Below are 57432 nucleotides of genomic sequence, written 5' to 3'. Positions count from 1 at the left end.
TCCATCTCGCCATCGCCACAGAATGCCCAGACTTTGCGACCATCGGTCTGTGCCAATCCGCGGTCTTGCAGATATTTCATGAAACGTGCCTGGTAGATGGCCATTAACGGCCCCAAGCCCATCGAAACAGTCGGGAATTGCCAGAAATCCGGCATCAACCAAGGGTGCGGATAGGATGACAGCCCCTTGCCGCCGACTTCCTGGCGATAGCTGTCCATCTGGTCTTCGCTCAGGCGACCGAGCAGGAATGCGCGAGAATAGACGCCGGGCGCTGAGTGGCCTTGGACGAAGATCAGGTCGCCGCCATGGTTGTCAGAGGGGGCGTGCCAGAAATGGTTGTAGCCGACATCATACAAGGTGGCTGCTGAGGCAAACGAGGCAATGTGGCCGCCCACATTGGTGTTCTTATTGGCGCGCACGACCATGGCCATGGCGTTCCAGCGGGTATAGGCGCGGATCTTGTGCTCCAGCGTGGTGTCACCGGGAAAGGCAGGCTCTTTGCCGACCGGAATGGTGTTCACATACTGGGTGTTGGCACTGTACGGGATGTCCGCGCCCTTTTGACGGGCTTCGTCGATCAGTTTTTCGATCAGGAAATGCGCGCGTTCTTCGCCTTCGTTCTCAATGACGGCATCGAGCGATTCGAGCCATTCGCTCGTTTCTTGCGGATCGATGTCGGGTGGCAGTTCGGCCATGGTTGCTCTTCCTTGGAATAGAATGACTCGACGTGCGGCAGTGTGGGGTGCGCCCGCGATAGTTTTTAGATATTGTGGCTCAGGCATCGTCAACCCGTTTTTCAATGAAAAAACGGCACCGACAAGGCCAAAAAGAGCCGATGTGATCGCGATTACACACTGCCCGAGCAACTGCTTGAATTGGGATTAACCCCGAAAGCGTGAAGAAAAAAAAGAAATCCTCAATGAATGCGCTTGTTTGCAGGATTTGGAAGAACACGAAAAAGTCGTTCACGTCTATCATGTAGGTATCGTTATGTAAGGTGTGATCTGCCATGCTACGAAGACATCGACTTGGTTATTGGCTGTGCTGTATCTCACTGGCCATGTTGCTACCTGTTGTGGTTGTCGGGAAGGAGGTGGTGCGCGCTGTGTTCATGGAAGACTTCCCACCACTGAGTTTTACTGATCGCCAAAAGGCGAATGGCATGCTGGTGGAGCAGGTGGAATACCTCGTCGAGCAGAGTCTCGGCATGCAACTCGAAGTCAAGACCTATCCATGGAAGCGTGCGCAACGTCTGGTCGAGGCGGGTGAGGCGGATATTTTCTACACCGTCGAGACGGAAGCGCGGCGCCAGTATGCGTGGTTCGTCAAGCGACCGATGTATCGAATCCAGCTGGCTTTGCTGGCGTCAGCCCATAACAAGCGGTTGGATGAAATTGAGCAGATCCGGCATCTGCAAGACCTGGAGGGGTTTTCGATCACCAGCTATCGTGGCGATGGATGGAGTGCTCAGAATCTGCAGCAGTTTCCTCTGCTGTGGATGAATGGTGCGCAGGATGCGCTGAGGGCGGTGGATCGAGGTTTGGCCGATATCTGTATTGGAAATATACCGACGCTGACGGCCCAGCTGCGGACTTATGGTGGACGGGATCGTTTCGTGATGGTGCCATTACCGGATCTGACCCCGACCCGGCCAGAGTTCCGGATTGGCGTCAGCCAGCGGGCGCTTGGAGCCAGCCAATTGCTTGAGGATCTGAATCGGGCGCTGGAGAAAGCCGAGGTTCAGCAGAAATTGCGTGAAATCGAAGAGCGCTGGCATGAGAAATAGTCCGCATTTCACGTCGGACGCGCAGATTTAATTTTAAATCGCAATATGCGCATATTATTTTTACCAGCGGGCTGGATGGAATAGGTTTATCTTGCGAGGCTGAGTCTGCAACATAACAGGATCAATCCGGGCTAATTTGGTAGATGGCTGGCCTTGTTGGTGCCTGGAATGGCTGTGGTAGCGGGAAGTTGGTGATTTTCGGCTGCCCATGTGGGGGGGCGTTGTGCCCGGTAACTTGTCAATGTGTGGTTGATCACTGCATTTCATACGGCATCCGGCATGTCTTGTGAATGGCTATCTTTATCCAAATGGCAATAATGCTGGATAGATTCACGCAGCCCCCCAGATTGACGAATATCAATAAACTCTAATATAAAGTTTTACCTATCAGCAGCCTTGATGCATGCTGCGCTTCCCTCAATTAAAGATGTTTTTGGAGATAAATCAATGGACTGGTTCTGGCGAACCTATGAGTGGGTAGAACGTAACATCTTCTTTACGTTGACGCGCAAGCTGGTCAGCCTTGGGTTCATTGTCCTGTTCCAGCTACTGGTCTTAGGGGTGATCTGGCAGGTGACGGGCGATATCTCGCAAGCCTTGAAACAAGCAGGTCTGCCTGCCGATAGGCTGCAATCGCTGAATCGGGTGCTGGATGAAGCATTCTGGCTGGTGCTCGTGCTGACCGTGATTTCAGCGGCCTTCATCACATTCATGATCTGGTATCTGCGTTATCTGATCGTCCGTCCGATCAGGGAAATCATCACGATCTTCAATGAAATCGGCGCGGGTGAGGGTGACTTGTCAAAAGACATCCCAGTCAAGACCTACGACGAGCTACGTGAGATGTCCGAGGCACATAACCGCTTTCTGGGCAAGCTGCGCGACATCATCAGCAATGTGCGGCGGATGACGGTACAGATCTCACTGGAGTCGGCCAAATCACTGCGGAATATCCGTGATACCAATGTCAGCGCCCATACGCAGGATAAACTGGCTCAGGCGGTTTATCAGGCCAGTATGGAGACTACCGAACGCATCGATTATGTCAATCAGCGATCACAAGCCCTGGCGGACACCACGCATGACAATATGGTGGTGGCAAAGGGTTCCTATCGGGAGCTGCTGGATCTGGAGGGGCGCATCACCACCATCAACGACAAGGTGGAAAGCTTCAGCAGCACGGTTGGCGCATTGAATGAGCGGAGTAGTTCGATCAAGAGTATCGTCGGGTTGATCAAGGAGATTTCCGATCAGACCAATCTGCTGGCGTTGAACGCTGCCATCGAGGCGGCCCGTGCGGGGGAGGCGGGGCGTGGTTTCGCCGTGGTGTCCGACGAGGTGCGGCGGCTTGCGGAGCGGGTGCGTAACGCGACCGATGACATTACCAATGACATTGATTCCATGCTGGATCAGGTGAATCGGACATTGGAGCAGACCGGCCAGATCCGAGAGGATACGGCAGTAGCTCAGGATGTGGTGGGTAAGTCCTCGCAGCATTTCTCGAAGATGGTGGGTGATTTTGAAACTGCGGCTGCCAGCCTGCAGGAGATGGCGCAACGGATGTCGGCCATTGCTGCCGGTAATGCTGAAACCAACCGGAATGTATCTGAAATCCATCAGCTGACTGTTGCAGTGTCAGACCAGATGACACGATCCGAGACATCGACCCATGATCTGGTCGCAGCATCTGAAGCGGTTCAGGAGCTGATTGGCCGGTTTGTGGTGGGAGTGGGGGAGTTCGACAAGGCAATCCAGATCACCGCTGGCTTCCGTGACAAAATGGCCACCCAGATGCGTGAAATGCGCAACAATGGGCTGGATATCTTTGATCAGCGCTATGTGCCGATTGCAGGCACACAGCCGCAGAAATTCCGCACTGCTTACGATGAGCCTTTTTCCCGTGCCTTCCAGTTGGATTTCGACCAATTGGCGAGGCAGATTCCGGGGGGGAAGTTCGCGATTCTGGTCGATACCAAAGGCTATGCACCAAGCCATAATAGTTGGTATTCAAAAGCACCGACCGGCCACGCCGAGACAGATCTGGTCAACAGCCGTGACAAGCGCATTTTTTCTGATGAGGCGGGGCTGCGTGCGGCACGCAATACCTTGCCATTCCTACTGCACACCTATTTGCGTGATACCGGCGAGATCATGACCGAGATCGATATGCCCGTGTTCATCGACAATCGCCTATGGGGCAATCTGCGCGTCGGTTTTGACTCCAGCATCATGCTGAGTGCACCTTGATGGGTTTGGCGAGGTGATGGAATGGGCGCCAAGGTGGCGCCCAACCATTCTGTGTATTTCCGACAGGTCAACCATCTGGATCGACGCCAGCCGGATTGGATCAGACCAGCGCAATCACTTCCTCAACCGGCCTGCGAGGCTTCTGTGGCCAATTGCCGGGGGCAGCATAGCCCACGGTGACCAACATGACCGGGATCTCGTTACCAGCCAGTTCGAATGTGTCGGCAAGCTGTGCTGCATCGAAGCCAACCATTGAGCAGCTGGACAGGCCCATGCCCTCCGCAGCCAGCATCAGGGTCATAGCGGCCAGCGATGCGGAGCGGATGGCTTCGTCGCGCTGCAATTGTGGATTGGCAGGGTGTGCTGCTGTTGCAAATTCCACCCAGGTGTCGGCAACGGTTTGATCCATGATGCCTGCTTCAACCGCAGGGCGTAGCGCATGTGGCAGGGTCTTATGGGCTTCCAGTGTGCCGCAGATGATAAAGGTCACCGCTGCATCGGCTACTTTCTGCTGGTCGTAGGCAATGGCTTTCAGCTGCGCCTTGGCGGCTGGGGTGCGGACTGCGATGAATTTCCAGTTCTGGAAATTGAATGCAGATGGTGCGCGCGTAGCCAGGCGCACCAGCTCTCGAATGTCGGCATCGGTTACCGGGCGTGCTGGGTCAAAGTGGTTGACCGAAACGCGAGATTCGATCAGGGACTGGATGGAAAGCGACATAATTGATCTCCGGATTGTAGATGGCAGCGATGGCTGCCTGGTTTTATGTATGGGGTGAATGTGGCATTAGGCCCGCCTGTCTCGCTGCGAGGCAGGTGGTGATACATGCAGGGTCCTGATGGTGACCCGTTTTTGTGAAGGTGCGCTGGGCGCTGCGGACAGCTGCACCAACAGGATGCTGGCCAATACGACGACAAGTCCGACCAGTGATTGGCCGCGCATGGCCTGTTCAAGAAAGGCCCAGCCCAGCAATACTGCTGTGACTGGACTGAGCAGCCCGAGTGAGGAAGCTGCGACTGATGGTAGACGGGCAATGCCACGGAACCACAGGAAGTATGCGATCAATGCACCAAAGATTGAAAGATAGGTGTAGCCAAGTACATTCTGGGTGGTCAGGTTGGGTAAGGGGGGGTCCATCAAGCCGGCGACCGGCACCAACATAAGGCCACCCAAAAAAAGCTGCCAGCCGGTGAAGGCCTGGATAGGCATGCCGGAATGCCAGCGCCGGGCCAGGAATGTTCCACATGCCATGCAGGTTGCACCGAAAAAAGCCGCAGCGATACCCAAGCCATCCCAGCGTGTGTTGGGGGAAAGCAGCAGGGCGGCCATGCCGATGATGCTGGTGGTGGTAGCCACAACTGCCATGGTGGAGGGTTTTCGATTGTCCACCCCCCAGCCCAGCCCTAGAACCAACAGCGGTTGTATCGCACCAATGACGGCTGCCAGACCGCCTGGTAAGCGGTAGGCTGCAATGAACAGGCACGCTTGGAATATGCCGATATTCAAGGCCGACAGGATCACCAACCGTTTCCAACCATCACGTTTGGGCCAGTGCCTGCTGAGCAGAATCAGCAGCAGGCCGGCAGGCAGGGCTCGAAAGCACGCTGCTGTGAAGGGGCGGCTGGGTGGCAGGAATTCGGTGGTGACCAGGTAGGTTGACCCCCAGATCATCGGGGCGAAACTGGTGATCAGTACGTCCAGCCATTTAGGTGAGTTCATGATGGCACCCAATGAAATATCTTGAATTCAAGGTAATATGAGGTAGTATAACAAGAGATATCTTGATCTCAAGATAATTGTGAGAAAAAATGACTGACAATGTGAAACGAGATGCTGTTGATCGGATACTGGCCCAGTGGCATCGGGAACGGCCTGATCTGGATGTCAGCCCGATGGGGCCGATTGGCCGAGTCCGGCGCTGTGCAGCATTGTTGCAGAAACAATTGGACGGCACTTTTGCCCAGTATGGCCTGTCGTCCTGGGAATTCGATGTACTGGCCACGTTGCGCCGTTCCGGTGCGCCATACTGCTTGGCACCCATGGATCTGTTGGCTGCGCTGATGGTGACATCTGGCACCATGACGCATCGACTGAAGGGGCTGGAGGGGCGGGGCCTGGTTTTCCGTTTTCCGAATCAGGAAGATGCGCGCAGCATGATGGTGCAGTTGACTGACGAAGGTCTTGATCTGATCAACCGCGCTGTCGAGGCGCATGTCGAGAATGAGCGGCGCATCCTGGCCGGCTTGTCATCTGATGAGGCAGTGGAATTGAACCAATGCCTGTCAAAACTGTTGTTACTGCTTGATTGACACCATATTACTGAGCATGGGTTGGCGAGATGATGTTTTCACGCATCAGCAACCGGTATTCCCTTGGGCTCATGCCAGTCATCTGTTTGAGCAGTCGGGTCATGGCGCTTTGGTCGAAAAAGCCTGATTCAACAGCGATGTCCGCAATAGAGGCATCGGTGTGGACCAAGGCGTAGGTCGCGGCATGCAGGCGGGTTTTGCGTACAAAATGACCGGTGCTCATCTGAAAGACCCGTTTCATGCGGCGATCCAGCTGCGCGACGGATAAGCCCGACAGGTCGGACAATGCTTCCAGCAAGAGTGGTTGATGGTAATGGGCGTGGATGAAGTCGATCATCTCCGCAAAACGCTCATCTATGAGTCCATCGCGGCTCAACTCAGTCAAGTCCTTGGATAGACAGACCAAGCCGATCAACTGCCCATCGCGATTGAAAAGGGGCTCTTTGTTCGACAAGCACCAGCCTGGCTGGCGGTCGTTGTAGATGGTCAGATCCAGGTTGTCGATGATCGGACAGTGTTTGGAAAATACAATGCTGTCCTGCGCCGCATAGCGATCCGCCATGTGCCGAGGGAACAGATCATGGGCTGTTTTGCCGATGGCATCGTGCTTGTGCTGCAAACCACATCGTTCCACGCATGCTTCGCTCATGGCGACATACCGTCCCTGCAGGTCTTTCACTGAAAAGACGATATCCGGTAGGCGATCAAACAGCGTCTGGACAAACAGGGTGTCGCGCAGATCGGATACAACGTGGCGGCTCGGTGCATAGGCATGTGACGGATAAGCCATATGGAAGTGCCTCCGTAATGCAGTGGGCAGGGGTGCTAGATGATCAAGGTAGCGAAAAACCCCAGGCCATCAGGCCTGGGGTCAGGGGCGCTTTATGTTTTCATGCCATCAAGGTTTGACAGGCTGGGTGTAAGTAGCCCAGGCCTTCAGCCCGTTGAATGGCTTCTCTGCCTTCACAGTCAGATAGTGCCATTTGCCACCGGTCGGGTTCGGAATCGAGATGCTTTCCTTATTGCCGGCATTGGTGGATTTGTAATGGTAGTCAGTAGGTGTTGCCCATTTGTCGACACCCAGGTAAGCGCTGACATCGCCTGTGCCGCCTTCGGTGTTGATGCGCAGATTGGTCGCACCAGCTGGCACCCACAGATACAGATAGGTGTAGCTGTTGCTTGACAGATTGCTGATCGCACATCCGTTGTCCAACTGTGCGCGACTCGCACATTCTTTGGTCGGAGTCGGAGTCGGAGTCGGGGTCGGAGTTGGTGTAGGCGTTGGTGTCGGAGTGGGTGATGGAGGTTCACCATTGGTCGTAGCCCGGTTCGCCCAATCAGCGAATTCGTTGTCGTAGCGCGTGCCGATCCGATCCATCATGCTTTGATATTCAGCATATTTACCGGTGCGGAACAGGCCCAGGATGGTATCGACTTCGTTCCGGTGGCGTTCCATCATGAAGCGAGTTGCCATATAGCCCCAGCGGTAGGCTCGATCTTGATAGTCGCCCATGCTGTAGGTATTACCAAAAATCTGGCTGAGCTTGTACTTGCCAGTCTTGGCGACATCGATCGCTTTTTGGTTCTTGTTGCGCAGCGAGAGATATTCCGCGATGCCCTCAATCCACCAGACTGTCGGTTTTTCCGTAGATTTGCCAAAGTTGCCGTACATGTCGAAGCGGCCATCCAGATAGTGCACGTATTCGTGCTCCAGGTTCCAGATGCTGAACTTCGGACGTTCCCAAGAGGCTTCATGGGCAATGAAACGCGCTTGGTTGCCCGCCTTGGATGGATCTCCTTCCAGGTACATACCACCGTTATTGGTAGAGATGTCGAAGATGGCGCCGGCGAAGCGTGAGTAGTTGGTGTAGTCATCGAACACCACAACTTGCAGTGCAGAATTCTTGTCATCAGCCACTGGCTTGCGCTGAGTCTTCAGCATGGTGTGGACATAGTTTTCTTCCGCGCTCAACGTCTTGCAAGAAGCCTGCAATTGTTCTGCGGTCATGTCCTGCGCCCGGATCTGAATGGTCGGGCTACATGTGTGACGGATAGGCAGCACTTGATCCATCAACTTCTCTTTGAAGTTGCAGGTGCCATATTCGCTACAGTTGGCCGCGTCATAATAATCCACGGCCTTGGCCCCTGCGAGCCAGACAAGCATGTCTGGTCCATTCATTCTGGACGAGGCCAGGACGTTCTTCAGCAGCGGTTTGACCTTAGGCTTCATGTTTGGATACTGCATGAAACGGAACAGCTCGTTTGCGGTATCACTCAGCTGGTAGCCTTTGCTATCCAACAGCGCAGCCTTGTTCTGCACCAGGAAGTCATACAGCGCCATCATATAGCTGTCGTCCTGAGTCAGCATCCGCTTGGAGTCGTCGCGGTAATGAGCATAGAACATGATATTCAGCATGCCGGTAAAGCCAGCATCTGCTTCGTAGTTCTTGAATGCGTCGCTTGCCTTGGGATTGCTGGGGGAGTTGGTCAGCTTGCGGATCAGCTGCTTGGTACGAGGTAGGAAGTACGCTTCATCACGCAAATTGGTGATCAGCTTCATGACTTCGCTAGCCGTGCTGCTGGCTGCGGAGTTGGTTTTGAACAGCGATGGATTATCCATCATGGATACCAGGGCCGGGCGGATCTGATCACGAACGCTGGAAGGCGGCATGGTGGCAGGCGCGGTATCTGCGAGGTAATAACCTGCACGCAGGAAGAGCACCAGATTGGCCACTGCACGGGAGCTGTTGTTATAGCGAGCTGCTTCCTGATTCAGTCGGCTGGCAACGGCTTGATAATTTTCAAGTGTATAGATCTGAGCTTGCTGGGTGCTGTTGAGCGAGAACAAGCCATAAGTGCACTCAACATCCGGCAGCTTGACCAGATAGTCCGCCAAAGCTGACCCACGGTACTGGGCCATCTTGTTGACATCCTTACATTCATCCGTAGGCGCGAAGGCTTGAGCCTGCATATGGGCTGGCATCAGATCAAAACGTGGCTTACGGCTTTCTGTCAGGTTGTACTGAGCCTGCGCGTCGCTAGGCGGCAACAGCGTCCGTTCGCGTGGCGGCTCCGCATGTCTCTGTGTGCTGCTCTGCACATCGATCTGAGGTGCGAGATCATCAGCGAATGCGCCTGGGGCCAGAAAAAGACCACTTAATAGTACGCACAACAAACGGCGAGGCTGTGTTGGTGTCAACATTGAGGGGCACTCCCAAAAATTTGTGTACCAAGAAGGTAAAAGCCGAGAAAAACACTCGGTAGCTAAGGTATATCAGTTCAAACACCCACCCAGACAACCCATCTGTTCGTATATAAAAGATGCAAGTTGGCAGGTCTGTGAGATGCTGTTTGCATACAAGTGCGACTATCGCAGAGTGGAACTTAAGTGGTATTGCATGAAAACTATGCATCCACGGCGTTTTTTTACAATTCAATAAGGACTTATGCCTGCGTTGCATGGTGTTGATGCACATCGGAGTATGCATAAGTCCAGCTAAGTGATTTATTTTATATGGATAACGTTTTCTTAACAAGTAATGACATTTGAGTTTTGGCGGATTCGGCCTGGCTAGGGGGCGGATCTTCCAAAAGTGAAAAAAATGATGTTCATGCTTGTTTATGTGCAAACAGTCGGATGTTTGGATGTTGAGCTGATTTTCAGGGCTTTTTCCAGCGGGCTTGGGCGGCATATCAATGCGTAGCACGATGTATTGCAGCGCGGCTTATCGCCAGACTTTGAAGAGTGCTTGGGGAGGTGGCGCTGAGAAAATTGCTGTAGGCGAGACATGATGCATATAACAACGCATTGCATTTATTACTGCATGTTTTTTCGAAACCGCGTTATTTTTTTCGTTAAAGACAAATGGCATGAGTTTATTAAATTTTTGGCTTTTTTTTCTATGAAAAAAACAGACTTGATTTGACGTTGTCATTATCGAGCGTTGTGTCTTTACCGCTATGCCTTATCTGATTGTTGATATGTTTATTTTGCTTTTTTGAATGAAGAGCATTGATTGGAAATGGTCTTTTTATTGTTTGCGCCTTGGTTTATTGAAATGGATGAATGTTTGAGGTGCGGGGGTGGGGTGATGTCACCGGATAACCACCGGTTAAAGTGGGTCAGATTGGTTTCTGGTTGGAATATGCTATTGTGGTAGTTGGCATAGCCGCTGGTGGTGGCATTAAGTGGTATGCGGCACCCGTGGTGGCTCTTGATGGGTGGGTGGTTCTATTTGCTGGAGGGAGATGATGACGCAATCAGCTTTGATGGTCGTGTCGTTGATGGCGGTGTTGGCGCAAGCACAAGCGCAAGTTACGACAGCCGACGTGCAAATTTCCAACATCTCGATGACAGAAGTGTCGAGCACTGCTTACCGCTGTGATATCAGCGTGTTTAACCATCATGATGATGATGCACGCGAGGTTACCCTGCATGTCCTGCTACCTTTGGAGATGCGCGTCAAGACAGCTGCTAAAGGTTGCCAGTTGGGCTTTGCGTTTGGCAAGAAGTCTGGCCCGCATGGCTCGATGCTGTGTAAGTTGGGGAGTATGGGTGTTGGTGCAACGAAGTCCGTCAGCATCACTGCTGAGACATTGCCGTCTGCAGCAGGGTATCAAAAGAGCTGCGCGGCTTTTGTATGGAATGCTCTGCCCGATGAAGACCACAGCAATAATTTCAAACAAGCCATTGCAGGGGCAACGGCACAGTAGCAGTCACCCGCTCATTGTCATTTGCGGCATGCTTTTTCCTGTAGCGTGATTGGGTTCAGGCCTGAGTGCTTCTCCGTGTGGCTTGGGTCATTCGCGAGGGCGCTGGTAGGTAAGTTGTATCAATCCGGTATCGAATGACTCCTGATGAATCAATGTCAATGGCAGGGTGCGATGCCCTGGCCGGAACAAGGGGATGCCATCCCCGAGGATGACGGGGTGGATCGACAGGATGAATTCATCTATCAGATCGGCTTGTAGGCAACTATCAACCAGCTTGGCGCCCCCAACCAGCCAGATGGTGCCGCCCGCCGCCTGTTTGTGTTCACGTAACCACGTATCGACCGGGTCAACGACCACTTGCACATCCGGGTCATCTGTCCCGGACAGTGCATGTGAAAATACGATGCCAGGCTTCCCTGCATATGGGTAGGCACCCAACTGTTGCACCTGCTGCCAGGTGTGTCGCCCCATCAGGACTGTATCGACCCGTTCGTAGAACGCGCTGTATCCGTAGTCCTGATCTGAAAACAACCAATCGACGCTGCCATCTTCGCGAGCGATATAGCCATCCAGGCTGGTGGCAATGAAGAGGCTGACCGGGCGCATGCGCTGCTCCTTTCCTGACAGGCGGGTTTATTGGTAGCGCGGGATGAATGCCCGCTTGACTGCTTCAGTCAGCTGATCCGGTGGCAACAGGCCTTGGGCCAGGATGAAATCATGGAAGGCCTGCTGATCGAACCGGGTGCCGAGCTTGAATTCGGTCTGGTGGCGCAATGCTCTGAGCTTCAGATATCCATGATAGTAGGAGGTGGCTTGGCCGGGGTCGCGAAATGCGTACCGGTCTGCTTCCTGCTGGGCGAACGCTTCCGAGATCAGCACTTCCTTCATCAAAAAGGCTTTGGCTTCCTGTGGGGTGATCTGGCCGGTATTGACCATGGGGTCGAGAAAACCGCGAGCGATTCGTAACATCCTGTCCTTCAGCGACAGCAGCTGGCCTTCCAATGGCATGTAGGGGCGGATCAATGCTTCGCTATACAGTGCCCAGCCTTCTACATTGGCGGTGTCCTCTGCAAACAGCGCACGGGCGAGCGAGACGCCGGTCTCGATCATGCGGGCGAACTGCAGCTCGTGTCCTGGCCTGGCCTCATGTGCTGTCAGTGTCCAGGATGCAGAGGGGTTCAGGTCGTCGCTGGTATCCGCGCCGGTTTGGGCATTTGGGTTACGCAACGGGATCAGGAATTCGCCGCGCTCGCCGGTATTGCCGACCAGGCGCGGTGCTTTCATCTGCGCCGAGGGCGTGGCTGCCGCCTCCGCTTCGGTGGCCAGACGGATGATGGCTTCGCGCTCCGGCAGGCTCAAGATCCGTTCGCGCCTGATGATGGCTTCAATGGTCTTCAGGCGTTGCTGGTAATGGGGCAGAACTTGATCGGCGGGTAGTGTCTCCGCCAGCAAGATGCGCAATACCTCGCGATAATCTTTGCTGGGCAGCTTGCGTTCAATGGCGATCTGGTCGGCCAGGGCCTGCATTTCATCGCGGATTTCCAGAAAGCTGGCCGCAGAGCGCTCGATCAATTCCGCCGGTTGCAGATCGACCCCATTGACCTGCAGGCGATGCAGGTAGATCGCCGCAGGCAGGGTGGCCTGTGAGCGGGCTCTAGGCTGTAGATGCTGTTTCAACCATTGATCATAGTCATGTAGCTGCTTGCTGAGCGTGGCATGGGCGGGTTCCCAGCCTGTCAGCTTGGCGGTCTTGAACAGCTCGGCAATGCCGTCCAGATAGCGCGGTGTGTTGTCGATGCCTTGCACCAGCTCCTCTTGATAGGGCCCGATCAACCCTGGTTGCCGCAAGGCTTCCAGCGTGCGTGCCTTGGCTTGTTCGGTCAGTGGTTGGCTGCCCGGTAGCATACCTATATAGCGCTTCAGGCGCTCGATTGCCCGCTGTTTACGTTCTGCCGTGTTTTGCTCTTGCAGCAAGGTCTCCAAGCCATGATAGATCGACTCGGCGGCGTTGTAGTAAGGCAAGAGCAGGCTTTGTTGTAGCTGCCTGCCAGTCAGGTCGCGTTCAATGCCGCGTGTGAGGATGACCAGATCCTGGTGGACTCGTGGGTCGCGCTCGGTTTTCTTGGCTTGTTCCAGCTTGGCGAGAATCTGACGGAAACTTTTGGCATGGCGCTGCCGATAATTCGGTCCCCAATCAACAGTTTGAGTGTCATAGCTTTCCAAACCATCAAACGACGCGATTTCAGGATCGTATTTGCCGCGTATCTCCAATATGGCTTGCGTGTAGCGGTCACTGGTTTTGACCCATTCGTTGCTATTCGCCAGGCTGGTGAGGGGTAGCAGCAAGCCCAGGCTGAGGGCGATGAGGGTGGATTTGGCCATGCGTCTCTCCCAATTGTTGGTATTGTCTGGTTGCGTTGGCTGTGCATCGATCAAAGGTTGATGGGATCGGAACCATCAAACCTGTGATATGGAGTCGGCGGGTCAGGAAATCATATCAATCGAACCGGTTGGTTCGACGGCCTGCAAGAAAAAAGCCGACCATATCGGTCGGCTTAGTCTATTTCAGCGCTGGGACTGGCGTCCACTGCCAAATCAGCCCTGTTTGGCCCAGGAATCCTTCAGGCCAACCGTGCGGTTGAACACAGGTTTGCCGCCTGGCAGATGATCGTCACGGTCGGTCACGAAATAGCCAATGCGTTCAAACTGATAGCGTGTCTCCGGTGCGGCATCCCTGACGCACGCTTCGACGTAGCCGGTCACCACTTTCAGCGAGTTTGGATTGATGAACTGCTTGAAATCGACGTATTCGCCCCCTTCGCCACGCACTGCGTCGGGGCGTTCCACGGTGAACAAGCGATCATACAGGCGCACCTCCGCTTCAATAGCATGTTCTGCCGATACCCAGTGAATGACGCCTTTCACTTTGCGCCCAACCGGGTTCTGCCCCAAGGTGGCGGGGTCGAGTGAGCATTTCAGCTCGGTGATGCGTCCTTCTGCGTCTTTGATCACCTCATCACACTTGATCACATAGCTGTAGCGCAGCCGTACCTCACCACCTGCCGTCAGCCGTTGCCAGCCTGCGGGCGGCACTTCCGCGAAATCCTCTCGATCGATATAGATGACCGGCGCAATGGGCACCTCGCGCTCACCGAATTCCGGGTGGTGCGGGTGGAAAGGCGCGGCGCGCGAGCCGGTGACGCCTGGCTCGAAATTGGTCAAGGTGACTTTGATTGGATCGAGCACGGCCATGACACGGGGGGCACCGGCTTCCAATGTCTCCCGCACGGCACCTTCCAGCACCGAGTAGTCCATCACGTTCTCGCTTTTCGAGATGCCACAACGCTGCGCAAACAGGCGGATGCCCTCTGGGCTGTAGCCACGGCGGCGCATGCCGGAGACGGTAGGCATGCGCGGGTCGTCCCAGCCGGAAACCAAGCCCTCAGTCACCAACTGATTCAATTTGCGCTTCGAGGTCACGGCGTATAACAACTCGGCGCGTGAGAATTCGATCTGCTGCGGGTGGCAGTCGATCTCGACATTGTCGAGCACCCAGTCATACAGCGGGCGATGAGCCTCGAATTCGAGTGTGCACAGGCTGTGGGTGATGTGTTCCACCGCATCGGAAATGCAGTGGGTGTAGTCATACATCGGGTAGATGCACCACTTGTCACCAGTGCGGATGTGGTGGGCACGGCGGATACGATAGAACACCGGGTCACGCAGATTCAGGTTGGGCGAGCTCATGTCGATCTTCAAGCGCAGGGTTCTGCTGCCGTCAGGGAATTCACCCGCCTTCATACGGCGGAACAAATCCAGGTTTTCCTCCACGCTACGCTCGCGATATGGACTGTTCTGACCTGGCCTGGAGAAATCGCCACGATACTCGCGCATCTGCTCAGCCGTCAGCTCGCACACGAATGCTTTGCCAGCCCGGATCAGGTCTTCGGCAAAGGCGTACAGGCGATCGAAGTAATCCGATGCCCATTTCACCTCACCATCCCACTGGTAGCCCAGCCACTTGATGTCAGCCTGGATGGATTCCGCATATTCGACGGATTCCTTCTCTGGGTTGGTGTCATCAAAACGCAGATTGCACTTGCCCTGGTAGTCTTCTGCCAGGCCGAAATTCAGGCAGATCGATTTGGCGTGGCCGATGTGCAGATAGCCATTCGGCTCGGGCGGAAAGCGGGTGATGATCCCTTTGTGCTTGCCGGTGGCGAGGTCGTCGTCGATGATCGAACGGATGAAATTGGAAGTGACTGGAGTCGTATTATCGCTGCTCATAATGCACGTGGCCGGGAGAAAATCATGTAAATGCGTGATTTTAACCTAAAACGGTAGAGTAACGCGCCACTGCGTGGTGAGCTGCGCCTCGGGGGCGCCATACTCAAGAGCCGCCGCTGCCGGTAGATGGGGTGCGCGGCAATATCCGGCCTCAGGCGCGGAACATGAAATACACCGCCCCCAGGATGCATAGGGCCGCCCAGACATAGTCCCATTTGAACGGCTGTTGCATGTAGAGCACCGCAAAGGGAATGAAGATCGACAATGAAATGACTTCTTGGATGATCTTGAGCTGTGAGAGGCTCAACGTGGTGTGGCCGATCCGGTTGGCAGGCACTTGCAAAAGGTATTCGAACAAGGCGATGCCCCAGCTGGCCAACGCTGCGAGATACCAAGGCTTGCCCGCCATGTCCTTCAGATGGGCATACCAGGCGAAGGTCATGAAGACATTGGAGAGCGAGAGCAGTAGGACGGTCTGAAATGTGGGCGACATGCGATTTTCAAAAAAGGTTGATCGTACAAAGCCTTGATGGGTTTTGCCAATATGGGCGGGCCGTGCCCGGTGTCCGAATCCTCTGCCTGGATCGGTTCGCAAAACGTTACCAGACGGATAGGCTGTTGTAGAACAGCCAATTTGCAGACAGCTTCTGATAAAATTTGCGGATTATGCGCCCTTGGAATGTGACTCCCTTCACCATGAAATTGCGTCCGATCGTCTCCGCCGCTATGTTTGCTCTGTTGCCGCTGATCTCCGTACAGGCAGCAGAGCCCCAGGAAATTGCCAAGATGGCCAAGCAGGGCCAGTACGCTCAAGCATTGGAGCGCGCTGATAAATTCCTGGCGGCCAACCCGAAAGATGCACAGGTGAGATTTCAGAAAGGGTTGATCCTGGCTGAGATGAACCGCACGCCAGAAGCGATCAAGGTGTTCACTGCCTTGTCAGAGGAATACCCAGAGCTGCCAGAGCCTTACAATAATCTGGCGGTGCTGTATGCCTCGCAAAATCAATATGACAAAGCCCGCCAGGCGCTCGAAATGGCGATTCAGACCCACCCGAGTTATGCGGTCGCCCATGAAAACCTGGGTGACATCTATGCCAAGCTGGCCAGTCAGGCCTACGATAAGGCATTGCAGCTCGATAAGGGCAACAACAATGCCAATACCAAATTGGCGTTGATCCGTGACCTGTTCAGCCGCACCGGCAAGGTGTTGCCATCTGCGGCACCCTTATCAGCCCCGGCACCTGCCGTTGCTGCGAAGCCCGCTGTGCCTGCACCTGCCGTGGTGGCGAAGCCAACACCTGCACCAGCACCTGCACCGGTTCCCGCCCCAGTCGCAGCACCGGCAGTCATCAACAAACCTGCTGAAAAGCCTGCTACTGCATCGACGCCGGAGTCCAAGCCTGAGCCAGCCAAACCTGCGGAGCCTGAGAGGCAAACGAAGACAGATGATGCCGTGGCGGATGATGTGCTCCGTGCGGTCAATAGCTGGGCGCAGGCTTGGTCTGACCGCAAGGTCGGTGCGTATCTGGATTATTATGGCAAGAGCTTCCGCCCGCCCAATGGCGAGCCACGGAACAAGTGGGAAGACGCCCGCCGTGACCGCATCAGCCGCGCCAAACGCATCGATGTCGGGATATTGCAGCCACAAGTCAGGCTGGAGTCTGCTGACCGGGCGGTTGTCTCCTTTACCCAGCGTTACAGCTCGGATGCGCTGAAGTCCACGACCGGCAAGACGCTGGTGCTGAATAAAACCGGTGGCCGTTGGCAGATCGTTGAGGAGCGGCTGGGCCGCTGACCATGAAATCGCGTGATCGTCGTCCATCCTTCAAGGTTGCCACCCGGCTGATCGTGGTAATGGTGGGGCTGTTGTATGTCGTGCCGCCCACAGCCAATTCGATGAGCTCGGGCATCGTGCGCTTGCCCAAGGCAATCAAGCAGGATTGGCTGGCCGCACTGCCCGGCAAACCTGAGGCCTTGCTGGTCGCCACGCTGCAGCGCATACAGGACGGGCATCTGCAGGATGCATTGCGCATCATCGATCGTTTGTTGTCGATCGAGCCGAATTACAAGCTGGCCCACCTGATCAAAGGCGACCTCTTGCTGGCCCGAAGTAGACCGCTGGACACCATGGGCGACGCACAGGGCGCATCTGCCGAGGCGGTGAATGATCTTCGCCACGAGGCACTGGTCCGCCTGTCCCGTTATCAAGCGCCGCCGCCCGCCGACGCCATTCCTGCGGATTTGTTACAGCTCGCCCCGGATCAGCCCCATGCCGTGGTGGTGGATACCACCAGGTCGCGCCTGTTTGTCTACAAAAACGATCATGGGGTGCCGCGCTACGTGGCGGATTACTACATCACCATCGGCAAGAAAGGCTTCGAAAAAGCCAAAGAGGGCGACCAGCGTACCCCGATCGGTGTCTACCAGGTCACATCCAGGCTGGAGCGGGCGAAACTCGATCAGCTTTATGGCAAGCAGGCTGAGCTGTACGGCATCGGTGCATGGCCGCTGAACTACCCGAATGAATGGGACCGACGGCAAAAGCGGGGGGGGTCGGGTATCTGGCTGCATGGCACACCATACGATACCTATAGCCGCGCGCCGCTGGCCAGCAACGGCTGTGTAGTGTTGACCAACCAGGACATGGGCGAGGTGGGCCAGTGGTTGCAGATCGGTGGCACGCCGGTGGTGATCTCCAATGGTGTGAAATGGGTCAGCCGCCAGGAGTGGCAGGCCCAGCGGGCGTTGCTGGGCAAGCAATTGGAGCGCTGGCGGCAGGATTGGGAAAGCCTGGATACCCAGCGCTATTTAACCCATTACTCGGCTGGATTTGCAGCCGATGGCGTGGATCTCGCCAAATGGTCAAAGCAGAAGCAACAAATTCATGAGAGCAAGACCTGGGCCAAGATCCAGTTATCCAATGTCAGTATTCTGCGTTACCCTGCAGCCATGCCGATGGCGCTGATCACCTTTGATCAGTACTATCAAAGCAACAATCTGGCCCATCAGATGAAAAAGCGCCAGTTCTGGGCTTTTGAGGATGGGCGCTGGCAGATTGTCTATGAGGGCACCGGCTGACCTGCGAGCTGTCCGCATCGTGTGGTTCCCGCATATCCATCTCAACAGCGTCTGGCCGACGGCGTGATGGCTGCGCCCGGTGGTTTGAGCTGTTCCCCCGATGTGGCGCAGAATACGTGGATGTCATGAGCTAGGCCGATGGCAAGGTCCCTTGGCCTGGCAGGCAGATCGTCAGAATCGACTTGGCCGGTATGGGGCGCCCAGCCGGCTGTTTCAAATCCTTTCAGGAGGTATTATGCACATCATGCAAAAAATGGTGTTGGGAGCCATGTTCACCCTGGCCGCCAATGTGTTCGCCGCTGACCCAGTGGTGGAAATGAAGACCAGCATGGGCACCATCAAGCTGGAGCTGTATCCCGAAAAAGCCCCTAAGACAGTCGAGAACTTCCTGCAATATGTGAAAAATGGGCACTATAAGGGCACCGTTTTCCATCGCGTCATCCCTAATTTCATGATCCAAGGGGGCGGTATGACCCCTGACATGGCTGAAAAAGCCACCAAAGCCCCGATCAAGAACGAAGCGGACAATGGCTTGAAGAATGAGATCGGCACCGTTGCCATGGCGCGGACGGCGGACAAAGACTCTGCCACAGCGCAGTTCTTCATCAACGTCAACAACAACGGTTTCCTCGATCATGGCGTGCGTGACTTCGGCTATGCCGTGTTTGGCAAGGTCGTCGAGGGCATGGATGTGGTGAACAAGATCGTGGCTGTACCGACCGCCAATAAAGGCATGCACCAAAATGTGCCGCAAAAGCCGATCACCATCGAGTCTGTCAAAGTGCTGAAAGAGGGCGAAGCGCCCGCTGCGGCCAAATAACAGATTCAACCCCGGTAGACCCGAGGCGTATTGCCAATTTGGTCTACACTTTGAATCAACCCATAACGGGGGCTGCAAGCCCCCTTCAACACAAGGAATCCATCATGGCCAGCGTCAAGCTAGTGACCAATTTTGGCGAAATCGTCATTGAAATGAACGAGGCGAAAGCGCCTGTGACGGTTGAAAACTTTCTGCAGTATGTGCGCGATGGCCATTACAACGGTACCATTTTCCACCGTGTCATCAAGGATTTCATGATTCAAGGCGGCGGGTTTGCGTCAGGCATGAATCAGAAGCCCACCCGTGAGCCAATCAAGAACGAGGCGGACAATGGCTTGAAGAATGACCTCTACACCATCGCCATGGCCCGTACGCCTGATCCACACTCTGCATCGGCGCAGTTCTTCATCAACACTGCCGACAATGATTTCCTGAACTTCACCTCGCCTGACGCCCGTGGCTACGGCTATGCAGTGTTTGGCAAGGTCACGGCTGGCCAGGACGTGGTTGACCAGATCCGCCAGGTGAAGACCGGCTCGAAGGGCTTCCATCAGGATGTGCCGGTAGAGGATGTCGTGATTCAAAGCGCTGAGATCATTTGATCACTTGGCTCTGCTGACCCGGTTTCATAGTCTGTGCGATGGAACATGTCAGCAAGCCCTGACCCCCACCTGGAACGGGCGCTTGGCGCCCGTTTTTTCGTTGAGCCAATATGAAGCCGATCTATTTCATTTCCGACCTGCATCTGACACCAGACGAGCCAGCAACCGTAGCTTTGTTCCAGCAGTTTTGCGAGGAACATGCCAAGCACGCCGGGGCGCTCTATATCCTGGGTGACTTTTTTGAATACTGGGCTGGCGATGATGACCTGGCCGCGCCGTTCAACCAGCAGGTGACAGGGCAATTGCATGCGCTTAGCCAACAAGGCATACAGATCTATCTGCAACACGGCAATCGGGACTTCCTGCTGGGTGCGCAATTTGCAGAGCAAGCCGGGCTGACGCTGTTGCCCGATCCCTACCCACTGACCTTGAATGGATTGAGTCTGGTGTTGTCTCACGGGGATGCCTTGTGCACTGACGATGTCGAATATCAACAGTTCCGCACCATGGTGCGAAACCCACAATGGTTGGGCCAGTTTTTGCAGCAACCACTGGCAGCACGCAAGGCAGTCATCGAGCAGATCCGTCAGAAAAGTGAAATGGCCAAGCAGAGCAAGGCGACCGCCATCATGGATGTCAACCGGCAGGCTGTATTGTCCCTGCTGAGCGAAACACGCTGTGATTGGCTGATCCACGGGCACACGCATCGACCGGGCCGTCATGTCTACCCTGTCGCGGACAAGCAGGCGATCCGGATGGTCTTGCCGGATTGGTATGGTGGCGCAGGCGGCTATCTGGTGTTCGACGAGCAGGGCTGGCAGTTGCGGCACTATGGGCCCGAGCGACCACCGACATGTCTGTTTGAGACGGCGCGCACCTTGGTGCGCGAGCTGCGGCGGAGCGACCTGGATGCGTTGACACGTCTGTGCGCGAATCCTCAGACCATTGCATTCATGGGGGATGGCAAACCGCTGGATGATGCAACCGTGCGTTATTGGATCGAACGGCTGATGCTGGGTTATGAGCGTTGGCAATACGGTACGTTCGCGGTGATGGATCGGAGCAGTGACACCATGATCGGGTTTGTCGGGATCAGCTCGCCCACGGATCAGCCACGAGAGCTGATCTATGCGTTTGAGCCGTCTGTCTGGGGGCAGGGCTTGGCAACAGAAGTCGGGCAAGCTTTCCTGGCATATGCACAGGCCAATTGGCTCATCACCGACCTGCAGGCGAGCGTTGCGGCAGAGCATCTGGCCTCCGCCAGAGTGCTGGCAAAGCTGGGTTTCCAGTACTTGCGGGAAGAGCAGGACGACCAGGGCACGGTGTGCCATTACCAGTGGCGGGCGTGAGTCCTTCGCTGCATGTGGTCAATGTACATTTTCTGTTTCTGCGTCAATGTATTGCCGATTGTTTATGTGCGGAATCAGTGAAATACAGATGGGCGCTGGCAGGTGTCAAAAAACCGGTGCTACAATGCCCCGCGGAGGCTGGATTGAACGCAGTCAAGCCCGCTGTGCTGGGTTGTGCTGCTTGGCCCCCTGTTGAGGTGCTGTCGATATCCGTTCTGGGCTCATGCCGTGAGATGGTATCGATGGTGCCCAGAGTCTGTTCAATATGCTGCTGCGCGATGGTGAAGCAGGCATGTCAGCGGTTCTAGCCGGTTGATGCAGTCAGGGGCATCCCGGTGTTTGAGCCGTGCCGTGTTGTGCGGATGATCGCATAGCACAGCACTTGGGCAGGTTCCGAGAAATAGAGGCAGACAACACAAGAGGCAGAATGTGAGCAACTTCAAAGTGGAGGGGTCGGCACTGCTGTTGGCAGTGTTGATGGGCAGCGTCACGCTGCATGCCCAGGCCAAGGGCGATGCCCAGGCGGGCGCCAAAAAGAATTCGATGTGTATCGGCTGTCATGGCATCGAAACCTATAAAACTGCATTTCCCCATGTCTATTCCGTGCCCAAGATTGCCGGGCAGCATCCGCAATACATCGTGAAAGCGCTACAGGCTTATAAGGCAGGTGAGCGAAGTCACCCCAGCATGTTGGGCATTGCCGGTAGCCTGAGTGATCAGGATATGGAAGATCTGGCTGCCTATTACGGCGCAGCCAAATGAGGAGCAGGCAATGAAACGGAGATACGGCTTATTCATCATGCTGGCTGGTTTGGCTGGTGCGCAGGTGGCGGCGGCGGATATCGAGGCTGGCAAGGTCAAGTCTGAACAGGTGTGTGTGGCCTGTCATGGCCAGGGGGGCAATAGCGCCAATCCTGACTTTCCCAAGCTGGCAGGGCAATACCGCGATTATCTGGCCCAGGCGCTGAATGACTACAAAAGCGGTAAGCGCAAAAATGCCATCATGGGCCCACAGGCACAAGGTCTTACCAAGCAGGACATCCAGAATCTGGCAGCCTATTTTTCAGCCCAGCCAGGCGAGCTGACTGTCAAGCAGTGAATTGTGCTACGCTTGCACGAAATGGCCGGTCAACCGGCCATTTTTCTTTGCCTGGCCTTGCCAGTGACCGCGTGGGTATCTTCAAAAGGATGGAAATGGAAGTAGTACGTTGTGACCTGAGGCATCTTGATCAGGTAGCTGGTTTGTTCGATGAATATCGGCAATTTTACGAGCAGCCCAGCCATATCGAGGCGGGGCGTCATTTTCTGGAGCACAATCTACTGCACGACAAAGCATTGCTGTTCATGGTGCAGCTAGAAACTGGTGAAGTTGTGGGTTTCGCGCAGCTTTACCCCTCCTACTGTTCGATAACTCTGAAAAAGTATCACTACCTGTCAGACCTGTATGTGCGCCCCAGCGCGCGCCGCCATGGTTGTGCCCGTTTTCTGATGCGCTATCTGATCGATCATTTCGAGGCCCAGCAGATTGGCCGCCTGACGCTGGAGACGGCAACGAGCAACCATGCGGCACAAAGCCTGTATGAGTCGCTGGGCTATGAGCGGGAGCAGGTCTTTCTCACCTACCACTATCTGTATCGATAAATGACGGCACCGGCTTAGCCTGCTGTCGCGTCCAGCCCGAGCTTGCGCCGCAAGCAACCCAGGTAGATGGCGGGGTCGGGCCCGGTCTGGTAGCGCTGGGCATGCCAGATCATTTCAGCCAGACAGTCCATCATCTCATGCTGTGCGGCGTGCTCGTCCTGCTGCTGTTCACACAATTGCAGATACAGTGCTTTGACACCAACAGGCTGGTCGATGGACAGCTGCTCCTCGATTGCCAGATGCATCGAGAGGTGCAGAAAAGGATTGGTATCGCCATGCTCTGGCAGATAGTCCCGATCCAGATGCCGCGCTGGGGCATCCAACAAGCCATGGTATTCCGGATGCGCCACCAGAATGCCGACCGTGATTTTCTCCAGATCCGTCAGCGGGTGCTGATCACGGAACTTCCTCCAGGCATCGAACAGAAACTGGCGGGCTTGATCGCGAGTAGGGTTGAACATGTGATTTCCGTGTTTAAAGCGTAGGCCAGCACAGGCTGAAAACGACACTGTTGTCGAGCATGCGGGTTGGTTGGCCAGGGGCAATCTGCCCGTTGCCATACAGACCTAGTAACGGGGTGTTGGGGAAATGGCGGCGGAACTGCTGTAAATCAAGATCTTCACCACCATAAAATGCCGGGCCCCGCCCCGCGCTGGTGAACATCAGGCCAAAGCTTGGCGGGGTGTTGGTATCGGCTGTCATGGCCTCCAGCAGGCTGGCTGTCTCCTGCTCGCTGTACAAGGCTTGGCGCAGCCCCCAGAAGACACGCTGGCCAGGCTCCAGCTTACGGGTGATGGTAATGCTGCCTTCGTCAAGGCAAAGCAGTGGGCAGGGTACGATGTCATGCCCCATTTCCACCAGCAAGGCCACGCGTGTTTCCAATTGGCGGCGCGAGGTGGCCCGCTCATAGCCGGGCAGCACCCGTTGCAGGCTTTGCCAGGGGGGCATGCCGTCCAGGCTGCTGATGGTAAACCCCTGGCAAGCCGTCACCGCAAGCGCATCGGCCAGCGGTCGATAACCATGTCCTGCTGCGGCCCGGCACCGCATGCCGTTCATGCGCAGATCCACATTGCCCTCCATGACCGACCCGGCATTGCGGAAAATGGCGTACGGCCCCTGGCCGGTGGCATCGCCCGCAACCCCGCCGAAGCGGCTACCAGGGCTATTGAGCCAGAGTTGGTTGATTGCGCTGGGGGCGGCCAGTGTCAGGAGCTGATCCGGCTCGCGGCTGACAGGGGCCGGGGCGATACCGACGCCTTCACCGAATACCAGCACGGCGGCAGCGGCGCCATCCAGCACCCATTCCTCCTCTGTGGCTAGGCCCATGGCCGTGCAGCCGAAGATCTGAGTCGTACCGGCTGTGCGTGCCACGGCACGCAAGGTGTGGGTGATATCCGCCGAAAAATCGCTGGTGAGGAACAGCAACATGCTCTCGACCCGCGCCAGCCCGGCTGCGACGCGGGCTGATTCGATGACCTCCATCACCAGCTCTGCGCTGGGCTGTCGGGCGGTGGCGATGGCGGAGGCGACTTTCATACAAGGCTCGATAAAAAGGTTGGCATTATACGTACCAAGAGCCAGTTGGGTGGGCTTGCCCGCCTGGACATAGCCACAAAACCCGGCAGCCAGCCGCCGGCGAAACGAGCAGATGCTGTCAGTGTCAGCCAGGTTTCGAACCACATACGTTGCGATGACCCGCGAGCTTCAGTAAAGTGCGGGGCGATACTACCCATCCGGCAGGAGCGTTTTAAGCATGACACTCAATGATGTGATTCGCCAGAATGTTGCCACTGCGCTGGCAGAGGACGTGGGGAGCGGCGATTTGACCGCACAATTGATTCCCGCTGATCGGCAAGGCGAAGCGACCGTCATCTCGCGCGAGGCGGCGATTATTTGTGGCCAGGCATGGTTTGAGGCTGTGTTTCAGCAGGTCGATGCAGCCGTATCGATTGCTTGGCATGTCAAGGAAGGCGCACGGGTGGCCCCAGGTGATGTGCTGTGCGAGCTGCGTGGCTCGGCTCGGTCGTTGCTGACGGGCGAGCGTAGCGGGCTGAATTTCCTGCAGACCTTGTCAGCCGTGGCCACTGTGACCAGTCAATACGCGGCTGCGGTGGCAGGAACCCGCGCCAAAGTCATGGATACGCGTAAAACCCTGCCTGGATTGCGCCATGCCTTGAAGTACGCGGTGACGGTGGGCGGGGGATATAATCAACGGATCGGCTTGTTCGATGGCATTCTGATCAAAGAGAATCACATCATGGCGGCGGGCTCGATCGATGCGGTGTTGAGCCAAGCCAAGGCGCTGGCCAAGCCAGGGGTGACAATCCAGATCGAGGTGGAGACACTGGCCCAATTGCAGCAGGCATTGGAGGCGGGCGCCACCTTGATTCTGTTGGACAATATGACACTCGATCAGATGCGCGAAGCCGTCGCAATCACCGCAGGGCGCGCAGAGCTGGAAGCCAGCGGCGGCGTCGGGTTGGACACCGTGGCGGCCATTGCGGCGACTGGCGTGGATCGGATCTCGATCGGGCGGTTGACCAAAGACATCAAGGCCATTGATCTGTCGATGCGTTTCAAGATGTGAGCATCGTCGGGGGCGGCCCCGATCAACAGAAGCGGGTCAGAGCCGTTTGCCGCGTTCAATGCATACACCAACCCGCTTTACCCCGCGCAGCAGCCCGATCTTGGCAACACTGATGCGCACCCACGGCGCACCGAATTCGCTCAGGATCAACTGCGCGATATGCTCGGCCAGGGCTTCCAGCAGCAGAAAGTGCTGCTCCGCCAAGGTTTGTCGCAAACGCTCAACGACCTTGCCATAGTCGATGGTGTCGTTGATATTGTCTGTTTGACAGGCGACGGTCTGGGGCAGGCCGATTTCGAGGTCGAGCTGTAATGTCTGGGGCGCTTGGCGCTCCCACTCGTAGACACCGATCAAAGTGTCGATACGGACTTCGTGAACAAAAATGATATCCATCGTGATAAGCGCGGCAGGTTGGCGGGGTTGTCCCGATATGGCTGCGAAGCGCGATGCCTTACAATCAAAGCGGACTATTCTAGTGGAATTGCCATGCTCTCGATAGCGTCAGCTGTTGTTGCTTATTTGATCGGTTCACTTAGCTTTGCTGTTCTTGTCAGCCGCGTGTTCGGTCTGGCCGATCCGCGCACCTATGGTTCCAACAACCCGGGTGCAACCAATGTGCTGCGTAGCGGCAACAAAGCCGCCGCCGCGCTGACCTTGCTGGGTGACGCCATCAAGGGTTGGTTGGCGGTGTTTCTGGCCGAGAGCTTCGCACCACAGCTCGGCCTGACGCAATCCGATATCGCCTTGGTGGCGTTGGCCGTGGTGGTGGGCCATATGTGGCCGGTGTTCTTCCGCTTCAAGGGTGGAAAAGGTGTGGCAACCGCCGCCGGTGTGTTGTTCGCGCTCAATATATGGGTGGGCTTGGCGACCTTGCTGGTGTGGATGATCGTCACTCTCTTGTTGCGGATCTCGTCGCTGTCTGCCCTCTGTGCTGCCATGGCCAGCCCGGTCGTCGCTTACCGTTTCATCGGCCACACTGAGACAGTCGCGGTGGTTGCCATCATCGCGGCGCTGCTGATATATCGCCACAAGCGTAATATCATCGGCTTGTTGTCCGGCAAGGAAAGCCGTATTGGACAACGTGTCAAGTGACATAGCGGTGCCGGGCCGATATCCCTGTCACGGCATCTACTGAACTGCCTTTCCCAAAGCCGCTTCTGCGGCTTTTCGTTTATCTGCTTGCAGATGTATTTCAAATGTCATGTTGTTGCCTCCTATCGCGATTTCATCTTGATGCAGAGGACATTCATACAGCCAGTCATTGCCTAGGGTGATGTCTCGGGCCACGGTGGGGCGGTCTGCCTCGCCTGGTAGTGAGGTCGAAGGCTGGTCGATTGCCCGGATGGGCGCCATCCACGGCCACACCTCGTGGGCTGAGGCGACTCTGCTGTTAGCGCTGCATTTTGCGACGAGAGGGGCATGAGTGAGACACGGTCTTCGATCGTATCGCCATGCAGGAATGGCCGCGCCGTTTCAACGTCCCTGATGAGGTGTTGATGCAGTACAAGGCCGCCTTGTTATATACCCCCAAGCTGATCCCCGGCACGACCCTGCCTGAGCGGCTATAAGCTGCAGGTCCATCACGGCCAGGGTGGCGCCATTGAGCTAGGACTGTTGATGGGGGAGGGGCGCTGATATTGGCGCACCTTGTTCTTTATACCTATAGGGGGTATATTGAAAGCAATACAGTCGCCCGATGATCAATATGTCCACCCCGCCCGCCTACCCGCAACATCTGAGCCTGCCCATTGAAGGCATGACCTGTGCAGCATGTGCAGCGCGCATCGAGAGGGTATTGAATCGTTTGCCGGGGGTGGCAGCCAGTGTCAGTTTCGGGTCGGAAACGGCTGAAATCGATTTGTCGGCAAGTGGCCATGCGGAATCGGTCATCCAGGCCATTCAGCGGGCTGGTTTCCGGGTGCCTGTTGCACAGCATGAGCTGGCGGTGAAGGGCATGACTTGTGCAGCCTGCGCGGGTCGAATCGAGCATGTCCTCAACCGCCTGCCTGGCGTGATGGCGCAGGTGAATGTTGCTGCTGAAACCGTACAGCTGACGCTTCAGCCTGCCTCAACAACGCTGGATGAGGCTGTGGCGGCCATTCATCAGGCGGGCTACGAGGCCAGCCCACTGCAGACTGATTTGACGGTGCCCACCAGAGGAGATCGTGGTGAAATATACCTGATGGGGGTATCAGCGCTGCTGACCATGCCACTATTGGCCCAGATGGTGGGCATGATGGTGAATCGACATGACTGGATGTTGCCGAACTGGGTGCAGTTCCTGCTCGCCACACCCGTCCAGTTCTGGGTGGGATGGCGCTTCTATGCAGGGGCGTGGAAGGCGTTGCGTGGTGGCGCGGCCAATATGGATGTGTTGGTGGCGCTGGGTACTTCTGCGGCTTGGTTGTTCAGCACGGTGGTCTGGTTGAGGCAAGGCGGTGGCCATGTCTATTTCGAGGCCAGTGCAGCGGTGATCACGCTGGTGCTGTTGGGTAAGTGGCTGGAAGGCCGTGCCAAGCACAAAACCCTGGCGGCTTTGCAGGCACTTGCCAAGCTCACACCGCAGACCGCTCATATCGAACAGCAGGGGCGGCTGGTCGAGGTGCCTGCGGCCAGCCTGCAGGTGGGGGATCGCTTTGTGGTGTTGCCAGGGCAGGCCATTCCGGTAGATGGTGTGGTGGAGCGGGGCGTCAGCACGGTCGATGAATCGACCTTGACCGGCGAAAGCCTGCCGGTCGGCAAGCAGGCTGGCAGTAAGCTGTATGCCGCGACCATCAATCATGATCAGATTTTGTATGGGTGCGCCACCCAGACTGGTGCCCAGACCCAATTCGCCCAGATCATCAAGCTGACTCGTCAAGCGCAGGGCAGCAAAGCGCCTATCCAACAGCTGGCGGACAAAGTGGCGGCTGTGTTCGTGCCGACGGTATTGATCTTGGCCGCGCTGACGTGGGTGGGCTGGTGGTGGCTGGCAGGCTTTGAGACAGGGCTGATCAATGCCGTGGCGGTGTTGGTGATCGCCTGCCCATGTGCATTGGGCTTGGCCACGCCGACGGCGGTCATGGTCGCCAGCGGCCTGGCTGCGCAGCATGGCATTTTGATCAAGCATGCGACCGCGCTGGAGCACGCGGGGAAGCTGACCACCATCGCCTTTGACAAAACGGGCACCTTGACCGCCGGCCAGCCCACTGTGGCGGCTGATTGGCAGCGAGGTGCAAACCCGCCACAGGTTGATGCGGTGCTGGCTGCATTGGTGCAGGGGTCACGTCATCCGTTGACTGATGCACTCGCCCACTGGTTGTCAGCCCGCCCGATCGTGCCGTTACCCAGTGCGGTGGTGAACAGCGAGCCCGGCCAAGGGGTGTGGGCGGATGTTGACGGTTGCCGCTATCGCCTGGGGGCGGTGGCTTGGTTGGGCGTGGCAGAGTCTGAACTGGCTGGCGTGCCGCTGCAGACCTGGCGTCAACAGGGTTGGGCGGTCAGCGGCCTAGCCTGCAATGGTATGCTGTTGGCGGCTTTTGCCATGGCGGACCCGATCCGTGCGGACTCGGCCATGGCCATGCAGCGCTTGCAGCGGCTAGGGGTGCGGAGCGTGATGCTGACGGGTGACCACGCTGCTGCTGCCCAGGCGATTGCTCAAGCCGCAGGTATCGATCAGTGGCAAGCGCAGCTGTTGCCTGCCGATAAAATCGCCGCTTTGCATCAGCTCAAGCAGCCAGGACAACAGGTCGGCATGGTTGGCGATGGCGTGAACGATGCCCCCGCGCTGGCCGCTGCCGACATCAGCTTTGCCATGGGCAGTGGCACGGATGCTGCTGTTGCGGCCTCGGACATTACCTTGAAACGCAACAGCCTGCATGCGGTGGCGGATGCCATTGAATTGTCTCGGGCGACATTGCGAAAGATCCGCCAGAACCTGTTTTTTGCTTTCATCTACAACGTGTTGGGGATTCCGCTGGCGGCAGCAGGTCTGTTGAACCCCGTGATCGCAGGGCTGGCCATGGCCCTGAGTTCGGTCTCGGTGGTGTCCAATGCCCTATTGCTGAAGCGCTGGCGGCCAAGCCGCCTCTGAACGACCAACTGATCAGGAGTATTGAGCCATGGAATATGTGCAATTGAATGTGTCCGGCATGAGCTGCGGTGGCTGTGCCAATAGCATCACCAAGGCCTTGCAAGCCTTGGCTGGCGTGGCACAGGTGGATGTCGAGCTGGCCACGGGCAAGGTGGGTGTCCGCTTTGATCCGGCCCAGACCCCAATCGATGCCTTACAGGCAGCGATCGAAGCGGCGGGTTTCGATGTCGTCTGATGCGTCAGAATCCTGTTGTACCGACTCGGCGCTGAAAACCGTCCAGCCCCATAAGCGCCAACTGCTACAGCGCTTGAAGCGGGTGGAGGGCCAAGTGCGGGGCATTGCCAACATGGTGGAGGCCGATCGCTACTGTGTCGATGTGTTGACACAGGTCCAGGCTGCCCGCGCAGCCCTGGACGCCGTTTCGCTGCAGATTATGCAAGACCATTTACGGGGTTGCGTGCAGAAGGCGGTGCAGCAGGGTGAGGGCGAGCGGGTGATTCAGGAGATGGTCGGTCTATTGGCCAAATGGAGGGGGTAAAGCCGACCGCATCTGACTGTTGAGCGATTGGGCGTGCAACGCCCTGGTTTTCCCGTTTCAGAACTCGATGAGCGTGTCGATCGGCATGGGTTTGCCGATGCCATAGCCTTGTGCAAAATCCACGCCGATCTGTCTGAGCTTGTCCAAAATGTCATCATTTTCAACAAATTCGGCAATCGTCTGCAGCCCCATCACATGGCCGATATGGTTGATCGATTCGACCATGGCGGTGTCGATGGGGTCATGCAGCATATCCTTGACAAAGCTGCCATCGATCTTCAGGTAATCAACTGGCAGGTGCTTCAGGTAGCCGAATGAGGACATGCCGCTGCCAAAGTCATCCAGCGCAAAGCGGCAGCCCAGCGACCGCAGCTCGCGAATGATGTGGGTGGCACCATTCAGATTGGCGATGGCGGCGGTTTCGGTCACTTCGAAGCAGATCATGTCGTGCGGGATCATGAATTCCTCGAACAGATTCCGAATGAAGGGCAGTAAGGATTCGTCCCCCAGCGAGCCCCCGCACAGGTTGATGGCGCAGGCGGAAAGTTGCGGCAGGCGGGTGCGGTATTCGTGGATGAAGGCGAATAGGTTGCGGATCACCCATCGATCGATGGCGGGCATGAGGTTGTAGCGCTCGGCGGCAGGGATGAAGCGGCCTGGCGGGATGAAATCGCCGTTCTCATCGATCATTCTGAGCAATACCTCGAAGTGCAGACCCTCCTCCGTGGCGTTGATCGGCTTGATCTTTTGATAACACAGCTGGAACCGGTTCTGGTTGAGTGCCTTGTGCAGGCGGGCGACCCATTCCATTTCACCATGTCGTATCTGGACTTCCATGTCTTCTGCATGATGGACATGGACCCGATTTCGACCTTTCTCCTTGGCCAGATAACAGGCCGTGTCCGCCGCGCTCATCAGGGTGGCGATGTCCAGCGAGCCGCTGGTGAAACTGACCAGGCCAATGCTGGCACCGACGGAAAACAGCTTGTTGTCCCACGCGAAATGGAATTCCGCCACGGTTGAGCGCAGAAGCTCGGCAATACGGGTGGCGATGTTGGTCGGGCAGGTTTCCAGCAGGATGGCGAACTCGTCACCTCCCATCCGTGCAAAGGTGTCGGCGGCTCGGAGCTGGTTTTGCATCAAGGCTGACAGCTGTTTCAACAGCTCATCTCCTGCAATATGGCCACAGGTGTCGTTGACGACCTTGAACTGATCGAGATCCAGGTACAGCAATGCGTTGGGCATGTCGCTACGCTCGTGTTGCAATACCCGGTTCAGCCGTAGCTCGAATTCCCGACGATTGAGCAGGCCTGTCAACGCATCATGCGTGGCCTGGTAGGTCAGCTTGGCGGCCAGCTCGCGAGAGTGGCTGACATCACGGAAGACCAATACGCCACCGATCAGCCTGCCAGTACGATCCCGAATCGGGGAGGCGGTTTCTTCGATCGCAAATTCTTCTCCATCCATCCGTAGCAATTCGGCATGGCCACTCGGGGTGACGGTGCGGCCTAGCACCAGAGCCTGCTGGACGGGGTCGGGCAAGGGCTCATGGGTCAATTCGTGGATGGTTTTGAAGACGAAACTCAGTGGCCTGTGCTGCGCGTCCTGCGGTAGCCAGCCTGTCATCTGTGCTGCAACTGGGTTCATGTATTGGATACGCAGCTCAGTGTCGGTGGTGATGACTCCCTCACCAATCGACTCCAATGTGACCTGGGCGCGCTCTTTTTCGGCAAACAGCGCCATCTCCGCCTGTTTGGTCTGTGTGATGTCACGCCCGGCCCCTCGGTAGCCGACGAAATGGCCGGTCATGTCAAAGACAGGCTTGCCTGACACGCAGAAATAGCGCTCGCGACCATCGGGATGGGTGACCTTATAGGTGAAGTCATGGAAGGGGGCATGCTTGCGCAGATCGGCCATGTGGCGCTCAAGCAGATGCGGCTCGGTCTCGAAGCCGTCCAGCTCCCAGCGTGTGCGGCCCTCGGCGTGCTCCGCCATGCTCCCCAGGCTGTCTTTGATGCCACGGGACAGGATATGCAAGCGATGTTCAGTATCGCTTTCCCAATGCCAATCAGAGGACAGATCAACCAGATCATCCAGGCGTTGACGCATCTCCTGCAGGGCTTGGTCTTTCATCACCAGATTGGAGATGTCGCGGATGGCCAGCAGATAGCCCTGGCGCTGACCATTCTGCTTGAGGCTGGGGGCCTGGTGGATTTCCAGGGTATGGACCTGACCATTCTGCTCTCGGTGATGGAGATAGCTGACCCGAACCCCATTGGTCATGCCACGAAAGATCTCGACCTGATCCGCTTGGCTCTGAATGCCGAGCGACGTGAGGTTGAGCTGCATGATGTGGGTGTCGGGCAGGTCCAATAAGCTGGGTACCTGATGGTTGATGTAGACCACGTTGCCATGTTTGTCGGTGGCAAGCAGCCCGTCAGCGGTGTGGTTCAGCAATTGCAGTTTCAGCTGATAGGCGTTTTGCAGCTGCTGTCCGTCTTGTTCCTTGATCTCCAGTGATTGTGATTGCCGTAGGTTCCGCGTCCACAGCATACCCATTACCCACGCCAAGGACAGGCTGATGAGCAGACCCATCAGCCAGATCATGTAGAAATTCGCCCGATGTGGCGGCGTCATGGCTGCACAGCTGATGCGTAAGGTGACTTCCCCCATCCGGATATCGATGGACTGCCGGGTCGGGTCGGCGGGTAAAGCCGAGGGCAGGTTTTCCATGATTGGCTTGGATGCGCGGCCTGGGGTGGGGTTGATGTCAACCGCCAGGTCGAGCTCCTGCTGTTGGGCCATACTTTGAATATCAGCCAGCATGCTGCCCAGCCTGACCGTTGCGAGCAGGATGCCTGCGAAGGCTCGCTGGCGCTGGTTGGTGCTCTCGACTGTTGCAGAGGTGTCATATACCGGCACCGCCACTGCCAGTGTGGGCTGGCGGTTGTCAAGTGGTATGGGGCTGGGAAAGGTATAGAGGGTGCCGCCGCTCCGCCGCAACACAACCACCTGGGCTGCGAGCACTGTGTGTAGATCCTGGCCGAGCAGATGCTCGTTGCCTCGGCTGGGAATGACCAATTCGATCTTCATATGCCCTTGGGAGTCGTCATCAGGGGCCTTCTTGATATAGCTGAGATAGGCTACAGAGGCGACGTCTGGCAGATTGGCCTGGGGCGAAAACTGGTATAGCGCACGTTGCAGGCGCATGGTGTCAACCGGTGGCTCGATCCAGGCATTGCGAATGCCCAGCAGCATGTCTCCGGTGCGTATCAGCTTGGCCTGCACGCGTTCTTTCACGCTATCCAGAAAGATACGATTGGCGTGGCTGTGCTCAATATTGACGGCATTTTGATAGAGCCAACCAAACAGAAAGGTCAGCAAGATGCCGCAAGCAAAAGTGATCAATGCAAATACAAAGGGCTGGTTGCTTCGCCGGTGTTGGATTGAAACGGTCATCGTACCTGTTCAAGCCTTTATGTATCGGTTTGGTCATCGCTGTGTCCAACCAGCTTCGGTAGTCGATCAGGTGAATCCGGGCCCGGTTGGCATCACTTGGATGACAGTGGCGAACCCATGGTTGCATGCCCATGGCACCGGGCTTTGAATGTATGCACATGCATTATAGGGTACCACTCGGAAACTGCTGGAATCAGGGTGCCTGATGAAACGATGAGGTGGATTGAGCGGGTGCGGGCAATCCACCAGATGGCAAGCTGTAGGGGCCAGTGCAACCTGGCTATCGTCCTGCCCACGCAACCGATGCATGCTTACTCATCGAAAAAGATCTGGACGGCGGCAATGACCCGATCCACATCGGCATTGGTCAAGCGGTGGTCGCAAGGCAGCGTGAGCAATTCGTTGGATAGCTGATGAGCGACCGGAAATTGCTCGACTGGGGCGCTGATATCACGCCAGTGCCGCTGGGCAAAGATCCGTTGATCGATCAGGTGCCGCCATAGATCATCCGCGTGCTGGGTGCGGACGACAAAACCGAACGGTGCATAGCTCTGCACATCACCCAGAAATGACATATAGGGCAGGGCGACTTGATAGCGTGCATAGTTCTGCTTCCTGGCGATCAGCAGGGGGGAGGCTGGCATGCAGGCCAACATGTGCTGTGTCAGCTTGCTGACTGGACGAGGCCCGATATCCATGCTGGCCTCATCCTGCTGATGGCGTGCAACCCATTCGGCGTGGCGGTGCCCAGTGCAGTCCTCACGGCGCATCCATGCACTGGCGTGGAGATGTGGCACCCCCTGGGTCGCCGGCAGGCAGGAAAGCTGTGGCCCGATCAATAGCCCACCATCCGGCACGCCAGCCAGCTTTCGCGGGCTGAACAGTTGCCAGGTGCCCCAGGGGGCCATGCCCGTGTCGATGGCGTGAGCCCGATCTTCGATCCAGTCGATGTCCGGGCGTGAATTCACCAGCGACAGGAAGGCGGCATTGGGAGGGCGGCCAAAGTAATCCACCGCCAGCACCGCATCGCCCGAGTCAAGGCGGCTGCTCAACCAGGCGCTGTCAGGTTGCAGGTGGTGATCGACGGGGTAGAACAGTATCCGGCAGCCTGATTCCAATGCTGCATCGATGACGGCATCGCACAGATAGGCTGGCAGCCAGGTACGGCGTATCTGCCGGGTTTGCAGCAACTGCATCAATGCAGACCGGGCATTGCCATACCAGCGACAGTCAGAAGGCTCTGCCTGCCAGTATTCAAGTAGATTGCCGGGTTGACGGGGCGGGAGCTCCAGCTCGAAAAAACCACCAATGGGGCGATCGAAGTGCATGGGCTATCTCATCTGTCGATATCTGCCTGCGGTCAGGCTGACTCAAAATCGGCGCCAGTGCTTGCCAGGGTGATCATACCACTGGTGTCATCCTGCCCGCGAGCATGTGCACGACGGCCCGGACAGTGCTATTTGATGCTTGGTGTTGATGACAAAGGATATGGTGTGATCTGGCCACGGTTTGTGATATGACCGAGGCCGCTTGCGGAACGGCTGCTGAAAGCAATGCAGGTTGGCACTCATGGCCAACCTGCATGTCTCCTCTCATTCCCCATGTACGGTGCCTGCGGTATATAGTTTTGATCGGCAGGTCATCTCGCCCCAGCATTCATTTTTTGAGTCATTGGCTGAAGCGCAAGCAATGGGTGTGGCTAGAGTATTTGCTCTCTCTCGTTTTGTAAACCCCCTGAATGCAAAAATATTCATATTTGTTACAAAATATTGACAACCTCTGATGCATTGAACGGGTAAACGCGTTATGTTGTACAATAAATGACAGATTTGTATAGACAATATATCCGTAATGACACAGCCCCGTTATCAAGCCATCAAGTCTTATTTGCTCCAGCGTATCCGGGAGCAGACCTACCAGCCTGGCAGCAAGATTCCACCCGAGGTGCAGTTGGCGGAGCAATTCGGTGTCAGCCGGATGACCGTCAACAAGGCCATCCGTGATCTGGTGGGCGATGGCATGCTGGTGCGCTTTGCTGGCGATGGCACCTATGTGGCGGATACGCGGGCTGAATCGCCACTGCTGTCGGTGTGCAGCATTGCAGGCGAGATCCGCCGTCGAGGCCATCAGTACGATAACACCGTCTTGTTGTTACGCAGCGAGGTGGTGGATGACACGATTGCGCTGAGGCTGGGTGTGCGCGTGGGCACCGAGGTGTATCACTCGATGATCGTGCACCGTGAGAACGGGGTGCCGATCCAGCTGGAAGACCGCTATCTGAACCCTCGCTGGGTGCCTCATTATCTGGAGCAGGATTTTTCCGACATCACGCCCAACGAGTACCTGACCCAAGCCTGCCCTTTGTCGGACATCGAGCATATCGTCGAGGCCACCATGCCAGATGCGGAAACCCAGCGCCTGCTGGAGATCAGCGCCAATGAGCCCTGTCTGCTGGTGCATCGCCGTACCTGGTCTGCTGATCGCCTGATCAGCTTCGCGCGTCTGACCCATCCTGGCACGCGCTATAAGCTTCGTTCGCAAGTCCATGTCGATGTGTGATCGATCACCGGGCGATTGATCGCCGGAGCAGGCATGCCATCCAACGGCCACCAGCAGGTGGCCGTTTCTTTTTGATCCTGCGTGTCCCACTTGATCTGGCTGCCGCGCAGGGTGACGGCTGCTTGACGTGTTGGCATTGTCTGTTTAATGTATATACAAATTTGCTCAAAATTATACATTTCAATCATGCACACTGTACTGACGGACTGTGATCAGCTCTGGCTGAACGCTCAGGTCGCTGCCCACTGGGGGGGCGTGGATGCAAGCACGGATGCGTCCTCCGCCTTGGTTGCCATGGGTGTCAAGCAGGGGCGCATCGCGCTACTGGCGCCGATGTCCGAGCTTGCGGCAATGGCGCTGCCGGCGGGTGCCATTGACCTGGCCGGTGCCTGGGTGACACCGGCCTTGATCGATTGCCACACGCATGCGGTGTTTGGGGGCAATCGTGCGCAAGAGTGGGAGATGCGTTTGTGCGGCGTGCCCTATGCTGAGATTGCCAGGCAAGGGGGCGGCATTCTGTCCACGGTGCGGGCCACCCGTGCCTTGAATGAGGCTGACCTGCTGGCTGCCAGCTTGCCGCGTGTGCAAGCCCTGGCGGCAGAGGGGGTGGGTTGCATCGAGATCAAATCCGGCTATGGACTCACCTTGGACGACGAGCTGAAGATGCTGCGTGTGGCGCATCGGCTGGGTGAGTTGGCCCAGATCGATGTATCTGCCACCTTGTTGGCGGCGCATGCTGTACCACCTGAATACACCGGTCGGGCAGATGACTATGTCAGCCTGATCTGCAACGACATCATTCCAGCAGTTGCCGAGGCCGGGCTGGCCGAAGCGGTGGACGTGTTCTGCGAGCACATCGCATTTACTCGTGCGCAAGCCGAGCGCCTCTTTGTGTGCGCCTGCCAGCATGGGTTGGCGGTCAAAGGCCATATGGAGCAGCTGTCTGACCTGGATGGCTCGGCCCTGGCTGCGCAGTATGGCGCGTGGTCGGTGGATCATGTCGAGTTTCTGAGTGATGCGGGGATTGATGCGTTGGCCCGTAGCGGCACGGTGGCGGTATTGCTGCCCGCCGCCTTCTATTTTCTGCGTGAAAAGCAGCTGCCGCCAATCGCTGCCTTGCGCGCTGCGGGGGTGCCGATGGCCGTCGCGACTGATCTCAACCCAGGTACCAGCCCGTTTGCCTCGATCCGTTTGGCCATGAACATGGCCTGCGTGTTGTTTGGATTGACACCCCAACAAGCCTTTGCCGGTGTGACGCAGCACGCTGCGCGTGCATTGGGGCGGGCAACCCGCCTGGGGCGGCTGGCAGTTGGATATGAGGCGAGCTTCTGTGTCTGGCAAGTGCAGCATCCTGCCGAGCTGGCCTATCAGATGGGCGTCAATCCATTGCGGTACCGAGTGTGGCGTGGTCAGCAGATAGCACATTGACGAAAGAGGGGGACGACATGTGGGTGAAACCTGATCCGGCTCGCTGGCAAGGGCGGGTCGATAGTGAAGAGGCTGGGGATGCCCGGCGTTGGCACCAGCAGATTCGCTGCGAGGTGCCTTCGGGCCAAGCGGGTGTCGCGCTGCTGGGGTTTGCCTGTGATGCAGGTGTCAAGCGGAATCATGGCCGGCCCGGCGCCCATAAAGGGCCGCAGGCAATACGCCATGCGCTGGCGAACCTGGCCTGGCATGGTGGTGAGCGTGTGGTGTGGGATGCGGGCGACGTAGTCTGTGAAGGCGATGCGTTGGAGGCGGCACAGGCTGAATTGGCGGTGATGGTGGATGGTCTGCTTACCGCAGGCCATTTCCCTGTGGTGATGGGTGGTGGGCACGAGGTCGCCTTTGGCACCTTCAGTGGTCTGGCCCGCCATCTGGCCAATCAAGGCGGCACGCCCAAGGTCGGCATTCTCAACCTGGATGCGCATTTCGACCTTCGCTTGGCGCGCGAGGCCAATTCTGGCACCCCGTTCCGGCAAATTGCCGAGTCCTGCGTGGCACATGGTTGGCCTTTTCACTACGCCTGCTTCGGGGTGGCTGAGCCTGCCAATACCGCCGCGCTGTTCGCCAGGGCGCGTGAATTGGATGTGACCTATCGGTTGGATGAGGACATGGGCATCGCCCAGTTGCCGGATACATTGCATCAACTCAGTCAATTCCTTGCACCACTTGATCATCTCTACCTGACCATCGATATCGACGTATTGCCTGCTTACCAAGCGCCTGGGGTATCCGCCCCGGCGGCACGAGGGGTGGCCTTGGAGGTGATCGAAGCCATACTCGATCTGGCCAAGGCTTCCGACAAATTACGCATCGTTGATCTGGCGGAGCTCAACCCTGAATTCGACATTGATCATCGCACAGCCAAGACCGCTGCTCGCCTGATCCACCGTCTGACCAAATGACCAGCCCAACCAAACTGGAGACAAATTCCATGAACCGACATGACCCTTCGCGTGTGATCCGCGCCCCGCGTGGCAATCAGCTGACGTGCAAAAGCTGGCTGACCGAAGCCGCCTATCGCATGATTCAGAACAACCTAGACCCGGATGTGGCCGAGCGTCCTGAAGATCTGGTGGTGTACGGCGGCATTGGCCGCGCGGCCCGCAGCTGGGAATGCTTTGACAGGATTCTGGATGTGCTCAAGCGCCTGGAGGATGACCAGACCTTGCTGGTGCAGTCCGGCAAGCCGGTTGGGGTGTTCCAGACCCACGCTGACGCGCCGCGCGTGCTGCTGGCCAATTCCAATCTGGTGCCGCATTGGGCGACCTGGGATCATTTCAATGAGTTGGATCGGAAAGGCCTGATGATGTATGGCCAGATGACTGCTGGCTCGTGGATCTATATCGGCACGCAGGGAATTGTCCAAGGGACTTACGAGACCTTTGCCGCCGTGGCCAAGCAGCACTTTGCTGGCGAGGCCAGAGGGAAATGGATTCTGACCGGTGGCCTGGGGGGCATGGGTGGAGCGCAGCCTTTGGCTGGCGTGATGGCTGGTTTCAACGTGCTGGCGGTGGAGTGCGACGAAACGCGCATCGATTTCCGTCTGCGTACCCGCTATGTCGATTTCAAAGCCAAAACCCTGGACGAAGCGCTGGCTATCATCAACGAGGCCAATGCCAGTGGCAAGGCCATTTCTGTCGGCTTGTTGGGAAATGCAGCCGATGTGTTTGCTGAGCTGGTTGCACGCGGCATCACCCCTGATGTCGTCACTGACCAGACCAGTGCGCATGACCCACTGAATGGCTATCTGCCGCAAGGCTGGACAATCGAGCAATGGAAAGCACGTCGCCAGAGCGAGCCGCAGGCGGTGGTCAAGGCTGCCAAAGCCTCGATGGCGGTGCAAGTGCGGGCGATGCTGGCCCTGCAACAGCGCGGTTCGGCCACGCTCGATTACGGCAACAACATCCGCCAGATGGCGTTGGAGGAGGGCGTGCAAAATGCCTTCGACTTTCCGGGTTTCGTCCCTGCCTACATCCGTCCTCTGTTCTGCGAAGGGATTGGGCCTTTCCGCTGGGTGGCGTTGTCGGGAGACCCGGAAGACATCTACAAAACGGATCAGAAAGTCAAAGAACTGATTCCACACGACAGCCATCTACACCACTGGCTGGACATGGCGCGGGAGCGCATCGCTTTCCAAGGCCTGCCAGCACGTATCTGCTGGGTGGGGCTGAAAGACCGCGCCCGCCTGGGTCTGGCATTCAACGAGATGGTCGCCAAGGGCGAGCTGAAAGCACCGATTGTAATTGGCCGCGATCATTTGGACTCCGGCTCGGTTGCCAGCCCCAACCGCGAAACCGAGGCCATGCTGGATGGCTCGGATGCCGTCTCTGATTGGCCTTTGCTGAATGCCCTGCTGAATACCGCAGGGGGCGCGACCTGGGTGTCCCTGCATCATGGCGGGGGCGTAGGCATGGGGTTCAGCCAGCACGCTGGGGTGGTGATCGTTTGCGATGGCAGCGAAGCTGCTGCCAGACGGATTGCCCGTGTGCTGCGCAATGATCCTGGAACAGGCGTGATGCGCCATGCTGACGCAGGCTATGAGATTGCCAGGCAATCCGCCCGTGAGAACAGCCTGGATTTGCCCATGCTGTGATCGATGGCCACTGTTGACCCGATTGATTCATCGCGTGATCCACGCCACCGAAGTGGATCGTGCTACTGACCACCCCATTTGAGATAGCCATGACTGCATTTCTGTTGAAACCAGGCCAGCTGAGCCTGGCCGAGCTGCGCCACATCTGGCGGGCACCAGTCACCTTGTCGCTGGATACCGCTGCCCATGCGGCTATCGACGAGTCCGCCCATACCGTTTCCCGTGTCCTGTCCGAAGGCCGTGTGGTATATGGCATCAACACGGGCTTTGGCTTATTGGCCAGCACCCGTATCGCGGCAGAAGAGCTGGAGCTTTTGCAGCGCTCGATCGTGCTGTCACATGCGGCAGGTGTTGGTGAGCGGATGCGTGACGCGACCGTCCGGCTGATGATGGTCTTGAAGATCAACTCGCTGGCGCGGGGCTTTTCCGGCATCCGCCGTGACGTGATCGATGCGCTCATCAAGCTGGTGAATGCCGAGGTGTATCCGGTGGTGCCGCAGAAGGGCTCTGTCGGTGCCTCTGGCGACCTGGCCCCCTTGGCGCACATGGCCTGCGTGTTGATTGGTGAGGGCGAAGTGACCTATCACGGCGAACGTTTGTCTGGCGGAGCCGGTTTGAAGCTGGCCGGATTGACGCCGATCACGCTGGCACCGAAAGAAGGCCTGGCGTTGTTGAATGGCACCCAGGCCAGCACCGCTTTTGCCTTGGAAGGCTTGTTTGCGGCAGAGGATCTGTTTGCGGCTGGTGTCGTGACCGGTGCCCTGTCGGTCGAGGCCGCCCAAGGCTCGCGTCGCCCATTCGACGATCGTATCCATCAGGTACGCGGCCATGCCGGGCAGATCGATGTTGCCGGGGCCTATCGGCACCTGTTGGATCACTCCGAGATCGAGCATTCACACGAGAACTGCGGCAAGGTGCAAGATCCCTATAGCCTGCGCTGCCAGCCCCAAGTGATGGGCGCTTGCCTGACGCAGATCCGCAATGCCGCCGATATTCTGTTGACTGAGGCCAACTCGGTCTCTGATAACCCCTTGGTGTTTGCGGACGACAACGACATCATCTCCGGTGGCAATTTCCATGCGGAGCCGGTCGCATTCGCCGCTGACAATCTGGCCTTGGCCATTGCCGAGGTCGGATCACTCTCAGAGCGTCGCATGGCGCTGTTGATCGATTCCAAATTGTCTGGCCTGCCGCCCTTTCTGGTCGAGAACGGTGGTGTGAATTCCGGCTTCATGATCGCACAGGTGACCTCTGCCGCCTTGGCGTCTGAGAACAAGACGCTGGCGCATCCGGCATCGGTCGATAGCCTGCCGACATCCGCGAATCAGGAAGACCACGTCTCGATGGCCACCTTTGCCGCCCGCCGCCTGCATGACATGGCCGACAATACGGCGGGCATCTTGGCTGTCGAGTTATTGGCAGCCTGCCAAGGGGTTGATTTCCGCGCACCACTGAAAACGTCGGTGGAGTTGGAACAGGCCAAGGCATTATTACGTGCCCGGGTGTCGTTCTATGACAAGGATCGTTACTTCGCGCCAGATATCGAGCGAGCCAAGGCACTGATCCAGCAAGGGGGCTATGATCGATTCCTGCCTGCTGGGCTGTTGCCATCGTTGTAATGACGAGCTGACACTTCAGTGCTCCACACCCCGCCAAGGCGGGGTGTTTGCTTGGATGATACGCAGAGAAGCACGGTAGGGCGGCATGTGCGCCATCAGATGTTTGATGGTGGGGTTTGGGTTGGTTTGGGTGGTTAGATGTGTTGCATTGCAAAATCACTCGTCATGAATCATCTGCTGAAAAGCACTAGAGTTTTAAGCCTAACAAGGGGTTGAGGGTTTGTCCGCATGGAAAATCAGGTGGGGAATGCAGTAATATTTGTGCATTGCACAAAATGCAATATTAACTGTTTCACAACCCAACCAGGGGAACTACTATGGAAAACAATCTGATCGTCCTTGAAGCCCCCGCCCTCGGGGGAACCTATATTGGCCGTGTGTATGCCCTGGGTGGCGTACTGCGTGCGGAAGTCCTGCGTGAACGGGGCAGCCACCTGGAAGTCGTCACCAAGCGTAGCCGCTTTCCAACTGTTGATGCCGCTTATGCATGGCTGCGCGAACAGCCCGCACTGGGCCAACACGCACGTCTGGCAGCATGATTGAACCTCGGGCGTAGTGGGTGCCATTCGGCACACACATGGCTGAAACCAGCAGCACCCATCTGTACCATATCGAACGGATAGCAGGGCTAAGCGATTAGCCCTTGGTTATCTGCCTACCTCTCGCTGATCCTCCAGCAAATGCTGTTGCCTGCGTACTTTTCCTGATCTGACGCTATTGGTATAGCCAGTGTGGTCACTTGGCCTGTGAAGGCATGTTTTCGCGGTTGGGTGCCTTCAGCAGCCCCCCCGATTATGGGGCGGGCGGCGACGCCGGCTGAGATGCTTTACTGTCATCCGCGAACGGATCGTCCGGATCGACCGTGCTAGGCGGATTTCCATCATAGATCTCGGCAATGCGCTTTTGCAGGTAGGCATCCCGCAAGAAGGTGTATGGGTCGAGTGCGGCGGAATCCAATACTTCACTGGCACCCAGCAGCTCTGCACGCTTATCGACTGCGCCGATCGCCAGTACACCATATCGGGCGGCGGGCTCGCTGGCGGGCGCGTTGATACTGGTTGCAGTGTCGGCCACCATCCCAGCGGTATCTCTAAGCGTAGAGGGGCCAAACAGGGGGAGCACCAGATATGGGCCGGGTTTGACACCCCATTTACCTAAGGTTTGGCCAAAGTCCTCTGGCCGCGCAGGAAAACCCACCGGCGTCATCAAATCGATCAACCCTGCCAAGCCCAAGGTCGAGTTGAATGTGAAACGCCCCATGCTGATGGCCGCGCCCTCAACTTTGCCTTGCAGCAGGTTGTTGACGAGATAGGAGATTTCCTTGAGGTTGCCGAGAAAGTTGTGAACCCCAGCGCGGACCGGGCTCGGCACTACCTTGGTGTATGCTTCAGCCGCAGGCTTGATGACTGCCGTATCCGCCGTTTCATTGAAGGCATAGACCTTGCGGTTGAAAGGCTCGAACGGGTCGCGTTTGTCAGGTGCCGTTGCACAACCAGTCAGGACGGCAATCAGGGCAGATAGCAGTAATATCAACGGGTAACGCATGTATGTTTCCTGAAGCTGCAGGCAATGTGGCTCTGTGCCTTGCGCAGCACAACAAATTCGACGACAAGTGTATCGGTGCTGTCTGCCGACCCGGCGTGACATAGGCCACCAGCTTTGGTGGCTGGGTTTTGGTGCAGCAACCCACTGCCACTTTATTGGGGCATTCAGCTGGGTAGGGCGTGATCAGCCACCATGCTACTAGATATTATCGAATCGGCATCCACAAAAGCCAAGCCAAGGTCGTTGCGCCTGCATCTGCCTTGGCGTTGGCGGTCACTCGTGGCGGCCAGTCAGCGGCAACAATGATTCCGTGCCATACAGCGCGGCGAGGGACAGCACGTTGTCCGGGGCACGTTCACAACGCAATATGATCGAGCGCTCGTTGGCACGCCGCATCCATGCTAACAGCAGGGCGATGACGCTGGAATCGACATCCCCTACCGCCTGCATATCCAGCACTGTTTCTGGCGTAGTCAGTTGCTCCGTGACTTGTTCGAGCACCTTTGCTGCTTCGCGATAAGTCAGATTGCCAGACAGAGAGATTCGCATGGTGCCTCGATTACTTGCCGGTGTTCGTGGTGTTTTTGTCTTTGAGCGATTTGATCAGGCCATCGACGCCGCTTTGTTTGATAGTGTCGCCAAAGCTGCCCCGGTAATTGGTGACCAGGCTGACCCCACCAACCACGACATCATAGACACGCCAGTTCTGATCGACTTTACGCAGCTTGTAGTTGATCGCGACGGGCTGCTGGCCGGAAACCGAGACATCTGTCAGCACCGTCACATCCGTGCTGTTGGCTTCTGCCTTGACCGGCTTGACCTCGATCCCTTGCACTTTGTAGGAAGTCAATGTGGATGAGTAGGTGCGGATCAGCAAGGTCTTGAATTCATCGGTCAGCTGGCTTTTCTGCGCATCGGTAGCGCTACGCCAGGGCAATCCGACTGCCAGACCGGTCATGCGGGTGAAATCGAAATAGGGCAGGGTGCGCTGCTCGATCTGTTCCCGCAGCTTCTTGTCGTTCTTTTCTTTTTTCATCAGCTCCAATACATCGTTGGAGGTATTGCGTACCAGGGTTTCGGCATCGTTTGCATGTGCAGCGCCCGTCAACAGGGCGAGGCCAAGTGCAAACAGGCTGATCAACTTCTTCATGATGGCTCCAGCGTCGATAGTTTTAATTCTTGATAGGGTTCTGCATCACGGTGCAGGCGTTGCGGCTTTATCCGTAGCGGGTTGGCTCGCGCTCTTTTCTGCAGAGCTGAACAGGAATCGGCCAATCAGATCCTCCAACACCACGGCGGATTGTGTGATGGTGAGCTTGTCGCCATCTTTCAGATTTTCCTCATCCCCCCCGGTCTTGAGGCCGATGTATTGTTCGCCCAGCAGCCCTGAAGTCAGGATCGAGGCTGAAGTGTCCTTCGAGAATGGATAGCGTTCGTCGATATGCATGGTGACGACCGCCACGTATTGCTTGGTATCGAACTGCACGCTGGTGACCCGGCCCACGACAACGCCTGCGCTACGGACGGGCGCGCGCGCCTTCAGGCCACCGATATTGTCGAAATTGGCGGTGATGGTATAGGTCTTCTCGCTGTTGAACGATGTGCTGAGGTTGCCGACCTTCAGCGCCAGGAAGATCACCGCAGCAATGCCTAGCGTGACGAAGATGCCGACCCACAGGTCGATGGTAGTACGGTTCATTTAAATCCCTTTGAACATGAATGCGGTGAGCACGAAATCCAACGCGAGGATCACCAGCGAAGACGTCACCACGGTCCGGGTGGTCGCGCCAGATACGCCTTCCGCTGTGGGTGGTGCGTCGTAACCTTCAAAAACTGAAATCAATGTGATGGCGATGCCAAACACGACACTTTTGATGATGCCGTTGACGATATCAAAGCGGAAATCGACCGCTGACTGCATCTGTGACCAAAATGCGCCGTCATCGACACCAATCAGACGGACACCGACCAAGTACCCGCCCAGCACGCCCATGGCGGAGAACATGGCTGCCAACAGGGGCATCGACAACACCCCTGCCCAGAAGCGGGGGGCGACGACCCTGGCGATCGGGTTGACGGCCATCATTTCCATCGCCGCCAATTGTTCGGTCGTCTTCATCAGGCCGATTTCAGCGGTCATGGCGCTGCCAGCCCGGCTGGCAAACAGCAATGCGGCAATGACGGGGCCAAGCTCCCGGGTCAGCGACAGGGCAACCAACACTCCCAGGGCATCGGATGAGCCGTAGCGCTGCAAGGTGTCATAACCCTGCAGCCCCAACACCATGCCGACAAACAAACCTGAGATCAGGATGATGATCAGACTCAGCACGCCAGCGAAGTAGATCTCGCGGAGGGTCAAGCCAAACCGGCGGAAGCTGGTGCCGGAATACATCAACACGGCAAAAAGAAAGCGGGTGATGAAACCCAAGCGCCACACACCGTTGATGACCTTGCGGCCTACAAGGCGGAAACCGGCTGCCAATTGGTCAAGCACGTTTTACCCCTTTCAGCAGGTCGGCGGTGTAGTCAGGCGCCGGGTAATGGAAGGGGACGGGGCCATCGGGCTCGCCGTTGACAAACTGTTTGACGAAATCCATTTTCGATGCGCGAATTTCTTCTGCTGTGCCTTCTGCGACAATTTTGCCTTCCGACACGAAATAAACATAATCGACTATCTGCAGGGACTCCTGCACATCGTGGGTGACGAGGATCGAGGTGGCGCCCAGTGCATCATTGAGTTTGCGGATCAGCTGGCCAACCACGCCCAGTGAGATCGGGTCCAGCCCGGCGAAAGGCTCGTCATACATCATCAACATCGGGTCCAGTGCGATCGCCCTGGCCAAGGCGACACGACGCGCCATCCCACCTGACAGCTCGGATGGCTTGAGTTTATGTGCGCCACGCAAGCCAACGGCATGCAGTTTCATCAAAACCAGATCACGGATCAGCTCTTCAGGCAGATCGGTATGCTCTCGCATCTGGAAGGCGACGTTATCAAACACTGACATATCGGTGAACAAGGCCCCGAACTGGAACAGCATGCCCATCTTGCGACGTAGTTGATAGAGATCGTCTTCTGGCAGGGTGTGCACCACCTGCCCAGCGACGGAGACGGTGCCGTTGCTGGGTTTGATCTGGCCGCCTATCAGGCGCAGGATGGTGGTTTTTCCACAGCCAGACCCGCCCATGATGGCAACAACCTTGCCTTTCGGGATGCGTAGGCTGATGTCACGGAGGATGACACGGCGCTTGTCGTAGGCAAATGTGACGTGGTCGAGTTCGACCAGATTTTCGGCGGACACAACGGAACCCAATCAAAATGACATGATTTTAAAACAAGTATCTCGTATTGCAATATCAATACACAACAATAATTGACATGCGTTGCATATTTACAACACCAATTAGAGTTAATGCTCTATATGTGATTTTTCGTATGATGCACTGTTCTGATGAAAATTTATCGATTTCCATCGGAGGCTTGGCTTTATCTTCGCATGTGAACAGATGAATTTTCATTTCAGATCACGCCGCTGGTAGGATGATCTGCTTCTCGATCACCTATCCCAACGCATCTTGTTCAGCTGCTATTCAGCTGAGCGCGACGGTGCTCGCCTGGATCAGCCTGCCCGCCAGTCCAAATGACCATGGATGTCTTGCCATTGTCACGCTCGACGATGAATGCAGGCTGACTCGCCCAAACGCGCCAACCTTTCATGCTGCCGCAGTCTGCAGCGCTTTTCATGATGATATAAGGCCAGGTTTTTGTAACGTGACGATTGGATGACGCTTGGGTGAAGATTTGTCGGGCTGTTTGCAAACAGGATCTGACGTTGTATTGGTCTTCATCCCGCCGCTCACACGGGGTGCTGTCATTCAGCCGGATTGCTTGCTATACCTCTTTGAAGAAGCGGTGGGCTTGGCGTCGTTCAGGTCAGGCCGACAGCGCCTGGCTTTGGCACCGCCGCCAAGCAGCCATGTGGGCCTGATGGGGAGGGCTTATGTACCTTGCACATTTTGGTTTGACTGAGCCACCTTTCAAAATCACCCCTCATCCAGATTTCTTCTATGCGGGCGCACAACGTGGGGCGACGCTGGAAGCCTTGTTGTACGCGGTCACCAGTGGTGAGGGGATCGTCAAGGTGGTGGGTGAGGTGGGTAGTGGCAAGACCATGCTCTGTCGCATGTTGATCGATCGGTTGCCTGCGACGGTGGATCTTGTCTACCTTGCGAATCCAAACATTTCGGCGGATGACATTCTATTTGCGATTGCTGATGAGCTGAAGCTTCCCTGGGATGCCACCCGCCCCATGCAGGCGATGAAGCAGTTGCAGGCCTGTTTGATCGACAAATATGCGGCAAACCGGCAGGTGGTGGTGCTGATCGACGAGGCCCATGCGATGCCGCCCGACAGCCTGGAGCGGGTCCGGTTATTGTCCAATCTGGAAAACGGCCACCACAAGTTGTTGCAGATGGTGTTGTTCGGTCAGCCGGAGCTGGATCAGAACCTGTCGTTGCCCGATATGCGTCAGCTGCGCGAGCGCATCGTGCATCAATTTGAGCTGGCCCCTCTGGCAGGTCGTGACGTGGGAGAGTACCTGCGTTTCCGGCTGCGGGCTGCGGGCTATAAAGGGCCTGACAATTTCGCCAGACAGGCCATCAGGCTGATTGCCAATGAATCGGAGGGACTGACCCGCCGTATCAATATCCTGGCGGACAAAGCGTTGCTGGCAGCCTTTGCCGACGGTGCTTTTGCCATTCAAGCCAAACATGCCCGCCAGGCGATTCGTGACAGTGGTTTTCGGCGGCCCAAGGTGCCCTGGAGCCGAGTCGCCTGGGTGGGGGGGAGTGTGACGCTAGGGCTGCTGTTGGGACTGGGCATGCGTGCCATGTCCACTGACTTGCCGACATCCCGGATCGAGCCGCCACCGATGGTGGCACCGACTGCTCTGCCTCGGCCAGCCTTGAACACGGGAATCGTCGAAGCACGTCTGCAGGCGGCCACGGACTGGCTGCTGTCCGCGCCGGCGGGCTTTTTCACCATTCAACTGATAAGCATGGTGGAATCCACACCTGACCAATTGTCTGGGGAACTCAAGCGGATTGCTTTGACGTTGGATCAGACCAAGTTGTATGTCACCCAGTCTGATATGCAGGGTAGGCCGGGCTATGTGGTCTACTACGGTTCATTTTCGAATCGCGCTGAGGCCCTGGATGCACTGGCGGCTTTGCCTGATGCAGTCCGGGCGGATAAGCCGGTCTTGCGGACGTTGGCGGGGGTGCGCCGCAACGGGTGAGTCGCGATCGCGTCTGGCGCCCATCCCATAGTGCGGATATATCGAACACATTCGTTGAATTGATGCTATATACAAAATGATGGCAATCGGCCCAGGTTGCCACTTTTCTGTCTGATGGCCAATGATGATCCTGATGCCCCGCTGCGTCCCGCTTGTTGTTGTGCTCCCGCTTGCGGCCTGCACCAGCTTTCGGCCCCCGGCGCCAGACGCCACCCATATCACCGCGCCGCCCGCCCGTGCCGAGGGCATCCCTGCGCCGGTCGTCCCGTTGCCGACACTGCCCCCACCCAAGCCCACCGCCAGACCCGAGCTGTATAGCGTGGTGGTCAACCATGTGCCGGTGGATGAGCTGCTGTTTGCCCTGGCGCGTGATGCCAAAATCAATGTGGACGTGCATCCTGGCATCGATGGCACGGTGACTTTGAATGCCATCAACCAGACCCTGCCCCAATTGCTGGAGCGGATTGCCAACCAAGTCGAGATGCGGTGGCAGATGCTGGGGGGCAATCTGGTGGTGATGCCCGAGGTGCCATATGTGCAGCACTATCAAGTCGATTACGTCAACATGAGCCGTAAGATGAACAGCCGTGTCAGTGTGGCGACGGCGATCTCGACGGGGGGGGAGCGCTCGACAGGTAGCACCAGCAAAACAGGTGGGCAGGGTGAGGTCGGCAATATTTCGCAGACTGAATTGAGCAATGTCTCGGAAAACCTGTTCTGGACGTCGGTCAAAAACAGCATCGGGGCCATACTGGATTCGACCAACGCTGCCCGCCAGTTGGAAGTGGCGCGTCGGGCCGAGCTGGAGGCCAAGCGGGCACTTGCCCGGATGAGTTCTGAAGAGCGTGCCACCAAGGAGGCCAAACAACAGAGTCAACGTGAGGAATTGCGTAAGGATGCCGAGCTGGCAGCCAAGGCGCAGGGCGGGGCGCCCAAATTGTTCGAGCAATTGCGGCAAGCTTCAGGCGACACCATGACCGCGCCCACCCAGAGTACAGCCACGCAGGCCAAGGCTCCTACCGGGGCGGCGGGCAATCAAGGGACGGTGGCGGGGGCTGACAATCGTGATGTGATCATCCATCCGGAGACGGGCACGATCACGGTGGTGGCCAACTCGCGACAACATCGCGAGATACAGCGGTTTCTGCAACAGGTGATGGCGGGGGCGCAGCGGCAGGTGTTGATCGAGGCAACGATTGTCGAGGTCGATCTGTCGGATCAGTTCCAGTCTGGCATCGACTGGTCACGGCTATCCGAAGGTGCGCGGCACCAGTCTGGTGTCTCGGTGGCAATGACGCCTGCGTCGCTCGCCAATTCGCCTTTCACGGCGCTGACCTTTAACATCACCAACCCACGGCTGTTCAGCGGCACATTCCGTTCCACCATCAAATTGCTGGAAACCTTCGGCAAGACCAAGGTGATCTCCAGCCCCAAGATCATGGCGCTGAACAATCAGACTGCCTTGCTGAAGGTGGTAGAGGAAAAAGTCTACTTCACGTCGGAAGTCCGTATTACCGATGCCACCTCCACCACGCCGGAAAAGCGCGAGTACACCAGTACCATCAACACTTTGCCAGTCGGGGTGGTGATGAACGTGACCCCGCAGATTGCTGAATCAGGTGCCGTATCGCTGAATGTCCGGCCCACGATCTCCAATATCACTGGCTATAAGATCGACCCGGTTCCGCGCTTGTTGAAGTCTGATTTTGACAACCTGATTCCAGAAATCGAAGTGCGCGAGATGGAATCCACGCTCAAGCTGATGAGTGGGCAGGTGGCCGTGCTGGGCGGGTTGATCCGTGACAAGATCGAGTACAAGCGGGACGGCCTGCCTTGGCTGTCGCGCCTGCCGGGCATCGGCAACCTGGTCAGCCAGCGTAACGATACCGGCAGCAAAGGTGAGCTGGTGATCTTCCTGCGGCCCGTGGTGATCAACGACCCGAGTGTGAATGGCGATCTGGCGCAATTCAGGGCTTACCTGCCCAGTGAACATTTCTTTGATGATCGACGGGACAACTTGGCCGTGCCGATCAGCTCGACCGAGGGCGGGCGGCCATGAGCCTGTTGCTGGATGCGTTACGGCGGGCCGAGGCGGCCAAGCGCAAGCAGGCGGAACCGCCAGCGTCGGCTGATCCGCCGCCACCAGACTTGGCTGCTGCGCCGGCTGCGCCACTGCCTGACATCAGTTTTGCAGATATCACCCTGAGTGCGGACACCGTCGCCCCTGCTGCCCCGCAGATGGCACCTCGCGTGGAGCCTGTCATGGCCCCTCCGCCCGCACCAGACAGCCATTTAGATCTAACCTTGGCACCTGCACCTGCACCTGCACCTGCACCTGCACCTGCACCTGCACCTGCACCTGCACCTGCACCTGCACCTGCACCTGTGCCTGCCCCTGAGCTGGAACGGAAGGCCGAGCCACCGGATGCACCTGTCGTGAATGATCTTGCCTTGCAGATGCCTGAACCGGTGCCCGCGGCCTCTCACCAATCTGACCAGGCCCTGCGGATCGACATGGCGCCCCCTTCGCCAGCCATGGTGCACAACCCGCCTGCCCCGGCTGCGCCACCGGTGGCCGCTCCGCCCCCAGCTGGCAGGGAGCAGGCGAAACGAGTGCTGGCGGCCACCGCCAAGAAGCAGCGGCCTGCGTTGGACAATCGGCTGCTGCTGGGTGGCGGCGGGGCATTGGCGGTGGTGGGCATGCTGGGGTGGCTCTGGTGGGCGTCGCAGCCTGTGCCTAGCACGCCAGCTGAATCAGAGCCGAGTGTGGTCGTGCAAGCTGAGCAGCCTGCCATATCATCGAATCCCCCAGTACAGGAGCCGATACCGGCTGTGACAGCCCCGCCTCCTGTTACGCCATCACCCACCCCGGCCAGTTCCCCGGCCACGCAAGCGGTGGTCAAGGCGTATCCGCAAGCCCAGACAGCCGCAGTCCTGATCAGCGAGCCGGTGAAGATCTCCCGCGCCGTTGCGCCGGACACCGTATCGCCCCTGTTGACCAAAGCGTATGCTGCCTATCAAGCACAGGATTGGAATGCCGCCACCCTATCGTATCAGCAGGCGTTGGCCAATGAGCCAACCAATCGGGACGCACTACTGGGCCTGGCCACCCTGGCTGCGCGCGCCGGGCAGAGCCAGGACGCCGAGCGGTGGTATCGACAGATGTTGGCGCTGGACCCGCAGGATCGGGATGCATTGGCCGGATTGGCCGTGGCAGGGCGTCAGATGGCTGATGGCGATCGTGTCCAGCAGCTCGAAAGCCTGTTGCGCAGCCAGCCGGACAGCCCGCTGCTGATGCAGGAGCTGGCTGCAGCGTATCATCAGCAACAGCGCTGGGCGGATGCACAGCAGCTGTATTTCCAGCTGTTCACCCTGCAGCCGGATCGACCGGATACAGCGTTCAACCTGGCTGTCAGCCTGGAGCATCTCGACCAGCCCCGGCTGGCCCTGCGCTATTACCAGCAGGCGCTGCAGCTGGCCCGTCAGCAGCCGGCCCAGTTCAGTCCGGCGGCGGTGACCGAGCGCATCGCCAAGTTGCAGGAGGGCAATCCGTCGCAATGAGTGCGCCTGCCAAAGCCAAGCTGCCCCTTGGCGAGCTGCTGGTCAGCAAAGGTGTGATCAGCGCCGACCAGTTGCAGATTGCGCTGCGGGAGCAGCGTAACACCGGCCTTCCTTTGGGCAAGCAGCTGGTAGGGCTGGGCTTTCTCTCTGAGGCCACGCTCCGTGAGGCGTTGTCGGAAAACCTGGGGCAGGAGAGTGTCGATCTGGCCAAAGTGGTGGTGGATTCCGCCGCGATCAAGCTGGTGCCTAAAGACCTGGCCAAGCGCTTCACGCTGGTGCCGATCGGTTTCTCGCGCGAGAACGGTGCGTTGCGGCTGGCCATGTCCAACCCGAACAATCTGGTGGCCCTGGATCAGATCCGTCTGTTGACACGCGATGCCATGCCGATCGAAGCCGCGTTGGCGGCTGAGTCTGACGTGCTGCGGGCCATCGAGCAGTATTACGGTTATGAGCTGTCGATCGACGGCATCTTGCGTGAAATCGAAACCGGCGAGGTGGATTACTCCAGCCTGGCCAATGCGGGAGATGAATACAGCCAGCCAGTGGTACGGCTGATCGATGCGCTGTTGGGTGATGCGGTGCAGAAAGGCGCGTCGGACATCCATTTCGAGCCCGAGCAAAGCTTTCTGCGTATCCGTTACCGGATCGATGGCGTGCTGCGGCAGGTCCGCTCATTGCACCGTACCTATTGGCCTGCGATGGCGGTGCGGCTCAAGGTGATGAGTGGCATGAACATTGCGGAATCGCGTGCGCCACAAGATGGACGGATCTCGCTGACCTTGTTGGGCAGGCCGTTGGATTTCCGGGTGGCTTCGCAGCCGACCATCCACGGCGAAAACATCGTGTTGCGCATCCTCGACCGGCTCAAAGGGCTGGTGCCGATCGATGAGCTGGGCCTGCTGCCTGATTCACTGTCCTTGCTGAAGCTGATGATTGCCCGGCCCGAGGGCATCATTCTGGTGACAGGCCCGACCGGCTCGGGCAAGACCACGACCTTGTATTCGATCCTGAATTACATCAACGCCGAGTCAGTCAACATCATGACGCTGGAAGACCCGGTCGAATACCCGATGCCGATGATCCGGCAGACCAATGTCAGCGAGGCCGCCAAGATGGATTTTGCCAGTGGGGTGCGCTCGATGATGCGGCAAGACCCGGATGTGATCCTGGTCGGGGAGGTGCGTGATCAGGATACCGCCGAGATGGCATTCCGTGCCGCCATGACCGGCCACCAGGTGTATTCCACCCTGCATACCAACTCTGCAATCGGCGCGATACCACGGTTGCTCGATATCGGCGTGCTGCCGGATGTGATGGCTGGCAACATCATCGGCATGGTGGCACAACGCTTGGTGCGCAAGCTTTGCATGGCCTGCCGCGAGGCCTACGACCCCGACCCATTCGAACGGATGCTGCTCGGTGTGAAGGCTGAGCAGCCCGCGCCCCTCGTCTATCGCGCCACCGGCTGTCCTCATTGCGAGCACCATGGTTACAAGGGGCGCTTGGCTGTGTTGGAGATCCTGAAAATGGATGCCGATCTGGATGAGCTGATCGCACGGCGGGCCACCACGCGGGAGATTCGTAACATGGCCATCAAAAAGGGCTTCCGCCCCTTGGCGGATGATGCCATCCGACGCGTGTTGGAGGGCATGACCAGCTTGGATGAGATCAGTCGGGTGGTGGATCTGACTGATCGGGTCACCGGCCTTGCCTTGACGATGTGACACCATGCCCCGCTACCGTTATGCCTCGATGAATGAAGCCGGCCAACGGGTGACGGGCTTTCTCGATGCCGCCAACGCTGGAGATCTGGAGCAGCGTTTGGCACGCATGGGGCTGGATCTGATCACCTTTGATCAGGATACCGTCAACAGCCTGCGGCGGCGTGGTGTGCGGATCGATCGTCAGGAGCTGATCACCTTCTGCTTTCATCTGGAGCAGCTGACCCGCGCGGGCGTGCCGATCATGGAGGGGCTGGCTGACCTGCGCGACAGTGTCGAGAACCCGCGATTCCGTGAAGTGGTGGCAGATCTGATCGACAGCATCGAGGGTGGGAAACAGCTGTCCGATGCTATGTCGGCACATCCGCGCATCTTTGATGTGGTGTTCTGCAACCTGATCCGGGCGGGTGAGACCACTGGGCGCCTGCCCGAGGTGCTGCAGGATCTGTCCGATGGCTTGAAGTGGCAGGACGAGCTGGCCGCACAGATGAAGAAGATCATCCTCTACCCGAGCTTTGTGCTGGTGCTGGTGCTGGCCGTGTTCGCCTTTCTGTTGATCTTTCTGGTGCCGCAATTGGTGGAGCTGTTCCAGTCCCTGCAGGTTGAGGTGCCGATGCAGACCCGCATGCTGGTGGCCTTGTCTGGCTTCATGCGCCAATACTGGTTCGTGCTGGTGCTGGCCCCCGTGGCAGGGTGGCTGGTCGTGGTCATGCGCCTGCGGGCTCAGCCTGCATTTCGCCATACGCTGGATCGGTACAAGCTGAGCCTCCCTTTCGTCGGGCCGATTTTGCGGAAGATCATCCTGGCGCGTTTCTCCAATTATTTCGCGCTGATGTTTTCCGCTGGCATACCGGTACTGGATGCACTCAAAGTGCTGGAGGGCATCGTCGGGAACCGCGTCATCGCTGAAGGCGTGGCCCAGGTCGAACAGCTGATCCGCGAGGGGACAGGAATTGCCGCCAGCTTCAGCCAGGTCGGTCTGTTCCCGCCGCTGGTGTTGCGCATGCTGCGTGTTGGCGAGAGCACCGGCCAGTTGGATACGGCCCTGCTCAATGTGTGCTATTTCTACAATCGGGATGTCAAAGAGTCGGTGGAGCGGGTGCAGGTGATGATCGAGCCAGTGATGACGGTGATCCTGGGCTTGATGTTGGCCTGGATCATGTCGTCGGTGCTGGGGCCGGTCTTTGACCTGATCAGCAAGGTGGGGACACGATGAATCGGCTGATGTTGTTATTCGTGACCGAAAACAGTGCATGGTTGTACCGTGCCGAGCGGGCATGTCTGACATTGGTTCAGCGCTTTGCTGGCGACGCGACCGAGATGGCCGCGTTCGAGCAGCAGGTGGCCGCAGGGCAGGGCCGACACTATGCGGTGCTGATCGATGTGGCTGAGGAGGATTTCATCGTCGATCAGATCCCCCATGTCAAAGGGCGTGATCACCGCGCCTTGATGAAACGTAAGCTGCAGAGTCTGTTCCGTGGCAACCGTTATGCCAATGGCTGGGTACAGGGCAGGGAGGCAGCCGGACGACGTGATGATCGGGTGTTGTTCAGTGGGCTGTTGAACCCAGCCCTGCTGGACCGATGGCTGGACATACTGGAGCGGCATCAGGCCCCCTTGGTCGGCGTGTACTCTTTGGCGCTGCTCTGCAATAGCCTGGCCAAGCGGCTGCATCATGCCGATGATCACTTGCTGCTGGTGTCCATTCAAGCCGAAAGCGGGCTGCGCCAGTGTTATTACCGGCAGGGTGAGCTGAAGTTCTCGCGATTGACCTCCTTGGCAACCGATCAGCCCGATCTGGTCGGGCAGATCGTCGAAGAGTGCGTCCGCACCAAGCAATATGTCGCCAGCCTGCGCATGATCAGCCGGGACGCCGTGTTGCATGTGCTGGTCGTGGCGGATGATGAGCATCATGGCCAGCTGGCGGCATTGCCACCGAGCAACGATGCTTTCCGCTATGAATTGATCGGCGTTGCCGACATCGCCCAGGCCTTCAAATTGACACCGGCAGGTGAACAAAGCCTGGCGCAGATTCTGTTGCGGCTGATCCGGCGTGGGTGGCGGAACCATTATGCGCCGCCGGAGCGCCTGCGGTGGTTGCGGTTGTGGCAGGTCCGTCGTGCCTTGTTGCAGGCTGCTGCCGCCAGCTTGGTAGTGGGCTTGGGGGCGGCTGCCTGGCTGCTGTCGCAGGCGCGTTCACATGAGCAGCAGTACAACGCCTGGTTGCCAGTGGCGCTGGCGGACGAAGCCAAAACCCAGGCGGTGCTGATCACATCAGGCGAATTCAGCCCCGTCACCATGCGCCAGACAGTCAATGCTGTTGATCAGATTCGCCGTGAGTGGCCAGCCATGGGCGCTGCCTGGCTACTGCTGTCGCATGCGCTGGACAACGCTGGGGATTTGCATCTGGCTGGTCTGGAATGGACGGTGTCCGCCCAGCAGCCCTATCGTCTTGACGATGAGGCTGCCAATGAGATGCCCGTGCCCCAAGCCGAGCAGGGCGCTGAGGGGGCAACCGCCAACCCGCAGCCCACGCCACACGCATGGTCGGAGCGATTGGTGGTTCGTGGCCTGGTCGAGCCCTGGTCAGATGACTATCGCCGGGCGGATATCAGCGTCGGCGCCCTGGCTCAGCGTCTGCAACGTCGGGATGCGCAAATCGATATCACCATGTCGCCACTCGACACCCGAGCCACAGGCGAAGTGTCGCTGCCCCCACAGCAGACTGACATCGCCCCACCGCAGCATCCGTTCGAGCTGGTGTGGTCGCGCCAGATCGTGCCGAGGGCGCCATGAATCTCAGCGAGTTTCGGTTCAGCCGGGCGGAATGGCGCCTGCTGCTGCCACAGCTGGTGATGTTGATTGCTGCGCTGTTGTTGATGGGTTTGGTGTGTGGTGGGGCGTGGTATGAAATGCAGCGCCAATCGCAGATGGCGGCTGCCGCCCATCAGCGGCTGGCCAGCGCCAGCCAGCAATTGGCCGATGCCGAGCAGGCCAGGACGGACTGGGAAAAGTACAGCCCACGCTTTGCCGTGTTCTATGCGATCGGTATCGTCGGGCAGGAAGACCGCATGCAATGGGTAGAGGTGTTGACCAAGCTGGGGCGGGACAATCCAACCATGAATCTGCGCTTTTCCATTGCCCCACAGGCTCGGGCGGATGTGATGCCGAGCCCGGCTGCTGATTTACAGGTTCACGCCACGCGTATCCGCCTCGATTTCAGCCCCTTGCATGAGGTGGCCATGCAGCAAGTGCTGGAAGCCATCCAGCGCCAACTGAATGGTCTGCCGGTGTTGCGTGGCTGTCGGCTGGCCTTGCCTGGCGAATCGCAACAGGCAATCAGCCAGGGGCAATTGATGGCACGGTGTGATTTTCAGGTGCTGACATTTAGCCACATATCATCGACAACACCAGGGCAGGAGGGCGGCGTATGAGGCAAGGCATCCTCCGATTCCATCCACCCCAACCCAGCTTGCGGGCCTGGGCCTGCTGCTTGGCTATGGTGTGGTTGAATGGTGGCGGGCAGGCCGAGGCGGCCTCGCTGGGGCGCCTGTTCTACACAC

General features: G+C 57.5%; 53 protein-coding genes (2 of these 53 only partly in view). 32 read left to right on the top strand and 21 right to left on the bottom strand.

All coding sequences use genetic code 11. The features are described 5' to 3' along the window. A protein-coding gene (gene aceE, locus HNQ59_RS13765; protein WP_184040537.1) for a pyruvate dehydrogenase (acetyl-transferring), homodimeric type crosses the window boundary here: on the bottom strand, positions 1–695 show its start. 1960 nt of this gene lie to the left of the window's left edge; 695 of the gene's 2655 nt are visible here — the first part of the coding sequence; it begins with the start codon at positions 693–695; the stop codon falls past the left edge of the window. 314 nt (positions 696–1009) lie between these two features. Between aceE and HNQ59_RS13760 the strand changes: the two genes are divergently transcribed. Beyond that, positions 1010–1786, top strand: coding sequence for a substrate-binding periplasmic protein (locus tag HNQ59_RS13760; protein WP_184040535.1), 777 nt, complete (start codon positions 1010–1012; stop codon positions 1784–1786). 447 nt (positions 1787–2233) lie between these two features. Beyond that, complete coding sequence (locus tag HNQ59_RS13755; RefSeq protein ID WP_184040532.1) at positions 2234–4033, top strand: methyl-accepting chemotaxis protein; 1800 nt, start codon at positions 2234–2236, stop codon at positions 4031–4033. A 100-nt stretch (positions 4034–4133) separates the two neighbouring features. Here HNQ59_RS13755 and HNQ59_RS13750 read toward each other — a convergent pair whose 3' ends face one another. Both HNQ59_RS13750 and HNQ59_RS13745 read right to left on the bottom strand, forming a co-directional pair. Then, entirely contained in the window at positions 4134–4751 is a 618-nt protein-coding gene (locus HNQ59_RS13750; RefSeq protein ID WP_184040529.1) for a nitroreductase family protein, read from the bottom strand. A 66-nt stretch (positions 4752–4817) separates the two neighbouring features. Beyond that, positions 4818–5750: a DMT family transporter gene (locus HNQ59_RS13745; protein ID WP_184040526.1), complete on the bottom strand. Its 933-nt coding sequence runs from the start codon at positions 5748–5750 to the stop codon at positions 4818–4820. A gap of 89 nt (positions 5751–5839) precedes the next feature. On the opposite strand from HNQ59_RS13745, the gene HNQ59_RS13740 reads away from it, so the two are divergent. Next, positions 5840–6340 (top strand): MarR family winged helix-turn-helix transcriptional regulator, encoded by a 501-nt coding sequence (locus tag HNQ59_RS13740; protein WP_184040523.1) that lies wholly within the window; start codon positions 5840–5842, stop codon positions 6338–6340. Between the two features lie 7 nt (positions 6341–6347). Here the strand turns inward: HNQ59_RS13740 and HNQ59_RS13735 are convergent, their stop codons facing one another. Beyond that, the gene (locus HNQ59_RS13735; RefSeq protein WP_184040522.1) at positions 6348–7130 is read right to left on the bottom strand and encodes an AraC family transcriptional regulator; all 783 of its coding nucleotides are present in this window, start codon (positions 7128–7130) and stop codon (positions 6348–6350) included. A gap of 108 nt (positions 7131–7238) precedes the next feature. Beyond that, positions 7239–9542 (bottom strand): M9 family metallopeptidase, encoded by a 2304-nt coding sequence (locus tag HNQ59_RS13730; RefSeq protein ID WP_184040519.1) that lies wholly within the window; start codon positions 9540–9542, stop codon positions 7239–7241. A 1019-nt stretch (positions 9543–10561) separates the two neighbouring features. Between HNQ59_RS13730 and HNQ59_RS13725 the strand changes: the two genes are divergently transcribed. Then, positions 10562–11053, top strand: a complete 492-nt coding sequence (locus HNQ59_RS13725) for a DUF11 domain-containing protein (RefSeq protein ID WP_184040517.1) — start codon at positions 10562–10564, stop codon at positions 11051–11053. Positions 11054–11140: 87 nt separating this feature from the next. On the opposite strand, the gene HNQ59_RS13720 is transcribed toward HNQ59_RS13725, so the two are convergent. The 4 genes from HNQ59_RS13720 to HNQ59_RS13705 form a co-directional block, all read right to left on the bottom strand. Continuing rightward, entirely contained in the window at positions 11141–11659 is a 519-nt protein-coding gene (locus tag HNQ59_RS13720) for a dihydrofolate reductase family protein (protein ID WP_184040515.1), read from the bottom strand. A 27-nt stretch (positions 11660–11686) separates the two neighbouring features. Next, positions 11687–13435 (bottom strand): DUF885 domain-containing protein, encoded by a 1749-nt coding sequence (locus HNQ59_RS13715; protein WP_221320246.1) that lies wholly within the window; start codon positions 13433–13435, stop codon positions 11687–11689. A 213-nt stretch (positions 13436–13648) separates the two neighbouring features. Next, positions 13649–15340: a glutamine--tRNA ligase/YqeY domain fusion protein gene (locus HNQ59_RS13710; RefSeq protein WP_184040514.1), complete on the bottom strand. Its 1692-nt coding sequence runs from the start codon at positions 15338–15340 to the stop codon at positions 13649–13651. Positions 15341–15491: 151 nt separating this feature from the next. After that, on the bottom strand, positions 15492–15833 hold the full coding sequence (locus HNQ59_RS13705; protein WP_184040512.1) for a DMT family protein: 342 nt from the start codon (positions 15831–15833) through the stop codon (positions 15492–15494). A 203-nt stretch (positions 15834–16036) separates the two neighbouring features. Between HNQ59_RS13705 and HNQ59_RS13700 the strand changes: the two genes are divergently transcribed. From HNQ59_RS13700 to HNQ59_RS13665, 8 genes are all read left to right on the top strand, one after another. After that, positions 16037–17137, top strand: a complete 1101-nt coding sequence (locus HNQ59_RS13700) for a nuclear transport factor 2 family protein (RefSeq protein ID WP_184040510.1) — start codon at positions 16037–16039, stop codon at positions 17135–17137. Between the two features lie 2 nt (positions 17138–17139). Then, positions 17140–18420, top strand: a complete 1281-nt coding sequence (locus HNQ59_RS13695) for a L,D-transpeptidase family protein (RefSeq protein WP_184040508.1) — start codon at positions 17140–17142, stop codon at positions 18418–18420. 268 nt (positions 18421–18688) lie between these two features. Next, positions 18689–19240: a peptidylprolyl isomerase gene (locus HNQ59_RS13690; RefSeq protein ID WP_425491395.1), complete on the top strand. Its 552-nt coding sequence runs from the start codon at positions 18689–18691 to the stop codon at positions 19238–19240. 104 nt (positions 19241–19344) lie between these two features. After that, the gene (locus HNQ59_RS13685; protein WP_184040505.1) at positions 19345–19842 is read left to right on the top strand and encodes a peptidylprolyl isomerase; all 498 of its coding nucleotides are present in this window, start codon (positions 19345–19347) and stop codon (positions 19840–19842) included. A gap of 110 nt (positions 19843–19952) precedes the next feature. Next, entirely contained in the window at positions 19953–21191 is a 1239-nt protein-coding gene (locus tag HNQ59_RS13680; protein WP_184040503.1) for a UDP-2,3-diacylglucosamine diphosphatase, read from the top strand. A 477-nt stretch (positions 21192–21668) separates the two neighbouring features. Next, positions 21669–21953 carry a c-type cytochrome gene (locus tag HNQ59_RS13675; protein ID WP_184040559.1) on the top strand — a complete coding sequence of 95 codons (285 nt, stop codon included), beginning with the start codon at positions 21669–21671 and terminating at the stop codon, positions 21951–21953. Between the two features lie 10 nt (positions 21954–21963). After that, positions 21964–22290 carry a c-type cytochrome gene (locus HNQ59_RS13670; RefSeq protein ID WP_184040500.1) on the top strand — a complete coding sequence of 109 codons (327 nt, stop codon included), beginning with the start codon at positions 21964–21966 and terminating at the stop codon, positions 22288–22290. Between the two features lie 95 nt (positions 22291–22385). Beyond that, positions 22386–22832 carry a GNAT family N-acetyltransferase gene (locus tag HNQ59_RS13665; protein ID WP_184040497.1) on the top strand — a complete coding sequence of 149 codons (447 nt, stop codon included), beginning with the start codon at positions 22386–22388 and terminating at the stop codon, positions 22830–22832. A 14-nt stretch (positions 22833–22846) separates the two neighbouring features. On the opposite strand, the gene HNQ59_RS13660 is transcribed toward HNQ59_RS13665, so the two are convergent. Next, positions 22847–23293 carry a DUF1841 family protein gene (locus HNQ59_RS13660; protein WP_184040494.1) on the bottom strand — a complete coding sequence of 149 codons (447 nt, stop codon included), beginning with the start codon at positions 23291–23293 and terminating at the stop codon, positions 22847–22849. A 13-nt stretch (positions 23294–23306) separates the two neighbouring features. Further along, entirely contained in the window at positions 23307–24368 is a 1062-nt protein-coding gene (locus tag HNQ59_RS13655; protein ID WP_184040491.1) for an FIST N-terminal domain-containing protein, read from the bottom strand. Positions 24369–24585: 217 nt separating this feature from the next. On the opposite strand from HNQ59_RS13655, the gene nadC reads away from it, so the two are divergent. Beyond that, positions 24586–25419 carry a carboxylating nicotinate-nucleotide diphosphorylase gene (gene nadC / locus HNQ59_RS13650; protein WP_184040488.1) on the top strand — a complete coding sequence of 278 codons (834 nt, stop codon included), beginning with the start codon at positions 24586–24588 and terminating at the stop codon, positions 25417–25419. Positions 25420–25455: 36 nt separating this feature from the next. Here nadC and folB read toward each other — a convergent pair whose 3' ends face one another. Next, the gene (gene folB, locus HNQ59_RS13645) at positions 25456–25812 is read right to left on the bottom strand and encodes a dihydroneopterin aldolase (RefSeq protein ID WP_184040485.1); all 357 of its coding nucleotides are present in this window, start codon (positions 25810–25812) and stop codon (positions 25456–25458) included. Positions 25813–25905: 93 nt separating this feature from the next. Here folB and plsY point away from each other — a divergent pair, with 93 nt between their 5' ends. The 4 genes from plsY (at position 25906) to HNQ59_RS13625 (ending at position 30030) form a co-directional block, all read left to right on the top strand. Continuing rightward, the gene (gene plsY, locus HNQ59_RS13640; protein ID WP_184040482.1) at positions 25906–26511 is read left to right on the top strand and encodes a glycerol-3-phosphate 1-O-acyltransferase PlsY; all 606 of its coding nucleotides are present in this window, start codon (positions 25906–25908) and stop codon (positions 26509–26511) included. A 613-nt stretch (positions 26512–27124) separates the two neighbouring features. Beyond that, on the top strand, positions 27125–29491 hold the full coding sequence (locus HNQ59_RS13635; protein ID WP_246490999.1) for a heavy metal translocating P-type ATPase: 2367 nt from the start codon (positions 27125–27127) through the stop codon (positions 29489–29491). Positions 29492–29519: 28 nt separating this feature from the next. Further along, positions 29520–29726 carry a heavy-metal-associated domain-containing protein gene (locus HNQ59_RS13630; protein ID WP_184040478.1) on the top strand — a complete coding sequence of 69 codons (207 nt, stop codon included), beginning with the start codon at positions 29520–29522 and terminating at the stop codon, positions 29724–29726. Further along, positions 29716–30030: a metal-sensitive transcriptional regulator gene (locus HNQ59_RS13625; RefSeq protein ID WP_184040475.1), complete on the top strand. Its 315-nt coding sequence runs from the start codon at positions 29716–29718 to the stop codon at positions 30028–30030. Before HNQ59_RS13630 ends, HNQ59_RS13625 begins: the two co-directional genes overlap by 11 nt. Before the next feature lie 57 nt (positions 30031–30087). On the opposite strand, the gene HNQ59_RS13620 is transcribed toward HNQ59_RS13625, so the two are convergent. Together HNQ59_RS13620 and HNQ59_RS13615 are read right to left on the bottom strand one after the other, a co-directional pair. Beyond that, on the bottom strand, positions 30088–33489 hold the full coding sequence (locus HNQ59_RS13620) for an EAL domain-containing protein (RefSeq protein ID WP_184040472.1): 3402 nt from the start codon (positions 33487–33489) through the stop codon (positions 30088–30090). 311 nt (positions 33490–33800) lie between these two features. Continuing rightward, on the bottom strand, positions 33801–34817 hold the full coding sequence (locus HNQ59_RS13615; RefSeq protein WP_184040469.1) for an aspartate aminotransferase family protein: 1017 nt from the start codon (positions 34815–34817) through the stop codon (positions 33801–33803). Between the two features lie 241 nt (positions 34818–35058). Here HNQ59_RS13615 and HNQ59_RS13610 point away from each other — a divergent pair, with 241 nt between their 5' ends. The 7 genes from HNQ59_RS13610 (at position 35059) to HNQ59_RS13580 (ending at position 42284) form a co-directional block, all read left to right on the top strand. Next, positions 35059–35262 (top strand): hypothetical protein, encoded by a 204-nt coding sequence (locus HNQ59_RS13610; protein ID WP_184040466.1) that lies wholly within the window; start codon positions 35059–35061, stop codon positions 35260–35262. 78 nt (positions 35263–35340) lie between these two features. Beyond that, the gene (hutC, locus tag HNQ59_RS13605) at positions 35341–36048 is read left to right on the top strand and encodes a histidine utilization transcriptional repressor HutC (RefSeq protein ID WP_184040463.1); all 708 of its coding nucleotides are present in this window, start codon (positions 35341–35343) and stop codon (positions 36046–36048) included. A 186-nt stretch (positions 36049–36234) separates the two neighbouring features. Beyond that, on the top strand, positions 36235–37476 hold the full coding sequence (gene hutI, locus HNQ59_RS13600) for an imidazolonepropionase (RefSeq protein ID WP_184040460.1): 1242 nt from the start codon (positions 36235–36237) through the stop codon (positions 37474–37476). A 17-nt stretch (positions 37477–37493) separates the two neighbouring features. Next, entirely contained in the window at positions 37494–38435 is a 942-nt protein-coding gene (gene hutG / locus HNQ59_RS13595; RefSeq protein ID WP_184040457.1) for a formimidoylglutamase, read from the top strand. Between the two features lie 29 nt (positions 38436–38464). Beyond that, positions 38465–40126: a urocanate hydratase gene (gene hutU, locus HNQ59_RS13590; RefSeq protein WP_184040454.1), complete on the top strand. Its 1662-nt coding sequence runs from the start codon at positions 38465–38467 to the stop codon at positions 40124–40126. A gap of 89 nt (positions 40127–40215) precedes the next feature. Beyond that, positions 40216–41745 (top strand): histidine ammonia-lyase, encoded by a 1530-nt coding sequence (hutH, locus tag HNQ59_RS13585; RefSeq protein ID WP_184040451.1) that lies wholly within the window; start codon positions 40216–40218, stop codon positions 41743–41745. 317 nt (positions 41746–42062) lie between these two features. Beyond that, positions 42063–42284, top strand: coding sequence for a hypothetical protein (locus HNQ59_RS13580; protein WP_184040448.1), 222 nt, complete (start codon positions 42063–42065; stop codon positions 42282–42284). 253 nt (positions 42285–42537) lie between these two features. On the opposite strand, the gene HNQ59_RS13575 is transcribed toward HNQ59_RS13580, so the two are convergent. From HNQ59_RS13575 to HNQ59_RS13545, 7 genes are all read right to left on the bottom strand, one after another. Continuing rightward, on the bottom strand, positions 42538–43290 hold the full coding sequence (locus HNQ59_RS13575; RefSeq protein ID WP_184040445.1) for an MlaA family lipoprotein: 753 nt from the start codon (positions 43288–43290) through the stop codon (positions 42538–42540). 273 nt (positions 43291–43563) lie between these two features. Then, entirely contained in the window at positions 43564–43839 is a 276-nt protein-coding gene (locus tag HNQ59_RS13570; protein ID WP_184040442.1) for an STAS domain-containing protein, read from the bottom strand. 10 nt (positions 43840–43849) lie between these two features. Next, the gene (locus HNQ59_RS13565) at positions 43850–44440 is read right to left on the bottom strand and encodes an MlaC/ttg2D family ABC transporter substrate-binding protein (protein WP_184040439.1); all 591 of its coding nucleotides are present in this window, start codon (positions 44438–44440) and stop codon (positions 43850–43852) included. 45 nt (positions 44441–44485) lie between these two features. After that, a complete protein-coding gene (gene mlaD / locus HNQ59_RS13560) occupies positions 44486–44989 on the bottom strand; it encodes an outer membrane lipid asymmetry maintenance protein MlaD (RefSeq protein ID WP_184040436.1) in 504 nt (167 codons plus the stop codon). Next, the gene (gene mlaE, locus HNQ59_RS13555) at positions 44990–45784 is read right to left on the bottom strand and encodes a lipid asymmetry maintenance ABC transporter permease subunit MlaE (protein WP_184040433.1); all 795 of its coding nucleotides are present in this window, start codon (positions 45782–45784) and stop codon (positions 44990–44992) included. Further along, positions 45777–46592, bottom strand: a complete 816-nt coding sequence (locus HNQ59_RS13550; RefSeq protein WP_184040430.1) for an ATP-binding cassette domain-containing protein — start codon at positions 46590–46592, stop codon at positions 45777–45779. Before HNQ59_RS13550 ends, mlaE begins: the two co-directional genes overlap by 8 nt. 278 nt (positions 46593–46870) lie before the next feature. Further along, positions 46871–47008 (bottom strand): hypothetical protein, encoded by a 138-nt coding sequence (locus tag HNQ59_RS13545; RefSeq protein ID WP_184040427.1) that lies wholly within the window; start codon positions 47006–47008, stop codon positions 46871–46873. A gap of 283 nt (positions 47009–47291) precedes the next feature. Between HNQ59_RS13545 and HNQ59_RS13540 the strand changes: the two genes are divergently transcribed. The 8 genes from HNQ59_RS13540 to HNQ59_RS13505 all read left to right on the top strand — a co-directional run. Then, entirely contained in the window at positions 47292–48587 is a 1296-nt protein-coding gene (locus tag HNQ59_RS13540; protein WP_184040425.1) for an AAA family ATPase, read from the top strand. A gap of 133 nt (positions 48588–48720) precedes the next feature. Further along, the gene (mshL, locus tag HNQ59_RS13535) at positions 48721–50646 is read left to right on the top strand and encodes a pilus (MSHA type) biogenesis protein MshL (RefSeq protein ID WP_184040423.1); all 1926 of its coding nucleotides are present in this window, start codon (positions 48721–48723) and stop codon (positions 50644–50646) included. Further along, the gene (locus tag HNQ59_RS13530) at positions 50643–52148 is read left to right on the top strand and encodes a tetratricopeptide repeat protein (protein ID WP_184040420.1); all 1506 of its coding nucleotides are present in this window, start codon (positions 50643–50645) and stop codon (positions 52146–52148) included. The genes mshL and HNQ59_RS13530 overlap by 4 nt, the downstream gene beginning before the upstream one ends. Continuing rightward, positions 52145–53872: a GspE/PulE family protein gene (locus tag HNQ59_RS13525; RefSeq protein WP_184040417.1), complete on the top strand. Its 1728-nt coding sequence runs from the start codon at positions 52145–52147 to the stop codon at positions 53870–53872. Before HNQ59_RS13530 ends, HNQ59_RS13525 begins: the two co-directional genes overlap by 4 nt. Before the next feature lie 4 nt (positions 53873–53876). Further along, on the top strand, positions 53877–55085 hold the full coding sequence (locus tag HNQ59_RS13520; protein ID WP_184040414.1) for a type II secretion system F family protein: 1209 nt from the start codon (positions 53877–53879) through the stop codon (positions 55083–55085). Positions 55086–55093: 8 nt separating this feature from the next. Then, positions 55094–56665, top strand: a complete 1572-nt coding sequence (locus HNQ59_RS13515) for a hypothetical protein (RefSeq protein WP_184040411.1) — start codon at positions 55094–55096, stop codon at positions 56663–56665. After that, complete coding sequence (locus tag HNQ59_RS13510; RefSeq protein ID WP_184040408.1) at positions 56662–57303, top strand: hypothetical protein; 642 nt, start codon at positions 56662–56664, stop codon at positions 57301–57303. Before HNQ59_RS13515 ends, HNQ59_RS13510 begins: the two co-directional genes overlap by 4 nt. Beyond that, on the top strand, positions 57300–57432 hold the 5' end (the start) of the coding sequence (locus HNQ59_RS13505) for a hypothetical protein (protein ID WP_184040405.1). 299 nt of this gene lie beyond the right edge of the window; the window shows 133 of its 432 coding nt (coding positions 1–133); its start codon is at positions 57300–57302; its stop codon lies off the right edge, out of view. Before HNQ59_RS13510 ends, HNQ59_RS13505 begins: the two co-directional genes overlap by 4 nt.

This window comes from Chitinivorax tropicus (assembly GCF_014202905.1).
Classification (GTDB): domain Bacteria; phylum Pseudomonadota; class Gammaproteobacteria; order Burkholderiales; family SCOH01; genus Chitinivorax; species Chitinivorax tropicus.
The sequence above is the reverse complement of the archived record's forward strand: the minus strand, read 5'-3'. Positions and strand labels throughout refer to the sequence as shown.

Coding starts and splice junctions, on each gene's coding strand:
- HNQ59_RS13760 (WP_184040535.1), top strand. CDS start 1,010: ATGCTACGAAGACATCGACTTGGTTATTGGCTGTGCTGTATCTCACTG.
- HNQ59_RS13755 (WP_184040532.1), top strand. CDS start 2,234: ATGGACTGGTTCTGGCGAACCTATGAGTGGGTAGAACGTAACATCTTC.
- HNQ59_RS13750 (WP_184040529.1), bottom strand. CDS start 4,751: ATGTCGCTTTCCATCCAGTCCCTGATCGAATCTCGCGTTTCGGTCAAC.
- HNQ59_RS13745 (WP_184040526.1), bottom strand. CDS start 5,750: ATGAACTCACCTAAATGGCTGGACGTACTGATCACCAGTTTCGCCCCG.
- HNQ59_RS13740 (WP_184040523.1), top strand. CDS start 5,840: ATGACTGACAATGTGAAACGAGATGCTGTTGATCGGATACTGGCCCAG.
- HNQ59_RS13735 (WP_184040522.1), bottom strand. CDS start 7,130: ATGGCTTATCCGTCACATGCCTATGCACCGAGCCGCCACGTTGTATCC.
- HNQ59_RS13730 (WP_184040519.1), bottom strand. CDS start 9,542: ATGTTGACACCAACACAGCCTCGCCGTTTGTTGTGCGTACTATTAAGT.
- HNQ59_RS13720 (WP_184040515.1), bottom strand. CDS start 11,659: ATGCGCCCGGTCAGCCTCTTCATTGCCACCAGCCTGGATGGCTATATC.
- HNQ59_RS13715 (WP_221320246.1), bottom strand. CDS start 13,435: ATGGCCAAATCCACCCTCATCGCCCTCAGCCTGGGCTTGCTGCTACCC.
- HNQ59_RS13710 (WP_184040514.1), bottom strand. CDS start 15,340: ATGAGCAGCGATAATACGACTCCAGTCACTTCCAATTTCATCCGTTCG.
- HNQ59_RS13705 (WP_184040512.1), bottom strand. CDS start 15,833: ATGTCGCCCACATTTCAGACCGTCCTACTGCTCTCGCTCTCCAATGTC.
- HNQ59_RS13700 (WP_184040510.1), top strand. CDS start 16,037: ATGAAATTGCGTCCGATCGTCTCCGCCGCTATGTTTGCTCTGTTGCCG.
- HNQ59_RS13695 (WP_184040508.1), top strand. CDS start 17,140: ATGAAATCGCGTGATCGTCGTCCATCCTTCAAGGTTGCCACCCGGCTG.
- HNQ59_RS13690 (WP_425491395.1), top strand. CDS start 18,689: ATGTTCACCCTGGCCGCCAATGTGTTCGCCGCTGACCCAGTGGTGGAA.
- HNQ59_RS13685 (WP_184040505.1), top strand. CDS start 19,345: ATGGCCAGCGTCAAGCTAGTGACCAATTTTGGCGAAATCGTCATTGAA.
- HNQ59_RS13680 (WP_184040503.1), top strand. CDS start 19,953: ATGAAGCCGATCTATTTCATTTCCGACCTGCATCTGACACCAGACGAG.
- HNQ59_RS13675 (WP_184040559.1), top strand. CDS start 21,669: ATGGGCAGCGTCACGCTGCATGCCCAGGCCAAGGGCGATGCCCAGGCG.
- HNQ59_RS13670 (WP_184040500.1), top strand. CDS start 21,964: ATGAAACGGAGATACGGCTTATTCATCATGCTGGCTGGTTTGGCTGGT.
- HNQ59_RS13665 (WP_184040497.1), top strand. CDS start 22,386: ATGGAAGTAGTACGTTGTGACCTGAGGCATCTTGATCAGGTAGCTGGT.
- HNQ59_RS13660 (WP_184040494.1), bottom strand. CDS start 23,293: ATGTTCAACCCTACTCGCGATCAAGCCCGCCAGTTTCTGTTCGATGCC.
- HNQ59_RS13655 (WP_184040491.1), bottom strand. CDS start 24,368: ATGAAAGTCGCCTCCGCCATCGCCACCGCCCGACAGCCCAGCGCAGAG.
- nadC (WP_184040488.1), top strand. CDS start 24,586: ATGACACTCAATGATGTGATTCGCCAGAATGTTGCCACTGCGCTGGCA.
- folB (WP_184040485.1), bottom strand. CDS start 25,812: ATGGATATCATTTTTGTTCACGAAGTCCGTATCGACACTTTGATCGGT.
- plsY (WP_184040482.1), top strand. CDS start 25,906: ATGCTCTCGATAGCGTCAGCTGTTGTTGCTTATTTGATCGGTTCACTT.
- HNQ59_RS13635 (WP_246490999.1), top strand. CDS start 27,125: ATGTCCACCCCGCCCGCCTACCCGCAACATCTGAGCCTGCCCATTGAA.
- HNQ59_RS13630 (WP_184040478.1), top strand. CDS start 29,520: ATGGAATATGTGCAATTGAATGTGTCCGGCATGAGCTGCGGTGGCTGT.
- HNQ59_RS13625 (WP_184040475.1), top strand. CDS start 29,716: ATGTCGTCTGATGCGTCAGAATCCTGTTGTACCGACTCGGCGCTGAAA.
- HNQ59_RS13620 (WP_184040472.1), bottom strand. CDS start 33,489: ATGACCGTTTCAATCCAACACCGGCGAAGCAACCAGCCCTTTGTATTT.
- HNQ59_RS13615 (WP_184040469.1), bottom strand. CDS start 34,817: ATGCACTTCGATCGCCCCATTGGTGGTTTTTTCGAGCTGGAGCTCCCG.
- HNQ59_RS13610 (WP_184040466.1), top strand. CDS start 35,059: ATGGCCAACCTGCATGTCTCCTCTCATTCCCCATGTACGGTGCCTGCG.
- hutC (WP_184040463.1), top strand. CDS start 35,341: ATGACACAGCCCCGTTATCAAGCCATCAAGTCTTATTTGCTCCAGCGT.
- hutI (WP_184040460.1), top strand. CDS start 36,235: ATGCACACTGTACTGACGGACTGTGATCAGCTCTGGCTGAACGCTCAG.
- hutG (WP_184040457.1), top strand. CDS start 37,494: ATGTGGGTGAAACCTGATCCGGCTCGCTGGCAAGGGCGGGTCGATAGT.
- hutU (WP_184040454.1), top strand. CDS start 38,465: ATGAACCGACATGACCCTTCGCGTGTGATCCGCGCCCCGCGTGGCAAT.
- hutH (WP_184040451.1), top strand. CDS start 40,216: ATGACTGCATTTCTGTTGAAACCAGGCCAGCTGAGCCTGGCCGAGCTG.
- HNQ59_RS13580 (WP_184040448.1), top strand. CDS start 42,063: ATGGAAAACAATCTGATCGTCCTTGAAGCCCCCGCCCTCGGGGGAACC.
- HNQ59_RS13575 (WP_184040445.1), bottom strand. CDS start 43,290: ATGCGTTACCCGTTGATATTACTGCTATCTGCCCTGATTGCCGTCCTG.
- HNQ59_RS13570 (WP_184040442.1), bottom strand. CDS start 43,839: ATGCGAATCTCTCTGTCTGGCAATCTGACTTATCGCGAAGCAGCAAAG.
- HNQ59_RS13565 (WP_184040439.1), bottom strand. CDS start 44,440: ATGAAGAAGTTGATCAGCCTGTTTGCACTTGGCCTCGCCCTGTTGACG.
- mlaD (WP_184040436.1), bottom strand. CDS start 44,989: ATGAACCGTACTACCATCGACCTGTGGGTCGGCATCTTCGTCACGCTA.
- HNQ59_RS13545 (WP_184040427.1), bottom strand. CDS start 47,008: ATGAAAGGTTGGCGCGTTTGGGCGAGTCAGCCTGCATTCATCGTCGAG.
- HNQ59_RS13540 (WP_184040425.1), top strand. CDS start 47,292: ATGTACCTTGCACATTTTGGTTTGACTGAGCCACCTTTCAAAATCACC.
- mshL (WP_184040423.1), top strand. CDS start 48,721: ATGCCCCGCTGCGTCCCGCTTGTTGTTGTGCTCCCGCTTGCGGCCTGC.
- HNQ59_RS13530 (WP_184040420.1), top strand. CDS start 50,643: ATGAGCCTGTTGCTGGATGCGTTACGGCGGGCCGAGGCGGCCAAGCGC.
- HNQ59_RS13525 (WP_184040417.1), top strand. CDS start 52,145: ATGAGTGCGCCTGCCAAAGCCAAGCTGCCCCTTGGCGAGCTGCTGGTC.
- HNQ59_RS13520 (WP_184040414.1), top strand. CDS start 53,877: ATGCCCCGCTACCGTTATGCCTCGATGAATGAAGCCGGCCAACGGGTG.
- HNQ59_RS13515 (WP_184040411.1), top strand. CDS start 55,094: ATGTTGTTATTCGTGACCGAAAACAGTGCATGGTTGTACCGTGCCGAG.
- HNQ59_RS13510 (WP_184040408.1), top strand. CDS start 56,662: ATGAATCTCAGCGAGTTTCGGTTCAGCCGGGCGGAATGGCGCCTGCTG.